This is a genomic window from Sinobaca sp. SA16-1, from assembly GCF_059510515.1.
Map to the genome: position 1 here is coordinate 685,231 of NZ_JCAKFL010000002.1, position 57,671 is coordinate 742,901.

The 57,671-nt window shown below is 41.5% G+C and carries 52 protein-coding genes (2 of these 52 only partly in view); 19 read left to right on the forward strand and 33 right to left on the reverse strand.

Annotated elements, in window-relative coordinates; genetic code table 11:
• Window positions 1–253 carry the 5' portion of a hypothetical protein gene (locus tag AC5W2J_RS07575; RefSeq protein WP_496058865.1) on the reverse strand. Its footprint begins 20 nt before the window's first position, so only the first 253 of its 273 coding nucleotides appear in the window; its start codon is at window positions 251–253; its stop codon lies beyond the left edge, outside the window.
• A gap of 26 nt (window positions 254–279) precedes the next feature.
• Window positions 280–933 (reverse strand): lytic transglycosylase domain-containing protein, encoded by a 654-nt coding sequence (locus AC5W2J_RS07580; protein WP_496058866.1) that lies wholly within the window; start codon window positions 931–933, stop codon window positions 280–282.
• Window positions 934–1,098: 165 nt separating this feature from the next.
• Between AC5W2J_RS07580 and AC5W2J_RS07585 the strand changes: the two genes are divergently transcribed.
• The gene (locus AC5W2J_RS07585) at window positions 1,099–1,278 is read left to right on the forward strand and encodes a YhzD family protein (protein WP_496058867.1); all 180 of its coding nucleotides are present in this window, start codon (window positions 1,099–1,101) and stop codon (window positions 1,276–1,278) included.
• Window positions 1,279–1,283: 5 nt separating this feature from the next.
• Entirely contained in the window at window positions 1,284–1,406 is a 123-nt protein-coding gene (locus tag AC5W2J_RS07590; protein ID WP_496058868.1) for a hypothetical protein, read from the forward strand.
• A 16-nt stretch (window positions 1,407–1,422) separates the two neighbouring features.
• Here AC5W2J_RS07590 and AC5W2J_RS07595 read toward each other — a convergent pair whose 3' ends face one another.
• Both AC5W2J_RS07595 and AC5W2J_RS07600 read right to left on the reverse strand, forming a co-directional pair.
• Complete coding sequence (locus AC5W2J_RS07595) at window positions 1,423–1,899, reverse strand: hypothetical protein (protein ID WP_496058869.1); 477 nt, start codon at window positions 1,897–1,899, stop codon at window positions 1,423–1,425.
• A 290-nt stretch (window positions 1,900–2,189) separates the two neighbouring features.
• Window positions 2,190–2,948: an SDR family NAD(P)-dependent oxidoreductase gene (locus AC5W2J_RS07600; protein ID WP_496058870.1), complete on the reverse strand. Its 759-nt coding sequence runs from the start codon at window positions 2,946–2,948 to the stop codon at window positions 2,190–2,192.
• Between the two features lie 160 nt (window positions 2,949–3,108).
• Here AC5W2J_RS07600 and AC5W2J_RS07605 point away from each other — a divergent pair, with 160 nt between their 5' ends.
• Window positions 3,109–3,927, forward strand: a complete 819-nt coding sequence (locus tag AC5W2J_RS07605) for an STAS domain-containing protein (protein WP_496058871.1) — start codon at window positions 3,109–3,111, stop codon at window positions 3,925–3,927.
• A 727-nt stretch (window positions 3,928–4,654) separates the two neighbouring features.
• On the opposite strand, the gene AC5W2J_RS07610 is transcribed toward AC5W2J_RS07605, so the two are convergent.
• The 13 genes from AC5W2J_RS07610 to AC5W2J_RS07670 all read right to left on the reverse strand — a co-directional run bounded on the left by AC5W2J_RS07610 (window position 4,655) and on the right by AC5W2J_RS07670 (window position 19,532).
• A complete protein-coding gene (locus AC5W2J_RS07610; RefSeq protein ID WP_496058872.1) occupies window positions 4,655–6,091 on the reverse strand; it encodes a glycoside hydrolase family 1 protein in 1,437 nt (478 codons plus the stop codon).
• A gap of 238 nt (window positions 6,092–6,329) precedes the next feature.
• On the reverse strand, window positions 6,330–7,688 hold the full coding sequence (celB, locus tag AC5W2J_RS07615; protein WP_496058873.1) for a PTS cellobiose transporter subunit IIC: 1,359 nt from the start codon (window positions 7,686–7,688) through the stop codon (window positions 6,330–6,332).
• A gap of 18 nt (window positions 7,689–7,706) precedes the next feature.
• On the reverse strand, window positions 7,707–8,210 hold the full coding sequence (locus tag AC5W2J_RS07620) for a hypothetical protein (protein WP_496058874.1): 504 nt from the start codon (window positions 8,208–8,210) through the stop codon (window positions 7,707–7,709).
• A 15-nt stretch (window positions 8,211–8,225) separates the two neighbouring features.
• On the reverse strand, window positions 8,226–8,546 hold the full coding sequence (locus AC5W2J_RS07625; protein WP_496058875.1) for a PTS cellobiose transporter subunit IIA: 321 nt from the start codon (window positions 8,544–8,546) through the stop codon (window positions 8,226–8,228).
• 138 nt (window positions 8,547–8,684) lie between these two features.
• Window positions 8,685–9,005: a PTS cellobiose transporter subunit IIB gene (locus AC5W2J_RS07630; protein ID WP_496058876.1), complete on the reverse strand. Its 321-nt coding sequence runs from the start codon at window positions 9,003–9,005 to the stop codon at window positions 8,685–8,687.
• A gap of 249 nt (window positions 9,006–9,254) precedes the next feature.
• Complete coding sequence (locus AC5W2J_RS07635) at window positions 9,255–11,183, reverse strand: BglG family transcription antiterminator (RefSeq protein ID WP_496058877.1); 1,929 nt, start codon at window positions 11,181–11,183, stop codon at window positions 9,255–9,257.
• 741 nt (window positions 11,184–11,924) lie between these two features.
• Entirely contained in the window at window positions 11,925–12,923 is a 999-nt protein-coding gene (locus AC5W2J_RS07640; protein WP_496058878.1) for a zinc-dependent alcohol dehydrogenase, read from the reverse strand.
• Between the two features lie 18 nt (window positions 12,924–12,941).
• Complete coding sequence (locus tag AC5W2J_RS07645; protein ID WP_496058879.1) at window positions 12,942–13,685, reverse strand: SDR family NAD(P)-dependent oxidoreductase; 744 nt, start codon at window positions 13,683–13,685, stop codon at window positions 12,942–12,944.
• 63 nt (window positions 13,686–13,748) lie between these two features.
• Entirely contained in the window at window positions 13,749–14,267 is a 519-nt protein-coding gene (locus AC5W2J_RS07650) for a TRAP transporter small permease (protein WP_496058880.1), read from the reverse strand.
• Window positions 14,268–14,298: 31 nt separating this feature from the next.
• A complete protein-coding gene (locus AC5W2J_RS07655) occupies window positions 14,299–15,633 on the reverse strand; it encodes a TRAP transporter large permease (protein ID WP_496058881.1) in 1,335 nt (444 codons plus the stop codon).
• A 49-nt stretch (window positions 15,634–15,682) separates the two neighbouring features.
• On the reverse strand, window positions 15,683–16,822 hold the full coding sequence (locus AC5W2J_RS07660) for a type 2 periplasmic-binding domain-containing protein (protein WP_496058882.1): 1,140 nt from the start codon (window positions 16,820–16,822) through the stop codon (window positions 15,683–15,685).
• A gap of 123 nt (window positions 16,823–16,945) precedes the next feature.
• Complete coding sequence (locus AC5W2J_RS07665) at window positions 16,946–17,428, reverse strand: 2,4'-dihydroxyacetophenone dioxygenase family protein (protein ID WP_496058883.1); 483 nt, start codon at window positions 17,426–17,428, stop codon at window positions 16,946–16,948.
• 406 nt (window positions 17,429–17,834) lie between these two features.
• Window positions 17,835–19,532: a sigma-54 interaction domain-containing protein gene (locus AC5W2J_RS07670; protein ID WP_496058884.1), complete on the reverse strand. Its 1,698-nt coding sequence runs from the start codon at window positions 19,530–19,532 to the stop codon at window positions 17,835–17,837.
• A 699-nt stretch (window positions 19,533–20,231) separates the two neighbouring features.
• Here AC5W2J_RS07670 and AC5W2J_RS07675 point away from each other — a divergent pair.
• Together AC5W2J_RS07675 and AC5W2J_RS07680 are read left to right on the forward strand one after the other, a co-directional pair.
• On the forward strand, window positions 20,232–20,657 hold the full coding sequence (locus AC5W2J_RS07675) for an Ohr family peroxiredoxin (RefSeq protein WP_496058885.1): 426 nt from the start codon (window positions 20,232–20,234) through the stop codon (window positions 20,655–20,657).
• Window positions 20,658–21,168: 511 nt separating this feature from the next.
• The gene (locus AC5W2J_RS07680) at window positions 21,169–21,420 is read left to right on the forward strand and encodes a hypothetical protein (protein ID WP_496058886.1); all 252 of its coding nucleotides are present in this window, start codon (window positions 21,169–21,171) and stop codon (window positions 21,418–21,420) included.
• 28 nt (window positions 21,421–21,448) lie between these two features.
• Here the strand turns inward: AC5W2J_RS07680 and AC5W2J_RS07685 are convergent, their stop codons facing one another.
• Window positions 21,449–22,543, reverse strand: coding sequence for a citrate synthase/methylcitrate synthase (locus AC5W2J_RS07685; protein ID WP_496058887.1), 1,095 nt, complete (start codon window positions 22,541–22,543; stop codon window positions 21,449–21,451).
• Window positions 22,544–22,663: 120 nt separating this feature from the next.
• Between AC5W2J_RS07685 and AC5W2J_RS07690 the strand changes: the two genes are divergently transcribed.
• Window positions 22,664–23,539, forward strand: coding sequence for a LysR family transcriptional regulator (locus AC5W2J_RS07690; RefSeq protein ID WP_496058888.1), 876 nt, complete (start codon window positions 22,664–22,666; stop codon window positions 23,537–23,539).
• 106 nt (window positions 23,540–23,645) lie between these two features.
• Here the strand turns inward: AC5W2J_RS07690 and AC5W2J_RS07695 are convergent, their stop codons facing one another.
• The 3 genes from AC5W2J_RS07695 to AC5W2J_RS07705 all read right to left on the reverse strand — a co-directional run bounded on the left by AC5W2J_RS07695 (window position 23,646) and on the right by AC5W2J_RS07705 (window position 26,821).
• Window positions 23,646–25,136 carry a coproporphyrinogen III oxidase gene (locus tag AC5W2J_RS07695; RefSeq protein WP_496058954.1) on the reverse strand — a complete coding sequence of 497 codons (1,491 nt, stop codon included), beginning with the start codon at window positions 25,134–25,136 and terminating at the stop codon, window positions 23,646–23,648.
• A 102-nt stretch (window positions 25,137–25,238) separates the two neighbouring features.
• Window positions 25,239–25,604: a YlbF/YmcA family competence regulator gene (locus AC5W2J_RS07700; RefSeq protein ID WP_496058889.1), complete on the reverse strand. Its 366-nt coding sequence runs from the start codon at window positions 25,602–25,604 to the stop codon at window positions 25,239–25,241.
• A 77-nt stretch (window positions 25,605–25,681) separates the two neighbouring features.
• Entirely contained in the window at window positions 25,682–26,821 is a 1,140-nt protein-coding gene (locus tag AC5W2J_RS07705) for a DUF445 domain-containing protein (RefSeq protein ID WP_496058890.1), read from the reverse strand.
• 147 nt (window positions 26,822–26,968) lie between these two features.
• On the opposite strand from AC5W2J_RS07705, the gene AC5W2J_RS07710 reads away from it, so the two are divergent.
• Window positions 26,969–27,196, forward strand: a complete 228-nt coding sequence (locus AC5W2J_RS07710) for a DUF5342 family protein (RefSeq protein WP_496058891.1) — start codon at window positions 26,969–26,971, stop codon at window positions 27,194–27,196.
• Between the two features lie 47 nt (window positions 27,197–27,243).
• Here the strand turns inward: AC5W2J_RS07710 and AC5W2J_RS07715 are convergent, their stop codons facing one another.
• Window positions 27,244–28,407, reverse strand: coding sequence for an iron-containing alcohol dehydrogenase (locus tag AC5W2J_RS07715; protein ID WP_496058892.1), 1,164 nt, complete (start codon window positions 28,405–28,407; stop codon window positions 27,244–27,246).
• A 110-nt stretch (window positions 28,408–28,517) separates the two neighbouring features.
• Window positions 28,518–28,964 carry a DUF948 domain-containing protein gene (locus AC5W2J_RS07720; protein ID WP_496058893.1) on the reverse strand — a complete coding sequence of 149 codons (447 nt, stop codon included), beginning with the start codon at window positions 28,962–28,964 and terminating at the stop codon, window positions 28,518–28,520.
• A gap of 898 nt (window positions 28,965–29,862) precedes the next feature.
• On the opposite strand from AC5W2J_RS07720, the gene AC5W2J_RS07725 reads away from it, so the two are divergent.
• The gene (locus tag AC5W2J_RS07725) at window positions 29,863–30,663 is read left to right on the forward strand and encodes a 3D domain-containing protein (RefSeq protein WP_496058894.1); all 801 of its coding nucleotides are present in this window, start codon (window positions 29,863–29,865) and stop codon (window positions 30,661–30,663) included.
• Between the two features lie 198 nt (window positions 30,664–30,861).
• On the opposite strand, the gene AC5W2J_RS07730 is transcribed toward AC5W2J_RS07725, so the two are convergent.
• The 4 genes from AC5W2J_RS07730 to AC5W2J_RS07745 form a co-directional block, all read right to left on the reverse strand.
• The gene (locus AC5W2J_RS07730; RefSeq protein WP_496058895.1) at window positions 30,862–31,785 is read right to left on the reverse strand and encodes an aldo/keto reductase; all 924 of its coding nucleotides are present in this window, start codon (window positions 31,783–31,785) and stop codon (window positions 30,862–30,864) included.
• A 154-nt stretch (window positions 31,786–31,939) separates the two neighbouring features.
• On the reverse strand, window positions 31,940–33,658 hold the full coding sequence (gene cysI / locus AC5W2J_RS07735; RefSeq protein ID WP_496058896.1) for an assimilatory sulfite reductase (NADPH) hemoprotein subunit: 1,719 nt from the start codon (window positions 33,656–33,658) through the stop codon (window positions 31,940–31,942).
• Between the two features lie 25 nt (window positions 33,659–33,683).
• Window positions 33,684–35,519, reverse strand: coding sequence for an assimilatory sulfite reductase (NADPH) flavoprotein subunit (locus AC5W2J_RS07740; RefSeq protein WP_496058897.1), 1,836 nt, complete (start codon window positions 35,517–35,519; stop codon window positions 33,684–33,686).
• 390 nt (window positions 35,520–35,909) lie between these two features.
• On the reverse strand, window positions 35,910–37,853 hold the full coding sequence (locus AC5W2J_RS07745; RefSeq protein ID WP_496058898.1) for an AMP-binding protein: 1,944 nt from the start codon (window positions 37,851–37,853) through the stop codon (window positions 35,910–35,912).
• 214 nt (window positions 37,854–38,067) lie between these two features.
• On the opposite strand from AC5W2J_RS07745, the gene AC5W2J_RS07750 reads away from it, so the two are divergent.
• The 6 genes from AC5W2J_RS07750 to AC5W2J_RS07775 all read left to right on the forward strand — a co-directional run bounded on the left by AC5W2J_RS07750 (window position 38,068) and on the right by AC5W2J_RS07775 (window position 42,420).
• A complete protein-coding gene (locus AC5W2J_RS07750) occupies window positions 38,068–38,688 on the forward strand; it encodes an NAD(P)-dependent oxidoreductase (RefSeq protein ID WP_496058899.1) in 621 nt (206 codons plus the stop codon).
• Window positions 38,689–38,808: 120 nt separating this feature from the next.
• A complete protein-coding gene (locus AC5W2J_RS07755; RefSeq protein WP_496058900.1) occupies window positions 38,809–39,333 on the forward strand; it encodes a LemA family protein in 525 nt (174 codons plus the stop codon).
• A gap of 348 nt (window positions 39,334–39,681) precedes the next feature.
• Complete coding sequence (locus AC5W2J_RS07760; protein WP_496058901.1) at window positions 39,682–40,914, forward strand: aminopeptidase; 1,233 nt, start codon at window positions 39,682–39,684, stop codon at window positions 40,912–40,914.
• A 15-nt stretch (window positions 40,915–40,929) separates the two neighbouring features.
• Entirely contained in the window at window positions 40,930–41,748 is an 819-nt protein-coding gene (gene pdxK / locus AC5W2J_RS07765) for a pyridoxine/pyridoxal/pyridoxamine kinase (protein WP_496058902.1), read from the forward strand.
• 149 nt (window positions 41,749–41,897) lie between these two features.
• On the forward strand, window positions 41,898–42,128 hold the full coding sequence (locus AC5W2J_RS07770) for a hypothetical protein (RefSeq protein ID WP_496058903.1): 231 nt from the start codon (window positions 41,898–41,900) through the stop codon (window positions 42,126–42,128).
• A 25-nt stretch (window positions 42,129–42,153) separates the two neighbouring features.
• Complete coding sequence (locus AC5W2J_RS07775; RefSeq protein ID WP_496058904.1) at window positions 42,154–42,420, forward strand: acylphosphatase; 267 nt, start codon at window positions 42,154–42,156, stop codon at window positions 42,418–42,420.
• A gap of 41 nt (window positions 42,421–42,461) precedes the next feature.
• On the opposite strand, the gene AC5W2J_RS07780 is transcribed toward AC5W2J_RS07775, so the two are convergent.
• The 3 genes from AC5W2J_RS07780 to AC5W2J_RS07790 form a co-directional block, all read right to left on the reverse strand.
• A complete protein-coding gene (locus tag AC5W2J_RS07780) occupies window positions 42,462–44,201 on the reverse strand; it encodes a phospho-sugar mutase (protein ID WP_496058905.1) in 1,740 nt (579 codons plus the stop codon).
• A 180-nt stretch (window positions 44,202–44,381) separates the two neighbouring features.
• Window positions 44,382–46,010 carry a glycerol-3-phosphate dehydrogenase/oxidase gene (locus tag AC5W2J_RS07785; RefSeq protein WP_496058955.1) on the reverse strand — a complete coding sequence of 543 codons (1,629 nt, stop codon included), beginning with the start codon at window positions 46,008–46,010 and terminating at the stop codon, window positions 44,382–44,384.
• A gap of 229 nt (window positions 46,011–46,239) precedes the next feature.
• Window positions 46,240–46,794 (reverse strand): glycerol-3-phosphate responsive antiterminator, encoded by a 555-nt coding sequence (locus tag AC5W2J_RS07790; protein WP_496058906.1) that lies wholly within the window; start codon window positions 46,792–46,794, stop codon window positions 46,240–46,242.
• A 172-nt stretch (window positions 46,795–46,966) separates the two neighbouring features.
• Between AC5W2J_RS07790 and glgB the strand changes: the two genes are divergently transcribed.
• From glgB to AC5W2J_RS07815, 5 genes are read left to right on the forward strand one after another with little or no spacing between them, the layout of a single operon-like run.
• Window positions 46,967–48,883, forward strand: a complete 1,917-nt coding sequence (gene glgB, locus AC5W2J_RS07795; protein WP_496058907.1) for a 1,4-alpha-glucan branching protein GlgB — start codon at window positions 46,967–46,969, stop codon at window positions 48,881–48,883.
• A complete protein-coding gene (locus tag AC5W2J_RS07800) occupies window positions 48,876–50,030 on the forward strand; it encodes a glucose-1-phosphate adenylyltransferase (RefSeq protein WP_496058908.1) in 1,155 nt (384 codons plus the stop codon). The genes glgB and AC5W2J_RS07800 overlap by 8 nt, the downstream gene beginning before the upstream one ends.
• Before the next feature lie 17 nt (window positions 50,031–50,047).
• Window positions 50,048–51,154: a glucose-1-phosphate adenylyltransferase subunit GlgD gene (gene glgD / locus AC5W2J_RS07805; RefSeq protein WP_496058909.1), complete on the forward strand. Its 1,107-nt coding sequence runs from the start codon at window positions 50,048–50,050 to the stop codon at window positions 51,152–51,154.
• A gap of 13 nt (window positions 51,155–51,167) precedes the next feature.
• Window positions 51,168–52,577, forward strand: coding sequence for a glycogen synthase (locus AC5W2J_RS07810; protein ID WP_496058910.1), 1,410 nt, complete (start codon window positions 51,168–51,170; stop codon window positions 52,575–52,577).
• A 21-nt stretch (window positions 52,578–52,598) separates the two neighbouring features.
• On the forward strand, window positions 52,599–55,037 hold the full coding sequence (locus AC5W2J_RS07815; RefSeq protein WP_496058911.1) for a glycogen/starch/alpha-glucan phosphorylase: 2,439 nt from the start codon (window positions 52,599–52,601) through the stop codon (window positions 55,035–55,037).
• Window positions 55,038–55,097: 60 nt separating this feature from the next.
• On the opposite strand, the gene AC5W2J_RS07820 is transcribed toward AC5W2J_RS07815, so the two are convergent.
• The 3 genes in view from AC5W2J_RS07820 to AC5W2J_RS07830 are tightly spaced (at most 33 nt apart) and all read right to left on the reverse strand, a layout consistent with a single transcriptional unit that may run on beyond the window.
• Window positions 55,098–56,066: a Gfo/Idh/MocA family protein gene (locus AC5W2J_RS07820; RefSeq protein WP_496058912.1), complete on the reverse strand. Its 969-nt coding sequence runs from the start codon at window positions 56,064–56,066 to the stop codon at window positions 55,098–55,100.
• Window positions 56,063–56,719 carry a hypothetical protein gene (locus AC5W2J_RS07825; RefSeq protein WP_496058913.1) on the reverse strand — a complete coding sequence of 219 codons (657 nt, stop codon included), beginning with the start codon at window positions 56,717–56,719 and terminating at the stop codon, window positions 56,063–56,065. Before AC5W2J_RS07825 ends, AC5W2J_RS07820 begins: the two co-directional genes overlap by 4 nt.
• A gap of 33 nt (window positions 56,720–56,752) precedes the next feature.
• Window positions 56,753–57,671, reverse strand: the 3' portion of a protein-coding gene (locus tag AC5W2J_RS07830) for a bile acid:sodium symporter family protein (protein WP_496058914.1). 11 nt of this gene lie beyond the right edge of the window; the window shows 919 of its 930 coding nt (coding positions 12–930); its start codon lies off the right edge, out of view — the gene reads right to left on this strand; its stop codon occupies window positions 56,753–56,755.

The window sequence follows — 57,671 nt, forward strand, 5'->3', positions numbered from 1 at the left end:
ACACGGGTGGTTCTTCATCTTTGGACTGGTCCTTTGAAACAGGCACTTTTCTTTTAATAAACGTGAACATTCTTCTTACAGCCGGCCTGATACCGGTCTGGATCAGAGAGGGCTGCTGCTGTTTTTTATCAAACCATCCCGGCTGAAAAAAGGAGCCGCCTTGATAAGATACAGAAAAGAAACCTGCATAGAACAGGGTCGTCATAAAAAACAGGACTTCAATCCACGTGATATCCATCAACAGCTCTGCCATACAACCCCCTCTTTCCCTTCTATATTTTAGTTAATGTGTTTCTTTTCTTCTTCCGACAGTTCGACCACTACGTATTCCTCGGCATAGGCTTCTCTGTATTCGAGTACTTCATCCACGTACCAGTCCGCCTGATTATAATTAAAAATAGCTGCTTCTTCGCGGCCATTTCCCGCCCCATTGGACGAGAGATAGTTAGCTGTGGAATATACGGCATCTTCCAGGTCATATGGATCGGCCCGGCCGTTTCCATTACCATCCGTTCCGTAACCGCCGTATCGATCAATGACCTCCGTGCTTGTCAGTTCCTCTTCCGGAATGTCGAGACTGCCGTTGCCTTCACATCCCGGGTAGTTCCACCCTACAAAGGTGCAGGGCATAAACTGCATGTGGCCCAAAGCCCCTACCGGGCTCTCCAGTTCATTCATTGTGGAAAAAACGGTTTCCACCCGGTGAATCGCGGCCAGCAGCTCCCAGGACATATTATACTCCTCTGCAGCGTCTTGATAAACAGGAATAAAGTCTTCCGGAATTTCGTTTACCGCAAAGCTGCTGCCATGCTGGTTCAACTGCGGCTCCTGCTGCTCATTTCCGAGCGAAATAAAAAAGATAATAACAATAGCTGAAAGTACAACACTAATGGTAATAAATAAAGAGTATATAGTACGCTTTTTCTTTTTCACTGGTGGTCAAACACCTCCTCTACTATCATATACAAGAACACGGCTTTATAGCTATAGTAATTATGATTATTTCATGTCTATACGGCTTGCGCATCGTAATGTTTCAGCGTAATATAAAAGTATAATGTGAATGACTATTCATTCAATTACCACAGGAGGGATACAATGACTTACTACTTAACCGTCTACGACAAAGACAGCACTGTACTTTTAAATGAATCATTTGATTATGAAGAGGATACAGAAGCCATTTCCCATGGGCGAAAACGTCTCGAGGAGGAAAATTATTTTCAAACGACCCACCGCTTAACCCGGAAAGGAAAGCTGCTTCTGTTTTATCGGTGAGCCTTATGAAAGGACTGCAGGAAAAGTTTGTCACTACAACAAAAGCTAAACAAAAACCTCGTATTCCTTTTAAAAAGGGCTGCGAGGTTTTTTCAGGAAAAAGAAGAATAGTAAAGTATTTTGATTAAACTTTCTTCCCTGTCTTTATTTTTTATATTCGTAGCTGGAATAGTGGTCTTTAACGGATGGAAGAAGCGTAACAAATTGGATTAAGAGCCCAAGCAGGATATAAATAATATGCAGCAGTACCACTTCTTTTATTAAATGCATTTGGACTGTAATCCATATAATTAAGATAAAACCTATATACAATGAACTGTTCCATGCCCAAAAAGATTCTTTATAAAGTCTTAGTTTTCCGGAGATGTTTAATGGCTTTTCAAAGGTGAGAAAAATTGCCGTAAATAGTGGAAGCACGCCTAAGCCTAAAAATAAAATTACGCCCGGTATCAGGAAATTATTAAAAGGAGTATCTCTTAATAAGTCTAACGGCATTGACGATAGAGAACCGTCAGGAGAAATAATTAGAAAACCGCCGCCAACGAGAGCACCAATTCCAAGAAGAATGTGAAAGAAAATTAACACGTAGCAGCCAAATGACTTACGATGCTTTTCAACCATTCAACTCACCTCCTGATTAGTATGTAAAATCAGGGCAGCATCAATACGATGGTGTAAGGTAATTCGGAATCACTTCGTATTAGGAACCCCACTTCACTAAAGAAATTTTTAGTTCCCTTGCTATAGGAATTGTTTTATATATGTATTTTAAAGCATGCAAATAAATAAAACCAATTTATCCATTAACACTTCTTTAAAAATAAATGTAAACGTCAAAAATCCCCACCTGCCATGATCGGTGCGGATTTTCAACGGATAATTTTATGATTTGTTGAAAGATGATTGAAAAATTACAGGACCGATCCGCCATCAATAACCGTTTCATCTCCGGTAACAAAGCGGGATTCTTCGGAAGCGTAATAGAGAGCAGCATAGGCAATGTCACTTGCTTCTCCATAGTGCGGCGGAAGTGGAACGACATCTTTGTTATCTTCCTCAATCGTTGCCTGCCTCTTTCCCATAATTGGTGTTTTAATAGGACCGGGGAAAATGCTGTTGGCACGAATATGTTCTTCTGCAAAATGAGCAGCTACGTGTTTGGTTAAAGAACGCACGGCGCCCTTTGAGGCACTGTATGCTGTTCCATTTCCCCCGGCTGCTCCGGCCGCTGTTAATGCGGAAATCGATGCTATATTAATAATAGATCCCCGGCCGCCTTTTTGCATTTCCGGAATCACCTCGCGCATCCCCAGGAAATAGCCTGTCCCATTTATATTCATGACCTGGTGCCACTCATCCAATGATGTTTCCAATATCTTATTTGGCAGATGAATGCCTGCGTTGTTTACGAGGATATCAATACGACCGTAAATCGTTATCGTTTTCTCCACGACTTCTTTCCAGCTGTCTTCCGAAGCAGTATCTAAATAAAGAGACGTAATGTCGCCTCCCTGCTTCTGAATCTTTGCTGCTTCTTCTGTTAACAGATCGAATTGAACATCTGCTGCGATAACTTTTGCTCCTTGTTCGGCAAAAAGTTTAGCCGTTCCTAAACCAATACCTCCGGCTGCTCCGGTTACAATCGCTACTTTATCTTGTAAACGTGTCATTGTATGACTCCTCCTTCAGCTATATAGGCTTTTCCAGCCTGCAGCACTTATTGTATCAATAGAATGCGGTATCCGTCCCACAGGCAGGCCTGAGGAGATTCTTTATCGAGGTTTAAAAATACTTAATACCGTGAAAAAGTAGAAGAAAGAGGGGGATTCCATGGCCTACATCGGTACAGAACTATATGACCATTTTTTTCACAACATCGACCAAGCGATTGGCCGTATTGTCACCACTACATCTCAGAACCTTCAGCACGAGCTCTCACAACGAGAATATGACCTGCACCACGATTTACTCCATAACTTGTTTCTAAAGATCAAAGAGGAACTTGATGAACAGCATTCAACGACCGCTGCCAACCTGGATTACGACCCCGCGGACGTATTGAGTGAGCAGGGATATAACTTGACCTATATTGTCATGCTCCTTTCTCAATTCCGCTTAAACGTAGTAAAAGAAATTGAAGAAGAATTTCAAAAGCATGGCGTAGGAATTTTAGGGGATGCCTTTTATTTCATGCGCCGGATGAGTGATATTTTCGATCAATCTATAAAAAATTCTACAGAATATTTCAATAACCAATACCAATTAAACCTGCAAAAGCTGGAGGAAGAACTGCTGTTGCTTTCGGCACCCGTTGTACCAGTGAAAAAAGACGTATCTATACTGCCGGTTGTGGGCTCCTTAAATGAAGAGCGCGCTGATCATATTATCCAAAGTGTGATACCGGAAATCGTAGAAAGCAATATCACTATCCTGATTATTGATTTTTCAGGCATCCATCAGTTTGATTCGTATGTCGCTTCCCGCTTGTTAGCGATTACGAACACATTGCATCTGCTTGGTATTCGCACTGTTATCACAGGAGTTCGTCCAGACATGGCACGTACGATAATAAACCTTGGCAGTGCTGTAGATGATATCGAGACCTATCGAGACGTCAAAGAAGCGTTAGAGCAAATTGTGCCCTCTTAGAAGAGGATTTGGAATCAAGTGCGGCTTCGCTTTACGGCGGCCGCTCTTGTTAATAAGTATATTTAGTTCAGTCTACATATTTTCCATAAATAGTTAAAAACAAAGCATAGACATTTTAGTCTAATGCTTTGTTTGTCTTTACATAACAGTAATACGCTTAACGTTATAAACAGTCGGGTTGTAGTATTTTTTCTTTTATTAAACCAATCTTCAGCAGGATCCCCGCAAGCATCAGCGTTACTATGCCTTTACATGTTTTTTCAGTTTCTTTACTGGAAACTACACTAGCCGTACTTTATTTTTTAATGACGTTTCCTTTTCTGATGTAAAACAAAACCGATGGCGGTTATGATAGTTCCTACTGGTATGATAATAACTGCACTTATAAAAGACATTATAAATATTTACTCCAACCTGTATGATCCATCCGCTTTTGTTTTAATTGTAGAGGAAAATTTTATTGAAGTAATGTTACAACCTGCGAATTTATAATGATGGACCCCATTTCTGAACCTTACTCTAGATAAACAGTCTATAGTAGAATTTTTTTAATAAACACATTTTAAAAGTACGAATCAACAATACATGACAAAAACTAATGCTATCTTTTTGGTCTTTTACAACTTGAAATGATCCCAGTACAATACTGGGATCATCATGTAGCGTTTTGAGATTTTTTTACATTGTATATACTATGGTTCAAAATTCAATTAGAACAAGTTTTTTATTAAAGAGACTGGCCGTTATTAGCAATTACATCTTTATACCAGAAAAAACTATCTTTTTTATATCTTTTTAACTCTTTTTCGCTCTCTTCGTCCCGATCTACATATACAAAGCCGTAGCGCTTTTGATAACCGTTCAGCCAGCTTAGAAGATCTGTAAAAGACCAAACACAATAACCAATAACATCAACACCATCTGTGATGGCCTGTTGGATTTCTTCAATATGACTTTTAATATAATCAATGCGGTACTGATCGTGAATCCTACCATCTTCTTCGAGCTTATCAAATTCACCAAGTCCATTTTCACTGATCAAGATTGGAAGATTATAGCGGTCTCTAATCCGCCTCATGCCAATACGAAGCCCCACAGGATCAATTTCCCAGTCCCAGTTAGTAGCTTCCAGGTTTTCATTACGAACCGTTTTATACAAACCAGGCCAACCGGTTTCCGGAGTAGTACCTTTCTTGCCAGTCGTATTAAAACCTCCGGACCCTACGCCGTTTAAAGGATTACTTTCATAGGTCTGGGTTTTATAGTAATTAACACCCATAAAATCAGGAGAGCCTGCTTTAAGAATAGCTTCATCTCCTGGCTCTATATCCGGTGCCAGTCCTTTAGACTGTAAATATTCAAAAGCCATCTTCGGATACGTGCCAAATACATATACATCCATCCACCAATGATTTACGAATTCTTCTGCATTATCGGCAGCGATAATGTCTTCTGGTTTTGATGTCGCTGGATACGCAGGAACTAAGGCAAAACTAGGTCCTATCTTTCCATTTGGAACAATCTTACGAAATGCAGCGATTGCCTTTGCGTTGGCAAGGCTTGCTATGTGATTCGCCTGGTACATCACTTTAGTATCTTTTTCTCCCGGAGGATGAAGAGCAAGCTGGTATCCTAAATTAATAAAGATATTCTGTTCATTCAGCGTGACCCAGTGTTTGACTCGGTCCCCATACTGCTTAAAAAGCGTCTCGCTATAATGAAGAAAATCTTCTATAATTTCTCTGGACGCCCAGCCACCATACTTATCCTGCAAAGCCTTAGGCAGATCCCAATGATAAACCGTAACAATTGGCTCTATTTCATATTTCAGTAATTCATCAATTAATTGATCATAAAAAGCCAGACCTTTTTCATTTGGTTTTCCAGAGCCTTCCGGAAAAATACGAGCCCAAGCTATTGAAAAACGATACGTTTTCATCCCCATTTCAGCCATTAACGCAACATCTTCTTTCCAGTGATGGTAATGACCGACAGCGACGTCACCGTTTGTACCTTTGTATGTTTTTCCTGGAATCCGAACAAATTCATCCCATATAGAGAGTCCTTTTCCATCTTCTTTCCAGGCTCCTTCTATTTGATATGAAGCCGAAGCGGCTCCCCATAAAAAATCTTCGGGAAAAGGACGTGCTGTTTCGTGTATCATAGATAGCCTCCTAAATAGATTAATTAAACAATCTCAGCCGTAAAAGAAAAAAAGGAGAACTTCCTTAAATCTCAAAATAATAGCATGTAAAAGCCATCCCAGAAATTTGCGAAAGCCCTGATACTTTTCTGTAACTCTACTTTATTCTTTTTGAGATCTGTTTATTGGTAACAATAAACAGATCTTGGATTGATTAGAACAGCCATATTCTTTATGGCAAACTGCTTATAGATTTGGATTACATTATTGACTCTTCACCATTTTCCTGTTTCACCAGCTTTTGATCGTACAATTTAATAAATGGCAGCCAAATTAAAAATGCTACAAGAGCACAAACCACTGCGAGAATTACTGCCGTAAACGCTCCACCTGTACTAATAAAAGCACCTGCACCAAGCGGAGTAGGCCAAGGCATCTGTGCAATGATTGGCGCAACCATTCCGAGATTAATCGCCCAATAAGCGATGGATGCTGAAACCATCGGTGCTATAAAGAACGGGATAGCTAAAAATGGATTATAAACAATCGGTAATCCAAATATTAATGGCTCATTAATATTAAATATACCAGGAGCAAGAGATGCTTTTCCTAACACACTTAATTGTTTTGATTTAGCTAAAAACGCAAGGAATATAACCAAACCCAATGTTGCCCCAGAACCGCCTACTATTGCGAAAGCGTTATTAAATTCTCCTGCCAAAGGCATTGTTGCTCCACCTATATTAGATTCTAAATTCGCAAGAATGATTGGCGTTAAAAAGCCTAAATAAATAATATTTGATCCATGGATACCAACAATCCATAGAGCATGAATAAGGAAGTAAATAACCAGAATACCTAACCAGCTATCTGTTAAATACACAACAAAACTAAAAGGGATAGATACTATTTGAAATATATCCGTGCCCAGCGCCACTAAAGTACCGTTAATTAATAAAACAGCAAACGCAACAATAAATGTTGGAACTAATGCGGTAAATGCTCTAGCTACACCTTCCGGTACTGCTTCCGGCATTCGTATAATCCAATTTCGTTTTACACACAATCTATACAATTGTACAGATACTACTGCCATAATGATTGCTGTGAATATGCCCGAAGACCCTAAACGGCTCACACCACCTTCGACCATTCCCCATCCATAAACAATGGTATTTTCATCATTAATTTGATTTACTAAAGACATTTCTCCATCAGATAGAACCAATTGAGGAATAGTCATAAAAAAAGCAAACATGGATAATAAAGCACCATTTAAAGGATTTAGATTTAATTCTTCTTCTTCGGCATATATTTTTGTATATTCATAGCCAAGAACAAGGCCAAAATATAAAGCTAGTATGCCCATTGTTGCTTGGTTTGCCAGCATATATAAGTCACTGACTCTAAAGAATGTACTATTAAAAACTCCTTCTAAGAATGGAAATGTCTGAGGAAGCACATTAAATACCAAAAACATTGAACCGACAATGACAAATGGAATAGTAGCCATCCCTGCAGCCATTATTGCACGAACAAAACGTAAGGAAGCGACTTTGTTCATCGGGCCCAATAAATATTTTTCCATAAAAGCGAATAATTTGCTTTCTGATCCCACGGGTAATCTTCCCTTCTCCTATAAATTAATAGCCTTTTCATATTTTTTAATCCGTTTATAATGCTTATCTTCATTATTTCTAATTTGGGATAAACGATTGAGAATAAATAAACTTAATAATATCCCGATAACCAAAATGCTTAAAATCAGTATCCTGGAATTTATTTCATCTGTAAGAAATGGATATAATTGAGTGAAAGACGATGAAAAAAAAGTCGGTAATAATAAGAGGATATTTGTCCAAAATAATATTAAAAAGAAATATCTTGTTTTTTTAGCATTATTTATATGTTCACTGTATGCCTTTACTAGTTCAGCAATATGAAACAACGAAGCTATAAGTATGAACAATGGGATAAAATATAGTGATGAACTGCTCATTAATAATAAAATCAGCCAGTATAAATTTGTAAAAAAGAATAATGCAGTAACATATCTAATTAATAAGTACCGATTAAAGTACATAGCTTTCATGCTGAACTCTTTTCGATTTCTTTCTATTGCCCTTTCGTTATTTTTCATATTCAGATCCCTCATTTATTTCTCTTCGAGTTTTTTATATAGATGTAACATTTCCAGCGCAACTTCTCTTAATGTCATCGTTGTCATTAAATGATCCTGTGCATGAACCATTATTATATCTATATTGATGTGTTCTCCAGACGAATATTGTGTCATCAAATCTGTTTGAGATTGATGCCCTAATAATATTTTTTCATTGGCCTCGTCTAACGTATTTACAGCATCTTTGAATTTATTATTTCTCATCATTTCGAATGCTTCGTGTATAAGTGTTCTTGAAGATCCACTATGCAGGATTATTTCAAAAGCCACGCCTTGAATTTGTTCTTGTTCCATCTCTTTTCATTCTTCCTTTCTTAACATCTAAAATGGAGCTGCTAAAAATACATTAAATGATTAAAAATTCACAAGGCAGCATTTTTATTTTCCCAATTAATGCCATTGGAAACGCTGCCTTATTTTTATAAACAATTATTATTTTTGAAGCTCTTCTAGGATTAAATTCCCTAATTTTTCAATACCCATAGGAATAGGGACATACATTTGTGGTGGAATATTTACTACGGGTTTACCAGCACGGTCTCCTGTTTCTTTAAGGCTTTTGTAGTACATTTTTGTTTGAGGACTTATTAGAAATAACGCAAAATCACTTGATTTAACCATTTTGCTGCCTTCATTAGCCGAAGTAGCATCTACTTCAATATCATGGCCTTTTTCTTTTAGAAAGTTTGTCGTTTTCTTGGCCATTAAAGAAGATGACATCCCACCTGCACAAATAATTAAGACTTTTTCCATTTTGCATTCCTCCATTATATTTACTTATTAAGACTCCATACTTCTGTTGCAAATTGTCTCTATTAAAACAACAGTTTCTTAATACCAGTAGAAAGAATCTTTATGGTGATGTTCTAAATCACCATTATCTTTGCTGCAATTTCATTCTATTATGAAAGCGCCATCAACTGTAGAGGACGTTTTTCCATTGCCAAAGGAAATTAAATACTAGACATAAAAAAACAGATACAGGATGAACCTGCATCTGTTTTAAGCCTTGTTTAACGATCGTGTAAATTCAGCAAAGGTTTTACTCTGTAACAATTTTTGCAGTAAGAAACGATTATCCAGCAATTTCATTAATACATCATACATTGGTTTTAAATCATCCATCATTTGTTTTTGTTTATTAATATTGAGTAAGCAGACAATTTGCACAGGTTTATTCCCCCATTGAATTGGCTTTTTCAATGTGACAATGGACCAAAATGTATCATTTGTTTGTGGTTCCATTGGATGTGGAATAGCAACCAAATTACCAAAACTAGTAGATGAATAACTTTCACGCTCTAAAACAGAACTGACAAAGTCAGTATTCACCTTCCCCGCTTCTATCAATTGATCACCTAAAAATTGAATAACTTCTTCCTTTGTGGAAAAATCCATTTGTAAGTATGTGAATTGTTCCCACATATATTTCATCACAATATCGATATCGTTATGAATCAATTTTTTAATTTTATCTACATCCTGATCACCAAGCAATGTGCTTACTTGAATAACTGGAATAGGTAATGTTTCAGGAATCGGGATCGTGCTGATAACAAAGTCTAAATCATGAATTGGTTGGCTGTCTAAATTATAATACTCTGTTGTTCCTAAAATATCTAACTCATCATAAAATCGATCTTTTAACTTAATTAAAAGTAATTGTGATGTTCCTAATCCAGAAGCACAAACAATTATACAGCGTTTTTTGTCTTTACTACTCTGCTTTTGCCTTTCCAATGCAGCCTCTAAATGAAGGGCCATATAACCAATTTCACTCTCATCAATAGACATCCCTAATTCCTCTCTAATAACTTCAGCTCCAGTGAGTGCGGCTTCAAAAGAAAAGGGATATTTATTTTTAATTTCCTCTAACATTGGATTTCTATGGTTCATTTGGTAAGTATGTCTGCTAATTGCCGGTTTTAAGTGTAAGCTCAAATTTAATATTAATTCTTTATCATTATAAAGATTTAATGAGTAAGCCTTATCTATTCGATCAAGAATATTTCTAGTTAATTGTTGGATATCATCATCCAGAATAGAGTTGACTTCTTCTATTTCTAATTCAGAGTATACTTTTTTGGAGCCTTGTAAATGAATAGATAAGTAAGCGGTCTCATTTATAGAAAAAGATACTTTTAGTTTTTGTTCTATTTCTTCTACTATTTCTTTTGCTATCGCATATTCTTTCGTATCAGTGATCTTATTGAGCTCTTCTTGATAGATTTCGATCACTTTCTCCTCCCGAATACGCCTGCAGGCAATCGCGAGATGCGTGATTAAGTTATGTAGACTAATATCATTGATAACCGTTTTATATTTCCTTAATTTAGAAATAATACTATTTCGAATCCATTCTATTTCTTTCTTTGGCAATATTTCTAAACACTCCGCTGATGGCTCCACCATTTTCGGCTTCTGATTAAATATATGTTCGGAGATAAAAAAACGCATTTTCATTTCTTCTCCGTAGACTTTAATTCCATGATTTGGTTTCTGATCAAGAAATAAGTCATAAATTTCCAGAGTTTTTCGAATACTTTTCAAATCACCTTGCAAGGTTGATCGACTAATAAACAGTTCTTCCGCCAGGATATCCATCTTGATGTATGAAGACTGCAGTAAAAGCTTTTCCAGCAAAAATTGTATGCGATCTTCTGGTTCCGTTGGTACAACGTGATTATTTTCCTGGATAACATCTCGCAAAAAATGTTTGAACTTATCATCACTTATGATATTAATTCGGTATCCTTTTCCACGATAGGATTCAATATAGGCAATATCATCATTTAACAGCAGATTCAATTCTTTTATATGATTTTGAATCGTTTTTGAACTAACTTGCAAATTAGTCGCAATCTCAGTGCTTGTTTGTAGATCATCGGATGTTAATAACTGTTGAATAATTTGCTTTAGACGCGTTTTCATCTCATTAGTGCCCCTTATATGTAGTAGTTCTTATTTGCTACTATAGAATATATAGTTTGAAAAAACAACTTTAGGCAGCTTAAGGAGAAGTTAAACATCATCAATAATTATTTGTAAATAGAGTAATCTTCTAACAATAAAAACGTTATTATTTATTTCTATATAACTCTTCAACCTTTAACCAAACTAAATAAAATCTAATATAATAGCACTTAGGAATTTCTAGTTATATTCATCAAATTGATCGGGAAAAATGGACTGCTTTTCATTACAGTCCATTTTTAATTCAAGTATTTATATTCATCTACATGTATGAGCCCATCTACTTATATCTATCTTACTCTGAAGGTGTCATTTAATTCATTCTTATTTTACTCTACGAAATTAAGATGAAAGTGAACTGTGTCCACACATTTAATATCTTTCATCCCAATGATCAGCTGATTCAGACAATTGTCGATTTAGTATATCTCTTAGTTTTCTTTGTTACTTCACTACAGCTGCCTTAGTATCTCATAGAGTTCAAGCTGCACACTGTATCCGAATAACATTTTCTTCTCAAGATGATCGATTAACAACGTGTAAAACAAAGATTCTACAAATCAGCCAGTACGTTCGAAATATCTACAGTTGCTGGATGATGCGAGGTAATTAAACATTTTGTGATTTTCATCTCTTTATTATTCTTTGTTTATGCAAATATTGTATTCCCTCAATTGCAGATCGATATAACAGCTTTATTCAATTACATAAAACGGCTTTTAATACTTTTTGAGTCATGCTTTTTTCAAAGGCTTCTTCCGCTTCGCCCAGCGGAAAAAAAGAAACCATATTCCGTAAAACATCTTTATAGTGAATCAATATTTTACCAGCATCATTATAGTCTTCTGGATCACAACCATAACTTGCAATCAAAGGCCATTCATTACGGACCAGGTCTGTTAAAAATAAAGTGGTTTCTTGTTCATAGAGCGCAACCACTACCACACTTCCACCTTTTTTTAGATGTTGATAGCCACTTTTTAAAGCAGCAGATGAACCAGAACACTCAAAAATATAATCAACTTTTATATCCAGCTCTTCTTTATCTGCAATATGAGGTTTTATACCAAAACCTGACGCTTTAGCTAAACGATGCGTATAATCACTTTCCAAACCTGATAAAATAACATCTGCTTTCTTATGAGCACATACAATGCTTGTAAAAAAACCTATTATACCCGGCCCTTGAACAAGAACTTTTTTCCCTTTTTCTAAACCATGTAATTTTTTCACTGCATGAACCGCGATAGCCATCGGTTCAATGAGAGAAGCAATATCCATTGGTAACTCTTCTTCTATTTCCTGCACATACAATGCCTTTACTTTTGCATACTGAGCCATGCCGCCATTCAAATGCAGACCCATAACCTTAATTTTAGAACAAATAGAATGTCGATTTAATTTACAATTTTCACACTCTCCGCAATAATGCATAGATTCTACAATCACTTTTTTATTAAGCAGTTTCTGATTGTATTCACCATGGATTTTTACTACTTTCCCTGAAATTTCATGTCCTAATATTGTACTCTGTTTGACATGTTCGTATCCTTTGGATTGTTTAACAGCATGGATATCACTTCCGCAAACTCCACAATAAGCTACCTCTATTAACACTTCGTCTTCTGACAAAATCGGCATTTCTTTTTCTGTCAGTTGAATTTGACCAGGCACTTGTGATCTTAAAATTGCTTTCATTTAGTAGTCTCCTTTACTTTATGAAGCTGTCCATCCACCATCCACATAAATCGTCTGACCTGTGATATAGTCTGAAGCTCCTGACGATAAGAAAACGGCAAGACCATCTAAATCTTCCGGATAACCAGTTCTTCCAGCAGGTATACGTGAAAGAGTTTTATTTTTCCACTCCTCATCTTTAAATAAGACTTCTGTTAGTTCTGTATTAAAATAGCCTGGAGCGATCGTATTCACCTGGATATATGGAGCCCATTCGAGAGCCATGGCTTTTGTAAGTTGATTGATTCCACCTTTAGAGGCACAATAAGGGCCCATATCGGGAAGCGCAATTCCACTGGTTAAAGAACCCATATTAATAATTTTCCCTTTTTTTCTTTTCAGCATTTGAATGGCGACAAACTTAGAAGTGAAGAAACTTCCTTTTAAATTAATGTCGATAACTTTATTCCAATCCTGTTCATTAATATCTACCATTGGTTTACGAACGTTAATACCTGCACAGTTGATCAAAATTCCAATATCCTCATATTTATTTACGACTGTTTCAATTTGTTGAATATCAGAAACATCAAGGTATTCAAACGTCATAGAAAGATTTTCTTTCTTAAATTCCTCATGTAACATTGTTATTTTTTCTTCACTTTCAATTCCACATATTACAACGTTAGCCCCTGATCTTGCGAGAGCAAGAGCCATACTTTTACCAAGATTTCCCGCTCCCCCTGTAATAAAAGCTGTTTCATTTTTTAAGTCCAGTAACATTTAAGCATCACCTCTCCGTTTAAATGCAGGTTAATTCTTTTCCTTTTTATTAGTATTTCTTTTTCACTCTTCATATTCTGCAAAAAATGTATACTCCCCATTTGTTTGAATCATTTGTTTTACCATTCTAATCAAGTAAAACGACAATAAACCAAATGCTATAGTTACTAGAAAAAACATGGGATAAAGCGGATAACTGTTCACTCCTGCCAAAAAAGTTATATTGGTCGTCCATCCTCGGATGCCGTATAAAAAGCTGTAAATTGTTATTGCAATATAGGCTGCTATTTCAACAATCAAGATAATAACAATTATTTTCAGGCGATTCGTTATTTTCCATTTACTTACAAACATATCAAGTCGCGGGAAAATACCAGAGAAGAATGCGTAGGGCATGCCGCAAAAAAAGGCGAGCGGCATTAAATAATTTTGAACATATAAATAACTTCCCGAAATAGACACTTCAAATATATTTTTCAGTATAATATCTACGACTGTCAAAAGCATCATAAATAGAATACTCGCTCCACTTATATACATGCCGATTGTTAATATCTTAGGCTGCTTGTATTTTGTTTCCAATCACTTCACCCCTTTTACTCTTAAAAATAATTTACATCCTATTCGGTAACCAGGTAACAAGTTCAGGAAACCATAGCAAGATTGGAATGACGAATACAGTAATGATCAATGCATAAATAGTTCCGTAATAAAATACTTTTTGTACAGGAAGTTTCGCTACCCCCGCCACGCTGTAAACGCTTAACCCTACAGGTGGTGTCAGTAATCCAGCAGCACAAACAATTGTCAGTAATACACCAAATATAATGGGATCAAATCCTGCTTCTGTCACAATAGGAAGAGAGATACTGACCGTAATTAAAATAACTGCTGTGCCTTCTATGATCATAAACAAAAAGAAGTAAATAGTAAGCAAAACTAACATCAATAAAATAGGAGTATCAAGCAAAGGATCAATCCAATTAATAATATGTGTTGGTACAAGAGTTAAAGTAACAAATTTTCCAAATATACTTGCACCGAGGATAATGAATAGCACCATTGCGGTAATGTTAATAGTTCCTTCGATAGCTTCTTTAAAGAAACTAAGACTAATACGCTTTAAAAGAGCTACCATGATTAAGCTTAAAAATGCTCCAACCGCGCCTGCTTCTGTCGGTGTGAAGATTCCAAAAAAGATACCTAGAAAAATAGCTGCGATGATGATCACTAAACTTCCCACTGAAATTACATAATTCTTTACATTGGCTTCTACTTCAGGCTCTATACTTTCGCCTAGTTGGGCATATTCTTCTTTAACCTCTTCTGCATCATCATTGGATGTGAAATGGAAAAGCACGAAGATGGAAATAAATAAAAGTATCACAACTATAAAAACGGGGACAGTCATCGCGATAAATAGTTCGCCAATAGAAGTTTGTGTAGCTGCACCATATACAATCAAAATAATAGATGGTGGAATAATCGTGGATAAAGAACCTGCCATCGCTACAGTCGCTGCCCCAAAATATTTATTAAATCCATGTTTTCTGAGTTCTGGAAGAGAAATTTGAGCCAAAGCAGCACTAATGGCTGTAGGAGATCCGGATAAAGCTCCAAGAAATCCACCTAAAAGCATAGTGAAAGCTCCCAATACACTCCCTCTTTCTTTTGATAACCGAAACACAAGTTGATATAAAAGCCCAATTATCTTCGCTCGAACAATAAACTGAGCCATTAAGATAAATAAAGGGATTGTCGTTAATGAATAAGTTGCGATGCTATAAAAACTAGAATCTTGTATAACTGCTGGAAAAGAGGCAAAGCCGTCTAATAATATAATACCTGCTATCCCGGAAATAATTAACACCGTTCCTATGTGCATTCCGAGTACTAGTAATATAATAAACAGTGCGAGTATAACAAAAAAAGTCAAAGTACCGTCCATAGTTCCACCCCATTTATAGTGCGATTCAACTACTCTTTTAAATACCTACTCATTCCATTTCTTCAATTTCATCAGGAACACTGCCGCCGTGTTTTATGATCAAATCTCTCCATAATAAAGCTGTTTCTCTACCTGGAAAACCTTTTTCTTCATTTATTTCTATCCAATCTTCCCAGGTTTTTACGATAGCATCATCAACAGCTTCCTGTATTTCTTCCGGTTGTTCTTCCATTGCTTCTACCATTCCACCGTTTTCTTTCATACTACTTAACGCGTCCTCTCTTCGAACATCGTAAATATCATATGTTTCTTCTGCAGCCAGAAGCTTACTTGCTTGTTCATCCATAACATTTTGTACATCTTCAGGCAGTTCCTGCCATGTTTGTTGAGTCATCCCGAACGTATGGCTGTAATGGCCCAAGTTCACTCCTTCAGTCACCGTATAATTAAATAAGCCTCCAATTCCGTAACTTGGCCAATCTGGAATAGAAAAATATAAGCCATCAATTGATCCACGCGATAACGCATCATAAATTTCAGTGGCAGGAATTGAAACACTATTAATGCCTAAATTTTCAGAGAATATTTCTGATACACGACCCGAACTTCTAAATGTTACATTGGTAAATTCCCCTACTGTTTCGGGTTGACTAATGTCTGCATAACTGAACTTATAGCCTTCCGTAGTAGGACTTGTCCATTGTTTTAGATCTTTGCTTCCATGTTCCATTTCGTAGAAACTTTTTCCATTTTCAAAGGTATAATCCCCTAATACCAATTCTTCATATGCTTTTGTTGCGATGTTGACATCCGATTCTAGTAAAGGGAGCATGCTTACTTCTGATAGGGGAAATCGAATAGGGTCATAAAGTTGGAACATAGGAAGCGCAATATCGACTAAACCAGAGTCTAATGCTTCATACTCACGTCCTGCACTAACAAGACTACCTCCATAATGAGTTTCAAATTCTACCTGTCCATTCGTTTCTTCTTCTACTGCTTCCATCCAAGGTTTAAAATAAGCTTCATTAATTATGTGTGTACTTCCCACCCCGGAACCTACACGAAGCGTAATCGGTTCTTCTTCGGCCGGATTTTCAGAGGACGCTGGATTTGCTGAACTACAACCTGCCACAAATATCATTGCACCTGGTATAGCTATTAGGCATTTCCATGTAGAAAATTTCATGGGATCACCTTCCTTCAATATATAGTAACCGCTTACATGTAATAAAAATGCAGGAGATAGGCAGAACCTAAGCTCCTGCTGATTAAATAACTAATAAAATATTCTAATCCTATGCTAAATCTTTTAGAATGTTAAATCTTTAACTGGTATATTATGCTCTTCACAGTATTCATAATACTTTTTCATCCGGTGAAACATGTCATCTTGAAGAGTAATGTTTCCCTCTTCATCGTAGTATTCAATGACTCCACTTAGGTGAAAAAGGGTAATCATATCTTCATCCTCACCAACTGTTAATGTGTGAATATCACCTGGAGGTTCATAAATGAGGGATCCTTTCTCAGCCACCCAATCTCGTTCAAGGTACCACCATTTCCCCTGCAGGGTATAGGCCAGTACAGTCCCTCCGGTATGCTTATGACGAGCATTACCTTTACCTGCAGCAAATTTAGAAATGTGAATCCAATGTCCGGTTGTTAAGTCAAAGCGAAGAGGTTTGAACCATACTCCATCTTCTTCTTTGAAAGTTGGGACCCAAGGAATATCATTCGTATCGATAGCTTGATCCTCTAAATTATACTTCTCTGTAAACGTATTCAAATCCATGTTTATCCCTCCAAATTAATTTAGAAAAATTTGATAATGCGCTTTTATGAACGCATTACTTATATACATTTGCAACTTCCGTGCCAAAATGAAATCATCTATTAAATTATTAATTATAGAGTTCTTCTATACATTGATACATCAGGGTTTTTTTAATTATTTCATTATGATTTATTCTAAAACGAGAACCTAATTCTTTTTTTATTATAATAATCGGGTAATTAAAAACAAAAAAAGTAGTGCAAAAATGCACTACTGGTGCATTTTTGCACTTATCGAAATGCAATATTAAAATGAACAAAACACGCTTCTTTTGGATATTTATACTATGATATAAACACATTATTTAAATTTTAAGCAAAAATTAAAAATTCAGTTCGTAAATAAATGTGCGTTTTTGCACTTTTTAATCAGAAGGTATATTTAGTTTTTTCATCTTCCTCATAAGTGTGGTTCGATGAATATTTAAGCTTTCAGCCACTAGATTTTTATTACCGAGTTCGTCCCATTTTCTTTGAATAACTTCTTTTTCAAGCCTATCCACAAGCCCTTGAAGACCTTGGTCTTTTGGAATGACTTGCATAGTATGTTGTTTGATACTTTCAGGTAAAAAATCGCTTGTAATCCATTGATTTTCAGATAGTATAACCATTTGTTCGATTAAATGCTGCAGCTCTCTAACATTTCCCGGCCAATGATAGCTTTCTAAATAATAGTAAGCGTCGTTAGAAAAAACAATAGTGCGGTTATACTGCCTGTTATACTTCAATAAGTAATGTTCAATAAGAGGCTTAATATCTTCTTTTGATTCGCGAAGAGGCGGAATAGTAATCGGTACAACTGACAAACGATAATACAGGTCTTCTCTGAATAAATTTTGTTCTACTAATTGTTCTATTTTTTTATTCGATGCTGCGATCACGCGAACATCGACATGTTTATAGTCTACATCCCCCACACGCCTCACTTTTTTGTCTTGTAAAAAAGTGAGAATTTTAACCTGAAGCTGCAAAGGTAATTCACTAATTTCATCCAAAAAAATCATACCTTTATCCGCAGACTCAATTAACCCTGCTTTTCCACCTTTTGAGGCCCCAGTAAAAGATCCATGAGCATAACCAAAGAGTTCCGATTCAATAAGGCTTTCAGGTATCGCTCCACAGTTCACTTCAACATAGGGGCCGCTACGCTCAGTGTTTAGTTCATAAATTGCTTTAGCTACTAAGTTTTTTCCACTTCCAGTTTCTCCTGTAATCAGCACCGTTGAATTAATATTAGCCACGCGGACTATTCTTTTTTTAGTATCTTGCATAAGTGGACTATTACCAATCAAGTAAGGAACGTCAAGTATTCTGGATCGGAGTCGATTTAACTCCTTTTTTTGATCATCATTAATTTTTTCTTGTTCTTTCAAGGAAGTTTTTAATTGGTTCAAATCAGTCATATCATACACAGAATTAATTACCATCGTAATATTTCCTACGTTATTATAAAAAGGATTACCGGTTACCAACCATGTACTTTTTTGTTCTTTCGTTTTTTGTAATACCGATTGTTTTGTTCGATTAATCAACACTTCTAATGTGACGGAACTATCAAAGTAACCCTCAAAAACTAATTCTGAAATGTGTCTCCCTTCTACTTCTTCTTTTTGAATTCCTGTCATTTCAGAGTATTTATCGTTCACAAATAAAGTAAATCCTTTCCCATCTGAAATATAAATACCATCATTAATAGTACTGACAATAGCTGCAAATTCTTTAGAATAAATGGGCTCAAATATGTTACCATTTTCTGTTTTTGATTCAATTGTTTCGAATATGTAATACGAACTGCCAAATTGAAGTTTTTTTATTTTTCTATTGAATGATTGACCTTCTTTTAGCAGGTTACATTGTTTAAAATTTACACCCTCTTGCAATATTTCATTTACAAAAGAAAAAACTTCAGGTGAATTGGACCCTTTACTTATATTAAAAAGCCGGTCGGCTTCTTGGTTATACGAAACTAATTGACCGTCTATATTAAAAAGCATAACAGCATCTTCGATATGATCGATAAATACATTTAACTTTGTAACTTCAAAAACCTTTTTTAATTTCAATATTTATCCCCCTCCTTCATTTGTTTCACAAGTTTATAATATGGATCTATAGTAATAATGTTCCATACGTATTCCCTCTCATTTTCTATTCCTTTTAAAAAGTATACCGTCTCTGTTCGTAAAAATGTAGGCAAAACAAAAAACGCCTGTAAAGTTATTTATAACCTTTATGAACGTTCATAACAATTCATCTCAATCCTATTTTAACGTTCCTAAAAGTGTCTTTTAAGAATAGTTTTATGTATTTGATTTATCTTAGTTTTAACTCGGCCAGTTTAACAAGAAGTTTCTTTTATCGAATAACCTACCGTCGCAAGCTTTCTATTCATTAATGCTTGCGACTCTCAGCGAGACCTATGTCTTCTCGAATGTTTAAGACGAGCTGTCTACAAAAGAATGTGTGGCACCGGACTGGACAGAAAGATAAATTATCATTTTCTTTTGTTACTTTGATTTACAACACATCCTGATTGGCGAGCAATCGATTGACAGCACCTAAACCCGGTATTCCCGCATCCGCCAAAATTGTAAAAGTGATATTTTGAATTCGATTCAAATAATTTAGAGCTTATTTTCATTTCACCACATAATTAAAATGCGGAATATTCAGATAATATTATAGAAATCAGCTGACAAAAGGAGTATAATAAATGCGAATTAAAAAATTATAAGGAGATGTAGAAAATGGCTAGTTCTGGTTTGCTATTTGACGCAGCGGCAACCAATGTCGGCGGTCCGGAGGGAATTAGTTATTTAGCAGATGGTTCATTTTCAACTAAAGTATCCCCTCCATCAAAACTAGGCGGAACAGGGGAAGGATATACTCCTGCTCACTTTTTGGCGCTTGGTTACAGTACTAGTTTCAATTTTACCTTAGTCAGAATAATGGGGATGGAGGAAGTCACTGGAGAGCCAATGACCACTACGACTGTTGAACTTCATCCGGATCCAACAGACAATGGCTACAAAGTGGCATTTCGATTGGATGTAGCGATTAAAGGAATGGAAAAGGCGGAAGTGCAAGCCCTGGCAGACAAAACGTATGCAGTGTGTCCTTTTTCAAAAGCGATGAAAAACAATGTTGAAGTAACTGTAAACGCGGTTGTCTACGAATCCCTTACGTAAACAAATAGCACCTCATGAAAATTGCTCAGAAAGATTGTGAGGGTGTTCAGTAATTCCTATTCGATACTTGCAAAACATGAATTAGGATGGCCAAATTATTTGATTTAATTAATTGGCAGGCAAGAAAGAAGACCAGTAACTGAATAATGCTTTTGCGTAAATATAGTCTTGAAGGGCTGCTGGAATAATTGAAGGTGTTCAGTAAACCCTTTTACTTTATGGGTGAAGTGTTTTATATATTACACCTCGAAAGTTAGAATTAAAAATCTAACTTTTGGGGTGTTTTTTATGGATAAATATAGCGAAGAATTTAAATGGGACATTGTTAACGAGTATTTGGCTGGCTGCTATCCCACGACCAGCTAAAAATGCGGAATTCCCGGTCATTCGCAAATTGAACGCTTAGTCCCTCCTTTAAAGTTAAGAAAGCTCTCTAGCTGCGGTCTTTTTTTAAAAGGAAGATCAATACACACTGGACGACGAAAAGGTACATTTAAAAGGATTAAAATCAATGACTGCGGCAATAAAAGAACAACATTTAAAATTATCTATGTTGGATTCTGTCCATGTGTATAAAGGAAGTAATCCTGGAGAAAGTCTACAAAACTCAACAGAGATTAAAACTACTTATTTTTTAGTTCCCCTTCACTTAAACAATTTAGGATACGTAATCTCGGTTATCCGAACCTCTTCCTATACAAAGGGAAAGAAGATGTGCTTTCATCAGCCTCTTCTCTCCCTTTTTAATTTTTTAAAAAAATGAGCGAAATACCGCTTCACTTTCTTCCAACTTATTCGGGCACATGACCCGTATAGTGCGTCTGGGGCCGGTAAATGCGATTGTTCTCAGCCTGCTCCAGAACATTAGCACTCCAACCAACTATTCTGCTGGCAGTAAAAGTTGCAGTAAATAGTTCATCCGGCAGCTGCACAGCCCGGAGTACAGCTGCTGCGTAAAATTCTACATTTGTATAGAGCTTTCTTCCTGGTTTGTATTCTTCCAGCAAACGGATCGCTTTTTCTTCCACTTCGTGTGCAAGCTCCAGCCATGCATCCTCTTGGACGAGAGAAGAGGTTACTTCTTTCAAAGCTTCTGCACGTGGATCCTGCGTTTTATAAACACGGTGCCCAAATCCCATTAATTTATTTCCCTGCTCCAACTGTGCCCGCAGCCAGGATTCTACATTACTTTTCCCCCCTATTTTACTGAGCATTTCTGTGACTTCGCTCGGGGCTCCACCATGCAGAGGACCTTTCATCGCTCCCACTGCCCCGGTAATCGCAGACACCATATCCGATTCTGTGGAGGTGATCACCCGGGAAGTAAAGGTGGAAGCATTCATGCCGTGCTCCATCGTTAAAATTAAATAGGCATTCATGGCTTGAATATGGGTTTCCTCCGGGATCCTGCCATGCAGCATGTATAGATAATTTGCAGTATGCCCCAGCGTTTCTTTCGGTTCAATAATTTGACCGTCTTTCAGCCAGCGATAGCGTGTTGCGATAATTACAGGCACTGCCGCCGTTAACTTTACTGCCTGTGCAGCTGTTGGGGGCCATGTAAAAGAGGCGTCTCCCAAAAAAGAAATACATGTACGAATGACGCTCATCATCGGCATATTTGCAGGAAGCAGCTGAATTAATTCGATCAAACTGTGGGATAGCTTTCGCTGCTGTTGAAACTCTGCTTTTAAAGCTTCTGTTTCTTCTTTCTTTGGCAGTATGCCCTGCCACAAAAGATAAGCGATATCTTCAAACTCGTAATGCAGGCAAAGTTCCCGAATATCATAGCCTCTGTAAATAAGCCGCCCGCTCTCTCCATCAACAAGACTAATGGCCGTATCTGCCGTTACTACTCCTTCTAATCCTTGATTTTTGACATCCATTTTATTACACTCCTTTTCCTGCTTCTATCTTTAGTGTAAAGAGTATTTATGATTAATAAAAATAAGTATTTTTGTGATTATTGATAACATATTATAATTAATAAAAGGAGTGATAGTCTGGTGAATATACAATGGCTGCGTACCTTTTTAACTGCTGCAAAAGAAGAAAATTACCATCAAACCGCAGAATTGCTGTTTATGTCCCAACCAGCCGTGTCCATACAAATGAAACAACTGGAGAAAGAACTCGGTGTTTTCTTATTTGAAAGAACGGGCAGAAATATCCGCCTCACTTCGTATGGCAGGTATTTTTATCCGAAAGCCGTACAGATTATTAAAGAACTGGACGAGGGATTTTTGCAAATGCAGCGAATCAAGCAGGGTTATCATCAAACGCTTACAGTTGCTGTATCTCCGCTTGTCGCAACAACTTATCTTCCTTATTGGCTGAAGGTTTATGTTAAAAAGGAAAAGCAGGTAGAAGTGGTGATTCGCGTTATGGAGTCGGAATTTATTGCAGAAGAAATAAATAAAGGACTGTCAGATATCGGTTTATCCAGAATGGACAGTCACTTTAAAGAGGTAACCGCATCGCGGATTTCTGAGGAGCCACTAAAAATCGTAGCGCCGCATGACGGCGGTGAAGAAGAAAGCAGTCCGCCAATTGAATTTGGATCGCTGATCGAAGAAAAGGTGCTGCTTACAGATAATCATCCAGAATACTGGGAACCAATTCTCAGGCAGCTCCATTTTGCGTATCCTGCCTTAAGAACGATGCAGGTTTCTCAGGTCCATGTGGCAAAGCGATTTATCGAAGAAGACATTGGATTTTCTATTTTACCTCGGTCAGCAGTGAGGCGGGAGCTGGCAGAAGGAAGGATGCTTGAAATCGATGCACCGGAATTAGTGCTGCCAAAGGTCTTCACCTATATTCTTACCAAATACCCGCAGGAACAGGCAATTACGTTCCACGAAACAATTAAAAGGCTGGTGTAGTGTAATCTTTCTTCGACGATAAAGCTTAAGAAATAATTGTCCTATGTCTACTGAATTTTATAATAAAAATATAAAGACTGTCCCTTTTGAAAAGGAACAGTCTTTTTTATGCTTTCTGGGAAGTAGGAAACAGCCCGGAAAGGGTATCTAATTTCTTCGACGTGTATTCTCCGTAGGACTGAATATAGGAAATCGGGTCTTTCGGGTTGGCAAATCGCGTGATGCGTCCGGTTTCCGGATCCACCCATTTGCTTGCCGCGCCGCAGCCGAGTCCGATGATGGTCTGCAGCTCTTCCATAATAATAATATTGTACAGGCTCTCTTTTCCTTTAAAGGAATACCCGACGTTTTCCAGGTTGCCCAGGATATTCTTCTGCCGGTACAAGTAGTACGGCTCGTAGCTGTGCTCAGCCATCCACTGCGAAGACAGATTCATCATCTGCTCCACTTCCGCCGGCTCCGCTACTTTGTATTTGTTTTTCTGGCGCGTCATTTCCGATGCTTTTTTAAAGGAAAGCGTATGAACGGTCACAGATTCCGGCAGCAGCTTTTCTGTCTCTGCGAGGCTGTGGGCCATCTCTTCCATGCCTTCATTCGGAAGGCCGATAATTAAGTCCATATTAATATTATTCATGCCGTGGACTTTAGCCAGTTTATATTTATCAATCGTCTCTTCCACCGAATGATGGCGGCCGATCGCTTTAAGCGTTTCATTAGTAAAAGACTGCGGATTAATGCTGATCCGGTCAATGTTCCATTTTTTTAATACGTCCAGTTTTTCCGGAGTGATCGTGTCCGGCCGGCCCGCTTCTACCGTAATTTCCCTAATGTTCTCAATATCCGGGATTACTTCATACATATGGCCATACAATGCATCCATCTCTTCGGCAGAAATGCTTGTTGGCGTACCGCCGCCAAAATAAATCGTGTCGACCGGTACATTATTCTCCTTAAGCCATCTGCCCGTTTCCTCCATTTCATAATGAAGTCCTTCCAGAAAGGTAACAACCGATCCGTTTCGGCCATTCATCGCATAGGCGGGAAAGGTACAGTACGCACATTTTGTCGGACAAAACGGAATGCCTATATAAATACTGACGCCTTTGGAAAGCTCATAAATATCCGGGAGCACTTCCTGCTGCTTGAGCGCAATATTGGTTAAAAGCTCCGCCTTCTCCAGCGTAACGATATAGTCTTTTAACAGCCAGTGCTTAATATCTTCCGGTCCCGCTCCCCCCTGATGCCACTGATGCCAGAGTTTGGTAGGCCGCATTCCGGTTAACAGTCCCCACGGCTGTTCGGTGCAGTACCAATTATTTAAAAGCTGAACCGTCACATGAAGCTTTCTTCGTTTCATTTCTTTACTGTCGGGAGCCTCCTGCGTGAAAGCAGACGATGGATAATAAGTATAGGAGGCCTCTGTGCCTTCCCCGCTGAGGGTTCCTCTCATCTGATTCCGTCCCGAAGAAAAAGACAGCGTCATCGCCGTATCTTCATTCTGCTCTTCAGTCACCTTGAGCTGTTTGCCGTAAAGATCTACGGTGTGTTGGAAATTCTGTTTTTCTTTTTCTTCCACACCTTTAATATATAGTAGCACCATACTGTTCTGCTCCTTTGTTAACCAATTTGCCCGGCATGGTTGTAATGTCTGATTTTTTATTTGAAAAAAACCCCTCCGAAAAGGGGTTTTTCTTTCATACTATTGAACGTTTTCTGGATCGTCCGGGTTTCCGTAAAGCTCTTCCAACGGCTCTGTAATAATTTTGTTTACATCTCCGATGACTGTGCTTACTTTCTGCTCCTGCTCCATCAACAATGAGATAACCTCATGCTGCTGAACCATTTCAAACTGCTTTTGAGCCTGCGTGATCTCTTCTTCAGTTGGCTGCTGGCCCTGCATCTGCTTTTGCTGCAGTTCAAGCTGAACGTTTCTGAAGTTATCAAGCATACGCTTGGCTACTTCATCTTCTTCTACCTGAACATGAAGATTTTTAAGCTGTTGAAATTCGTCACTATCACGCAAAGAACGGGATAGTTCGTGTGCTTTATCATAAACATTTGACATAACTAATGACCTCCTTTAAAACAATCTTGTACGAGCATAACAGAATCACCTGGGAAATTCACGCATTTCGCCTACATTTATGAAAAAAATAACACGAATAATCCCTGAAATGCACCTATAAACCCGCCAAGCAGGGCTCCCAGATACGTAATCATTTTAAATTCTTTTCCCGATATAGACAGCACCATTGCTTCGAGGCGGCCGACCGAGAAGGTATCAACCCGCTCCCGGATCACATCTTCAAGCTCCAGGTAATCAAATACGCTCAGCAGTTTGTTGGATAATACCGGCTGAATCTGATTCCACAGATCTGGAATCCATTGGTTAATGATCTGCTCTTCATAGGAAGGCCCCCATTCTGCTATCGGCACCTCGAGTCGATCCAGCACGGTCAGCTCACGATTTAACGCTTTGACTGTATAGCGCGCCACCGATTTCGTATTCATCTGGGCTCCTGCCTTCCAAACAGGCTGGTCGAGCAGCTTTTCCCATTCTTTAATAATAAACCCTTTGAAAAACACGGCCGAAGAAGGATCCCGGAAAAACCGGACCAGTTCCGGCTGAAGTTTATCGAGGATTTTATCATTGCCAAACATGGAACTGAGGAAGTTAAATACCGATCCTTTTCCCTGCAGAAATTTCTCAAGCAGCGTTTCCAGCTGCACTCTTCCCGCATCGCTTTCAAAATAACGGGCGCCTTTATCTGCAATTCTGGCGGCAAACGAATCAAAGTAGGACTCCGCTGAAATCTTCCACTCCGGCGGCAGCATCTCATCAATTGACTTCTCCTGGTTGTCATAAATAAACATCTGCAGCTTTTTATCTATCCATTCTTCCGAATAAACAGCCATTTTCCCGCGGGGATCGGTGACTCCGGCGTATTGTTCTAATACGTCCGCGACCGAACGTTCCGAATGCAGCCACCCTTTCGCTTCACGCTGGACAATGCTGATAACCTGCTTTTGAAATCCACTCTCATTGAATTTATCCTGCATGCCTTCCGGGGTCAGAAGATGATCAACCACCATCCGTCCCATCTGCTCGGCCATGTCTTTTCTTCGTTTTGGAATCAATCCCGGTGTAAATGGCACCCGCCAGCTTTTTATATATACAGCCTGATACGGCCGAAACAACATCTTTATTGCCAGGGAGTTGGTAAATCCACCGATGACCGCTCCCATGATAATCATAATAATTAGTAATAGTACTGCATTCATATTTTGTATCTCCTTTGTTTCACTCGCATTACGGGTCAATCATACTTTACCAATCCGCTGCTTTCCAGGCAAGCAATTGCTGTGTATTATGGCGCTGAAAAAGAATATGCTACCATACTAGTATAACGCAGCAAAGGAGAGATACGAATGATCAGCCACTTTCAATGGAAAGAAATAAAAAACAACTGGATTAACCGTGAATGGGCCGTCTCCTTCTATTATAAGGGAGAACACATTAACGGAGCGTATTTTAAAGACGGCAGTATCGATCTTCCCCTCGATTCTTTTCCCCTGGAAGAACAGGATCGAATAAAATCGCAGATTCATGACCTGATGCTGTACCACGTATATGAGGATCACCATCCCGAAATGTAAAAAAGCCCTCCGTACGGCTCTGCCGTTTGGAGGGCTTTTCTGCTGTATTATAAGGAAGCCTGCAGAATAGCTTTTACATCATCCTGCTGAAGGGATTTAAAATTACCAAATTCACCGTTAATCATTGCTTTACCGGTGATAACATCCAGCTTGGAGTCATCAATATCATAGTAGGATAACCGCTCCGGTGCTCCGATACTGCTCCAGAATTCACGAAGCTTTTGAATACCTTCCATAGCAGTCTCTTCATCCGTTTTACCGGATGGGTCTACATCGAATACCCTGACGGCAAGCTGGCTGAACCTGGCGGGATTAACCTGTACATTATGCTTCATCCAGTTGGGGAACAAAATAGCCAGTCCTCCCGCATGTGGAATGTCGTACACGGCAGAAACGGCATGCTCTATATTGTGCGACGCCCAGTCTCCGTTGTAGCCCATCTGCAGCATACCGTTCAGCGCTATCGTACCGGAATAAAGAATGGTTTCGCGGTGCTCATAGCTCTGCAGATCTTTCATTAACTGCGGTGCTGCCTCTTTCACTGTTATGAGGACAGATTCACACATTCTGTCCTGAAGCGGCGTATGCGACGCATTATTGAAATACTGCTCCATAACATGCGTCATCATATCTACAATGCCGTATACGGTCTGATCTTCCGGTACGCTCTTTGTGTAAGTCGGATCGAGTATCGAGAAATCAGGGAACACAGCCGGGCTGCCCCATCCATACTTTTCCTGGGTTTCCCAGTTGGTAATAACGGAGCCTGCATTCATTTCTGAGCCTGTCGCAGCAAGCGTCAGAACAGTACCGAATGGAAGAGCTTCTTTAGCGTAGGCTTTCTTTGTTACAAGATCCCAGGCCGGGCCATCATATTTTGTACCGGCTGCAATCAGCTTCGTACAGTCAATAACACTTCCTCCGCCGGCGGCAAGAAGGACATCTATGCCTTCCCGTTTGCAGATCTCAATCCCTTTTTCAGCTGTTGTGAGCTTCGGATTTGGCTCTACTCCGGATAATTCGAAAATTTCAGCGCTCATTTGATGCAGCTCTTGAACAATTTCATCGTACAAACCGCTTTTCTTTATACTTCCTCCGCCATATACAAGCAGCACCTTTTTTCCATGCTTAGGCAGCTCGGTCTGCAGCTTCTCCAGCTGGTTCTTGCCAAAAATTAATTTAGTTGGGTTGTAAAAAGAAAAATTATTCATAAAATCCTCCTCTAAGTTAGTAAGACTTACTTATTATAACCAGCATTACCTGAAAAAAGACAGGAAGCAGACTTCCTGTCTTTACTAAACCGGCAAAAGAAGCAGGGTAATTATTCTGCTGATGTGGAAAGACCGGCTTTTAATGCATCTCTTTTTTGGAACAAATAGTAGCCTGCCAATGCAGATTCATAAACCGCGCCTAGATTGTTTCTTGATTCTACATCTGTTCCCTGAGCACTTCCGCCTTTTAAAGACATGGTCATATCTACTAAAGAGGAAGATTCATTTCTGGCTCTTTCACCAGCGTTTGCCACAATATAAACGATCGGGGCATACGAGGCAATCTGCTTGTTTACTTCTGTTAATGCATCATTAGCCTGGTTGAAAATGTCATTAACCTGCGCCCCGCCCTGTTCAACCTGTTCAGGCAGCTTATTCACACTTTCGTTAATGCCTTTCAAAGTCGATGCCACATTCAGCAGTACTTTCATAAGTACTAAAACTAAAATAGCAAAGACAATACCAACTATTAATACGATAATTCCTGCTATATTCATTGCTCATTCCTCCTTTATGTATTTTTATATACTCTATTATATGTACCACCAAACAGGGGCGGATAAAACACTAATCTGCTCCGGTACATTTATATAGAAGAAAAACGACCCTGTTCCAGCGATTGAGCGCTGAGACAGAGCCGTTTTTATTTTGCTTTCCCTGTAAAAGGAAAAGCTTCCGTTCACTAAAGTAACCTCTCCGTGTGCAGAAGTCCCCCGACTGCTCAACACGGACATAAAGAGTGGTCATTTCACCTTTTCAGGTCCCGCAACCTGTAAAAGATGATTTCATTTTCACAGATATAATAATGTAGTACGCTGCGGATAATGAAATTTGCGCATGGTCCCGCAACCTTGCAGCAAATTACAAATATGATCCGGCTGAAAGTATACCGATATACTTCATCAGGCCCGAAAAATATTCACTGCAGCGTGTTCTCTCTTATTGTACCCCGTTTCTAATGCTTTTACATCCCTCTTTTTCATTATTTCTCATATTATTTTTATATTATGTCTCTCGAGATGAAGTCCTAGCGGCAAGAGTCGTTATGCCTGCAAAACAATAGCGGAATTATTACCCTTTTATGAGTCAATACTAACAAAAAAACTCGTTTTTTTTGTAACATCAACCAATTTTTCGTCTCAAAACATGTTATTTATTGATTTTTCTAAATATATCATTACGATTACAAGATTTTTTTATTTTTTGTAAACTATCTTTGAAAAACCCTATTCTTGAGCATATAGGGAGAATAGTATGAGTCATTTATAATGATGACAGGAATTTAACATTTATTTCAGTTGTATTTCATTATCGAAAAACGTATTGTAACCTGTGCTTTTTTTAGATATATTCGAACTCGGCAAGTAACCCAAACAAAACATAAGGAGTGTTTCGATGAAATTTTCAAGTCCCCGTTTAAAAACAGGTATAGTAACAGCAGCAGTAGGTACTCTATTATTTATTTCTTCTCCCGCAGACAGTGAGGCCGCTTCAACAAATTCTTACATTCAGCAAGGGCAGTCCAATGAAGCCGTTGTAGAACTTCAGGAAGACCTTCAGAGCCTTGGATTGTATGACTACAAAGTAGATGGCATTTTTGGCTCTATTACTGCTAACGGCGTAAAAGAACTTCAGTCAAGCGCTGACATCAACGTTGATGGAGTAGTTGGACCTGACACACGCTCTGCTTTAGAAAGCTCTCTTGGATCTGGATCTGACGTTGTCGCTCCCGCAAGCACAACTAAGTCCAGCGAAGCAGAAGCTCCTAAAGAAGAAGCTCCTAAAGAAGAAGCTCCTAAAAAAGAAGAAGCACCTTCCGAGTCCACTTCAAGTGAATCCGCTCCTAAAGAAAAAGAAGCTGTAGCATCAGCTAATACTTCTTCTGAGCAGACTTCTTCTCCTGAAGGCCAGTCTATGACTATGGAAGCTACTGCTTACACTGCAGGCTGCGCAGGATGCTCCGGTATTACTGCTAACGGCACAGACCTTCGTAACAGCCCTAACAAAAAAGTTATCGCTGTAGATCCTAGCGTTATCCCACTTGGTTCTAAAGTACACGTTGAAGGCTACGGAACAGCTATCGCAGCTGACACCGGCGGCGCTATCAAAGGCAACCGCATTGACCTTCACGTACCAACTAAGTCTGATGCATTTTCATTCGGCCGTCAGAGCGTTAAGGTAACAGTATTGAACTAATAAAGATTTAGATAAAAAGCACCAGCCTCCCGGGAGGCTGGTGCTTTTTTTAGATTGTTTTGCAAAGTCGGTTCACCTATGGCTGGTCTGTCGAACACATCTACCGATATCACTTTTTTGAATAGCATACGTATTTATTGTCTTCTTCAATAGCTTGAAAAAAGCACCAGCCTCCTGAGAGACTGATGCTTTTTCTCATTATGGCAGTTCATTTCCTGCAGCCAGATAGATATCGTACCATTCCTGTCTCGTAAGCATGACCTCTGAGGCCTCCGCTATGCCGGTGAGACGTTCTGTATTCATCGTGCCCGCAATCGTCTGTATTTGCGCCGGATGTCTTAAAATCCAAGCTACAGCCGCAGCTGACGGAGTAATGCTGTAACGCTCTCCTATTTTCTGAAGAGTTTTGTTCAGTTCAGGAAATTTATCATTATCTACAAAGACGCCTTCCATCATCCCATATTGAAATGGAGACCATGCCTGGATGGTCATATCATGTAATCTGCTGTAATCAAGAACACTATTATCATGGGAAATAGATGCCGGATTAGTCATATTTACATTCAGTCCCGCATCGATGATGCCCGAATGCATAATACTAAACTGAAGCTGATTTGCAATTAAATCCTGTTTTACATATTTTTTTAATAGTTCAATCTGCATCGGATTTTGATTACTCACGCCGAAATAGTTTACTTTTCCGCTTTGCTCCAATTCATCAAACGCCTCTGCCACTTCCTCCGGCTCCACTAAAGCGTCCGGCCGGTGCAGCATCAGAACGTCTATATAATCGGTTTTTAACCGGGTTAAACTTTGTTCTACTGACTCAATAATATGTTCTTTGGAAAAATCAAAGGAACGTCCGCGGATGCCGCATTTTGTCTGAATAATCATCTTTTCACGCAGGTCGTCCTTCATTCCTGCTGCTTCTGCAAAAACGGCGTCCGACTTCCTATCTTCATCTCCGTATATATCTGCATGATCAAAAAAATTAATCCCCGCTTCCATTGCGTTCTTGATCACTTTTTCTGCATCATGTATGGACAATTCTTTCATGCGCATACATCCTAAACCGATGTTAGGTACTTCCAGGCTGCTCGTTCCAAGATTAAATCGTTTCATTCATAAAAACCCCTTTGTCATTTACCTGCCGTTTGTCTTATTCCCTTTAACCGAAAAATCAACCCTCTCTTAAAAAGGGCTGCCGTTATGCAGAACGCCCTCACCAGTTAGCGGTAAGGGCGTTCCTGTTTAATAAATATTCCGCTGTTGCATGTTACCGGTGAAAATCCGTACCGGAAGTTACTTCTTCCACATATCCGGCGCGAATAACAAAATCGCCGAAATGTTCGTTGTCTTCACGCTCTTTGGCATACTGTTCAAACAGTGGACGAAGACTATCCAGAATTTCTTCTTCGCCGATATTTTCTTTATACATTTTGCTCAGACGTTCTCCGGAAAAGCCCGCGCCGAGATACATATTATATTTTCCCGGTGCTTTTCCGATAAAGCCGATTTCTCCAAGGGCTGCCCGTGAACAGCCGTTAGGACAGCCGGCCATACGGATAATGATTTCTTTTTCACTGAGGCCGGACTGATCAAGCAGTTCTTCGAGCTTATCCACCAATGAAGGCAGGTAGCGCTCTGATTCAGCCATTGCCAGTCCACACGTAGGAAACGCTACACACGCCATCGAGTTTCTGCGCAGGGCGGACTGATTCTCCCCGTCTGTCAAACCGTATTTTTCTACGATTTCCAGCACTTTCTTTTTCTTTTGGGTGGTAATGTTGCTGATAATTAAATTTTGGTTGGCACTCAGCCTGAATTCTCCTGCCCGAAGCTCGGCAATTTCCCGGAGTCCTGTCATTAACTTATAGTCTTCGGTATCTTTAATACGGCCATTTTGAATAAATAAATTCAAATGCCATCTGCCATTATGGCCTTTGCTCCAGCCATAACGATCTCCGCTGCTTTCAAATTCGTAAGAACGGGCTTCTTCGAGTTCCCAGCCGAGACGGTGGTGAAGCTCTTCTACGATGTTTTCCAGCCCGAGGCGGTCAATTGTATATTTAAACCGTGCATATTTTCTTACGCTTCTGTCGCCGTAATCCCTTTGAATCGTGATTACTTTCTCGGCGAGATCAACAACCTTTTCCGGCGTACAGAAACCAACGACTCTTCCAAGCTGCGGATACGTTGCTGTATCGCCGTGTGTCATTCCCATGCCGCCGCCTAAAGCAACATTAAAGCCGGCAAGCGCGCCGTTTTCAATGACGGCAATCAGGCCGATATCCTGCGAAAAGACGTCTACATCGTTTGATGGTGGAACTGCAATTCCGATTTTAAACTTACGGGGAAGATATGTTTCGCCATACATAGGCTCTGCATTTTCTTCTGAATCACTGTCCATAATTTTTTCTTCATCCAGCCACATTTCATAATACGCCCTGGTTTTTGGAAGCAGATCATCACTCAGGCGTTTGGACCATTCATACACTTCCTCGTGAACCTGGGACTGAAATGGATTCGGGGTGCACATTACATTTCTGTTCACGTCTCCACAGGCTGCCACCGTATCCATTAATGATTCATTAATCGACTGGATCGTTTTTTTCATGTTCCACTTTAAAATGCCATGAATCTGAAACGTCTGACGTGTTGTCAGCTTAAGAGTCTCATTTCCATATTGATAGGCAAGCTTATCCATCATCAGCCACTGCTCAGGTGTCGCTACTCCACCAGGCAGGCGGACCCGGAGCATAAATTGATATGCCGCTTCCAGTTTTGAACGCTGGCGCTCTTTTCGAAGATCACGGTCATCCTGAAGATAACTGCCGTGAAATTTCATCAGGCGGTTGTCATCGTCTGGAATCCCTGCACTGATTCTGTCCTCCAGCGTTTCTACGAGCGTTCCGCGCAGGTAATTACTTTCGGTCTTTATTCGTTCTACATCACTCGGCGGACCATCAACCGGAGCTAATTTATTGTTAGCCATGAATTATAACTCTCCTTTATATGCCTTAATACACGTCACGCTGGTATCTTTTTTGCTGCTGCATTTCTGCAACATATTCATCGGCCTGCATTTCACTCATGCCGCCTTCCTGCTTAAGAATCTGCAGAAGGGTCTGATGAACGTCGTGAGCCATGTTTTTTTCGTCTCCACAAATATATAACACTGCACCCTGGTCTATCCACTCATAGAACTCTTTACTTTTTTCAAGCATACGGTGCTGCACATAGATTTTCTCCTCTGTATCGCGGGAAAAAGCTACATCCATTTTGGCAAGCGTGCCGTTTTTCAGCCATTTCTGCCAGTCGGTCTGGTAGAGGAAATCACTGACAAAATACTGTTCGCCAAAAAACATCCAGCTGTTTCCTTCGATGCCCAGCTCTTCCCGCTCTTCCATAAAGGAACGAAACGGAGCAGCTCCTGTACCGGGTCCTACCATTATGATAGGTGTATCGGTGCTTTCCGGAAGCTTGAAATTCGGATTGCGCTGAACATACACAGAAAATTCATCGCCCAGGTCGGAGCGCTCGGCCGTCTGGCCGGAGCAGACCCCGGTGCGGTCTCTGCCGTGAGAATCGTAGCAGACTTTACCAATCGTTAAATGCACTTCCTCCGGATTTGCAGAAGGACCGCTTGCGATCGAATACAGACGCGGCGGAATTTTACGCAGAATAGCTGCAAATTCCGAAGCTGACGCCTCCCATGGTGCAAAATCACGAAGCAGGTCAAGAAGATCCCTGCCGTAAATATACTCTTTCAGCTTGCTTTCGTTCCCTTCCTGCGTAAGTTTCTGCAGTTCAGGATTGCTGGAAAGGCCGGCAATTTTTTCTACCATCGGCTTTGTAAGCACTGTAATTTCGTAATAAGTAATAAGCGCATCCCGGAGCGAACTGACTTTTCCCTGCTTGTTCAGCTGAATGGTTTCATCCGGATTCCATCCCATTTCCTGTATAACCTGATCGGCAAGCACCGGATCATTTTCAGGGAAAATACCGAGGCTGTCGCCGGGTTCATATTCAAGATTGGACCCCTCAAGCGACAGCTCAAGATGGCGGGTTTCTTTATTGGACCCGCGGCCGTTTAAATTCAGGCTTTCAAGAAGCTCTGCTTTAAATGGATTTGTGCGGGAATAGGCTGTCTGCTCCGTTCCAGCAGGACTTTCCTGAGTTTGTACAGCTGTCGGCTCAGATGCTGCCGCCTGGTTTTCATTCAAAGCGGTGATGACACCTTCCATCCACTCGGCGGCCTGTTCATCAAAATCAACATCACAGTCTACACGCTCAATAAGCTGCTTGCCCCCAAGCTCGGCCAGTTTCGTATCAAACTCTTTTCCGGTCTGGCAGAAAAATTCATATGAGCTGTCTCCAAGAGACAGGACTGAATACTGCAGATCCTGAAGCTGAGGCGCCTTCCGTCCATTTAGAAATTCATAGAAGGAAACGGCGTTATCAGGCGGATCGCCTTCTCCATGCGTACTTACAATCACAAGAAGATTTTTCACTTTTTTCAACGTGTTGGCTTTAAAGTCATTCATTGAAGAAAGTGTAACTTCATATTGCTGGTTTTCTAATTTTTTAGACATTTCTTCTGCTAAAGATTGTCCATTTCCTGTCTGGGAACCAAATAAGATGGTTACTTCTTTGGAGACCGGCTCTGCTGCAGGCGCAGGGGCCTGGGATGTCTGCGGCGCTTCCGCTGCTGCCGTTCCCGCTGATGCTGATTGGGAAGCGGCCAGATATCCGCTCAGCCACGTTTTCTGTTCTTCCGTAAGTGATGGAAGAACTTTGTTTAAAAGCTCTGTTTGTTCTTGGTTAAAAGGACTATTTATTACCTGAAGCTGCAAAGAGATCCACCTCACAAAGATATTTTTATATGTTAACTGCTTTTCTATAATAAACAGCAGCGACACTCATTATAACAATTTTCAATAAACAACGGACAAAGTATCTGATTTTTCTGCAGGATGTTTTCCTTTTGACAAACGGCTTCCAGAAAAAATAAAGACTCTTTACATAGAAAGAGCCTTCTTGCACAGGCATCTATTCTCTTTATTTATCAGCAAACTGTTTTTCTAATAAAACACATTGGTTATATCGGAATTAAGATAATTATACTAAATAGTACGGAAAATTCAAGGTCTAGGAAGAAAGTTTATCGGAGGGAAATACGAAATCATCATAATTGTCACGAGAAAACCGGCAGCTTCTAAAAAAGAAACTGCCGGCCCCAATGTTTACATTTCTGCTGCTTTTTCTTTAATGTCTTCAAGGGACTGCGGATTTTCAAGAGCGGATAAATCACCTGTTTCTTCATTTAAGAAGGCGGACCGAACCGCTCTTCTCATTACTTTGCCGTTTCTCGTTTTCGGAAGGTCCTCCACGATGAAAATGGCTGAAGGCACAAGTGACCTTCCCATGCTGCTCTCGCAGCGCTTTCCCGCCTCTTCAGTAATTCTTTTATCCGGGAGGTTGCCTTTATTTAATACGATAAAACAAACGAGCGCTTCGCCTTTCTGCTCATCAGGGACACCGATAGCAGCCGCTTCTTTGACCGCATAATGTTCCACGAGAATAGATTCTACTTCACCCGGCCCTACTCTTTTACCGGCAATTGTCATCACATCGTCCGATCTTCCTGTGATAGTCCAGTAGCCCTCTTCCGTTTTCACAGCCCAATCTCCATGTACCCAAATATCTTTCCACCTTTTCCAGTAAGCTTCTTCATATCTTTTTGGTTCTTTCCAAAATCCGGCGGTCATGCCAACCCATGGCTTTTTGACGACAAGCTCTCCTACCTCATCTACCACAGATTGTCCATCGTCATTAAATACATCCGCTGCCATCCCGGGAATGGCACTGTTAAATGTGGCCGGACCAATCGGCTTTACTAACAAATTACCTAATATACCGCCTGATGTTTCTGTGCCCCCGGAGTAATTAATAATAGGAACTCTGCTTCTGCCGGCAGTCCGGAACAGCCATTTCCATGGTTCCGGGTTCCATGGCTCTCCGGTGGATCCTATCACTCTAAGAGAGGACAGGTCTTTTCTTTCTGTCCATTCTTTTCCATGCTGCATTAAAGAACGAATGAGCGTTGGTGAGACTCCTAAATGGCTAATACCCGCTGACTCTGTCAATTTCCACAATCGATCCGGTTCCGGATAATCAGGAGCTCCTTCATACATCATTACACAGGCGCCATTTAGTAAAGCACCGTACACAAGAAACGGCCCCATCATCCACCCCATATCTGTGTACCAGCAGAAGGTATCTCCTTTTTTCACATCCATGCAGATTCCTGCATCAAAAGCCGCTTTTATAGGAAAACCTCCATGGGTGTGCACGGTACCTTTAGGCTTTCCGGTAGTGCCCGACGTATACAGGAGCATAAATGGCTCGTCGCTTTTCGCTTTGTGAACTTTCTCAAGCGGGGGATGATTCATTATTTCTTTCCAGGTTATATCTATCGTATCCCTGGTTTCTATTTCGCCTTCCCGTTCTACGATGATCAATGTTTTCCCGAATTCGGATAAATCAATGGCCCGGTCCGCCTCTTTTTTCATCAAAACCGGACGGCCTTTTCTCGTATAGCCGGAGGCGGCGATCAATACCGTGGAACCGGCAGCATCCATTCTTGCCGCTACAGCGTCTGCCCCGTATCCGGAAAAAACAGGGGAAAAAACAGCACCTATCTGCGACAGTGCCATCATGGAAATGACGGTTTCGGGAATCATCGGCATATACAGAGTAACGACATCGCCTTTGTTTATTCCCGTTTGTTTAAATCCATTTGCTGCGCGCTTAATATCGGTCGTCAGCTCCTCAAATGTATACTGTTCCTGTTCTCCGCCTTCCCCTTCCCATTTCAGGGCCGTTTCTTGTTTTACATCTTCCTTTTCAGCCCATTTGAACACAGCATTGTGGGAAGCGTTCAGCTTTCCTTTTACGTACCAGTGCGGCCATTTCCATCCGTCAGAAAGGTCCAGTGCATACCTGTAATGCTGGAACCATTCAATATCCAGCTCCTTTTCAGCCTGGCTCCAAAACCAGCTTATATCCAGAATAGACGCTTTATAAAAAGCATCGTAGTCTGTATAACCGAGTTTTCTCATCCATTTGTGCAGCCTTGTCGCTTTTATTTGAATATCTGTCGGAAACCACCAGTCTTGATTATTCACACTGCATCACCCTTTTGATAGATTGGAATAGAAAAAGACTTCATTGTATAATTTTAGTTTACCATTGTTTCCTTTCTGATTTGGTACCGTTCTCATTTATAAAAGAAGAAATATAGAATGTATATGCCTCCTATATTTTCGAGGCTTTTATGTTTCTTCTGCTCTCATCAAGGGAAAATAGAATAGTACTAAGCTGTTAGAAAGTAGGTATAGTATGAAAATCGCACTTCTTGGAGGAACCGGCAGAGTCGGCCGTTATATTCTGGATATGCTGCTAAAGGAAAATATTGAGGTCGTTATGCTCGCACGTTCACCGGAAAAAATAACCTTATCTTCTCCACTTTTAAAGATAATCAAAGGAGATGTGCTTCATAAAGAAGATGTCGAACAAACGATTCAAGGCACCGAGGCTGTCATCAGCGCTCTTGGAACAGACAAGCAGGACACGCTGCAGCGGAGCATGCCTCATATTATTCAGGCTATGGAAAAAAATAATATAAACAGGCTTCTTACGATAGGCACAGCAGGTATTCTCGATGCACGTTCAGAGCCGGGCACTTACCGCTTCGCTTCCTCTGAATCCAAACGACGGAGTACAACGGCCGCGGAGGATCATGCCAAAGTTTATGAGATGCTTGAAGCCTCAGGCCTCAATTGGACTATTATCTGCCCCACTTACCTGCCGGACGGAGAGGAACATGGCAAAATCCGTGCAGAAGAAGACTTTCTTCCCAAAGATGGCTATAAGATCACAACAGCTGATACAGCAGCTTTTACCGTTCATCTTCTTCTCCACCCTTCTTATGAGAGAAAACGGGTGGGTATTACGTATTAACGGGGAAACCACCTCCCAATATATGGCAAGTGTGTTTTTTCCCCCTTTATTCATGGTATAATAGATTAGTGCTTTTGCAGGCAGAATACTGCCGCAGGCTATAAAGGAGGTTGATGGAATGTGACCTTTTTTGGGACCGTTCTCGGAATATTTATCGTTATCGCTTTAGCAAGCTGGATAATCGGATATAATGCATTAATCAAATACTTAAACTGGGTGGAAGAATCCTGGGAGCAGGTGGAAGTGCAGATTAAACGTCAGTTCGACCTTATTCCTGAACTGGTGGATACCGCCCAGCCCTATATGCGCAATGAGCAGGCTCTTCTGGAAAAGCTGTTGGAACTTCGCAGCGGGCTTGACTCCAGGAAACAGTCCAGAACAGAGATTGTCGATGCTGACGAAGCATTATCTGCCTCCCTGCGCAGTGTATTTGATAAAAAAAAGGATAATGAAGGATTACAGGAAAATGAAGATTTTAAAAGGCTGGAAGCTCTTTTTATGGAATCCGAAGCAAAGCTTGATAAAGCAAAGCGGGTATACAACAATACCGTTACAAAATACAATATTAAAATCCAGTCCATCCCTACCCGGTTCGTAGCGGATGCTCATAATTTCCATTCCAGAGAAACTGTTCATATCCCTTAAAAGCGCTGCCGGGCAGCGCTTTTTTATTATCAATTCTGTAAAAAGAACAACATATTCCTAGTGTTATACTATTTCATAAAAACGACTGTGAGACCCTCTATAACGATATAGATTAGTACAGACAGCCTGAGACTCTGTTTCAGCTGTGATATATTTTCTGATACGATAGGGATGGATTAAAAACGCGGCCGTTGTATTTTTACAGCAGTCCTATTTTTCTATTTTTGAATACGTACAATACCTTTTGGCGATTGGAGCTGTTCCAATCGTTCTTTTTTTTGTTCATCTTATGATACAATTTTGACAGACTTTCAATATAATAATTCCAGCCGCAAAGGAGACAGCAGCATGACTGACTTTAATACGAAACTACAGAACTATGCATCTTTATCTATCAAAAAAGGAGTAAATCTTCAAAAAGGGCAGATTCTTGTTATTGCCGCTCCTATTCATGCCTATGAGTTTGTCAGGCTTTTGGCTGAAAAAGCCTATGAAGCAGGCGCTCACAACGTTCACGTGGAGTGGTCTGATGAAGAGCTTGCCAAGCTCAAGCTCGATCACGCCCCATTGGAAGCAATCAAAGAATTTCCGTGGTGGCAGTCCAAATCACGGGAGGAGCTGGCAGAGCGCGGTGCCGCATTTATTACTGTCAAGTCTTCTGATCCAGACTTATTAAAAGACGCAGATGCAGAAAAAGTAGCCGCTGCCAATAAAGCTGCCGGCGAAGCAATGAAGCAGTTTCGTAATTACATCCAGTCTGATAAAGTAAGCTGGCTTGTAACTGCTGCTCCTTCTCCGGGATGGGCCGGAAAAGTGTTCCCTGATTCCACTAAAGCAGATGCCGTACAGCAGCTGTGGGAAGCCATTTTCAAAGCCGTCCGTGCCGATCTTGATAATCCGGTTCTTGCCTGGGAAGAACACGATAAAAAACTGCAGGCTAAATCAGCTATTCTGAACAGCAAAAAATACAAGCAGCTGCATTATACAGCTCCCGGTACAGACTTAACGATTGATCTGCCGGACCATCATATCTGGGCCGGCGGCGGCGGACCGAACACAGAAGGCGTTCATTTCATCGCCAACATGCCAACCGAAGAAGTATTTACCGTGCCGCATAAAGATGGCGTAAACGGGTATGTGAAGAATACCAAGCCTTTAAATTACAGCGGTAATGTCATTGATGACTTTACAATCCATTTCAAAGATGGAAAAGTAGTTGATTTCACCGCTGGTCAAGGGGAGGCGACGCTCCGCAACCTTATTGAAACAGATGAAGGGTCCAGCCGCTTAGGAGAAGTTGCTCTTGTGCCCCACAGCTCCCCTATTTCGCAAAGCGGTATTCTTTTTTACAATACTCTTTTTGATGAAAATGCTTCAAACCATTTAGCATTGGGCAGCGCCTACGCTTTTTGTGTAGAAGGCGGAACAGAAATGAACGAGGAAGAAAAGCAGCAGGCCGGCTTAAACAGCAGCCTGACCCACGTTGACTTCATGATAGGCAGCAACAACATGAATATCGAAGGCATTCTGCCGGACGGCACAAAAGAATCTGTATTTCAACAAGGTGAATGGGCTATTTAAGAAAGGATGATAACAATGAGTTTAAATAAAGTACTCAGCATTGCAGGCTCTGATACGAGCGGCGGCGCCGGAATCCAGGCAGACCTGAAAACATTTCAGGAACTTGAGGTATACGGAATGACCGCATTAACTACAATTGTCGCACAGGACCCTGACAGGGATTGGTTTCATGCCATTTATCCTCAGGACCTCACAGCCCTGGAGGCACAGCTGCAGACTACGCTTAAAGGAATCGGCGTGGATGCGGCGAAAACAGGTATGCTTGGTTCAAAAGAAGTCATTGAGCTGGTTGCAGAAAAAGTAGAAGAGTTTAAAGTAGAAAAGCTAGTAGTCGATCCGGTTATGGTCTGTAAAGGCTCCGACGAAGCGCTCAATCCGGAGCTGGATCAATACCTGCGCGACACGCTTGTGCCTAAAGCACTCGTCGTTACACCCAACTTGTTTGAAGCCTCGTCCATTGCCGGCACAGAGCCGCTGAAAACCATTGAAGATATGAAGCAGGCGGCAGCCATTATTTACGAACAAGGACCGGCTTTTGTTATCATAAAAGGCGGCGGCGAAATCGGCGGCACCAGCTCTACAGATGTTTTTTATGATGGGAAAACATTCGAACTGCTGGAATCACCCAAAATAGATACTACGTATACCCACGGAGCCGGCTGCACTTTTTCCGCGGCCATTACAGCGGAAATTGCAAAAGGCGTTCCGGTAAGAGAAGCCATAGCGTTGGCCAAACAGTTCATTCATGCGGCTATTACAGATTCATTTCCTCTTAACAGCTATGTTGGACCCGTGAACCATACAGCATACCGACACCATTCTGCCAGAAAATAAAAAGCAGAAAAACTTTCTTTCCCCCGTCGAAACCGTCCGGTTTCAACGGGGGATTTTTCGTTAAGGCAAACAAAGCTGCCTGAATGTTTTCTTCCTGGCTGTCTCTCATGCTATAATGCTAAAGATATAAAGATACAAAGGAGAAAAAAATGGAATTAGTAAAATGCAGACGAACCGTATGGAAAGCATTACACCATGACTATATAGAACCGCAGGATGGAACCATTTTATTCCAGGAAGGATACGTGTATCCCGTGTTTCAGGACAGCTCCGGCACCTGGCTGTCTACCGATGAAGAAGGCGTACCTCACGTCATCTCAGAAACGGAAGAGGCCTTAGAGTCAGACCCGTGGTTTGAAGTTCATTTCATTAAGGTATAACAGTGGATAAAGGAGGAATGCGGCAGTGAAACAGCATGTTATCGTACACGGTCTTGTACAAGGCGTCGGTTTCCGCCAGCACACAAAAATGGAAGCAGATAAACTTTCTATTTATGGGTGGGTTCGCAACAAAACTGATAATACCGTTGAAATTGCGGCGGAAGGCGACGAAAAAGCGATGAGGTCTTTTTTGACTTCCGTTGAAAAAGGGCCGCGTTTTTCGAAAGTGGACAAAATCGAAGTTCATTCGATCGACAAAGTCGATCATAAACAAAATTTCAAAGTAAAATAAAAAGACTGTCCCAAACGCTTTTGGGACAGTCTTTTTTGCTATTATTGAATCATCTGGTGAACGATGGACATAACATCCATTTTACGCTGAAGCAGTGACTCCTCTGCTTCCTTTACATCTTCTTTTACAACGCCGAAATAAAATTTAACTTTTGGCTCGGTGCCTGACGGTCTTGCACAAAACCAGGAATCATCTTCAAATTTAAATTTAAGCACATTGGAGACCGGCAGTTCAATTTTTTCTTTTCTGCCGTCCGTTAGAAATGTTCTCTCCCCCGTATGGTAGTCTTCCATGGAAGTGACTTTCTGTCCGCTGATGGTTTCCGGAGGATTGGAGCGGAAATGATGCATAATTTCCTCGATTTTTTCTACTCCCGCTTTTCCCTTCAGCGTCAAAGAATCCAGATCTTCCAAATAACAGCCGTATTTCTGATACAGCTCCTGAAGGGCCTGGTAAATCGTTCTGCCATTCTTTTTATGCCAGAGCGCCATTTCCGCAATGATTAAAGCGGATTGTACCGCGTCTTTATCCCTGACAAAGTCAGCAATTAAATAGCCGAAAGATTCTTCATAGCCAAACTGGAAAACATACTCGCCGCTTTCTTCAAACTGTTTGATTTTTTCTCCGATGAATTTAAACCCGGTGAGCGTATCCATTGTCTCCACACCGTAATGAGAAGCGATAACACGCCCGAGCTCTGAAGTCACGATCGTTTTCATGACGATTCCATTTTCAGGAAGAATCCCTTTTTCTTTCCGCTGGGAAAGCAGGAAATCCAAAATAAGCGCTCCTGTCTGGTTTCCGGAAAGAACCTGATAATGATTGTCTTTCGCTTTAACAGCAATGCCAATCCGGTCGGCATCCGGGTCTGTTGCTACGAGCAGATCCGCTCCTAATTTATCTCCCTGCTCCACAGCCAGTTCAAAGGCCGCTTTTTCTTCCGGGTTGGGGCTTTTCACTGTAGAAAATTCAGGATCCGGCTCTGCCTGTTCAGCCACGACATGAACATTGGAGAAGCCGCTGGATTTAAAGATACGCGTTACAGGTATATGTGCGGTGCCATGAAGAGGAGAGAAAACGATGGACAGCTCTCCCCCGTCTTTTTTTACGGTTTCGGGATCCAGCAGGATCGTCTCCAAATGCTGATTGTAAGGAAGATCTATTTCTTCGCCAATCACTTTCAGCAGACCGTTTTGTTCGAGTGTGCTCTGTTCTGCTGTTGCAATTTCCAGTTCATTTTCAACACTGTTCACAAAATCCACCAGCTCTTCTGCCGGCTCCGGTGGAAACTGGCCGCCGTCTTTTCCATAAACTTTAAACCCGTTATATATAGGAGGGTTGTGACTTGCCGTAACGACGACTCCTGCGAAAGCATGCAGGTACCTTACCGCAAAGGAAAGTTCCGGGGTCGGCCTCAGGTCTTCAAATATGTATGCCTGAATGCCATGTGCACCAAGCGTGCGCGCCGTTTCCATTGCGAATAAACCGGACCGGTGCCTGGAATCATACGCTATCGCGACTCCTCTTGCTTTGGCTTCTTCTCCCCGGCTTTCAATAAAACGGGCCAGGCCTTCCGCGGCGCGGCGGATCGTATATACATTCATTCTATTTGTGCCCGGACCCATTTCTCCGCGCATGCCGCCTGTACCAAATTCAAGGTATTTGTAAAAACTGTCTTCCAGCTGCGTTTCTTCTCCGGAAAGCTCTTTCAACTCATCATCCAGTTCTTTTTCCAATGATGGAAAAGACGACCATCTATCCCAATTCTTTTTCCAGTCCATTACGCATGACCTCTTTTCTGTTTGTATGTTCTTATTATAGTAAATATAGGCACGTTCTACCATGATTATTAAAAAATGACTGTTCTGACAAAGGGTTTGTTACCTGTATACCCTTATTTCCCTTCCTTTATCCTATAAAAAAACAGCAGAAGCCTGATTGCTTCTGCTGTTCGTAAACGATTAAGAAAGAACGGCGCTTTCTGTTTCTACTTCTTCTTCTGTATGCTTGGCATAACGGATTTCCCTTTCCAATTCTTCCACAAATGAGGATGCCTGAGACTCGCTCCAGCCTGCTTTTTTCTTCATAAAAGCAAGAACCGGCTCTTTCCATTTGTCTACTTCATTCATTCCGAAGAACAATAAAGCTGCTCGTCTGTTAAAGAAGTCAAGCGGAGTTACCGCCATCTCTTCTTCAAGAGCGTAAAGAACCTGGCCGCCTAGTTTTAATGGAAGGCCTGCCTGTTCAATTTCCTTTTTATGCTTTTGAATATAGGAAAATACGTTAGCCGCATTAGATCCGTAAAATTCAATAACCTGTTCTGCTTCTTCTTTGGATAAACCAACTTTTTCGCCAAGGTACGCCTGCGTTTTTACATACGTGCCAAAACCGGATGATCCATCTACTGCACCACCGGACAAATGAATATGCTCTGTCGGGCATGGCGCATGGATATTCATTCGTTCAGCCACAATATTCACGGCTTTTTCCGCCATTTTCCGGTACCCTGTCAGCTTGCCTCCAGCAATTGAGATAAGACCGGTTTCGGAAAGAAACACTTCATCTTTTCTCGAAATTTCAGAAGCTGATTTTCCTTCTTCGTAGATAAGCGGGCGCAGTCCGGCCCAGCTTGACTCTACGTCCTCTTTCGTAAGCTTTAACTCTGGAAACATGTAGTTGGAGATATCCAGCACATAGCTCCTGTCTTCTTCCGTCATGCGCGGAGAAGCGATGTCTGCTTCATAGACGGTGTCTGTCGTTCCCACATATGTTTTGTTATCCCTTGGGATAGCAAATGCCATGCGTCCGTCCGGCGTATCGAAATAAGTTGCCTGACGGAGTGGAAAACGGGTTCTGTCGAACACAAGATGAATACCCTTTGTCAGGCGGAGATGCTTGCCAAAATTGGAACCGTCTTTTTTACGAAGCGTATCGACCCACGGTCCTGCTGCATTAATAATATGTTTCGCATAAATAGTGTATTCTTTATTGTTTACAGTATCTGTCACTTTTACTGCAACAGCTTTTCCATTTTCGTACACAAAGTCTTCCACCCTTGCATAGTTCACCGGATTGGCTCCGAAATCGACGGAACGTTTAATGGCTTCCAGCGTCAGCCTGGCATCGTCTGTGCGGTATTCCACGTATACGCCGCCGCCTTTTAACCCTTCTTTTCTAAGCAGCGGTTCTTTTCCCAGCGTTTTGTCCCGGTTCAGCATATAGCGCTGCTCTTCTTTTTTTACTTTAGCCAGCGTGTCATACACTTTCAGTCCAAATGCCATCGATGTTTTGCCAAAAGAACCATTTTCCACTAACGGCAGCAGCATCCACTGCGGTTCGGTTACATGCGGCGCATTCTCGTATACAATTGCCCGCTCTGTGCCAACCTCTGCGACCAGCCCTACCTCGTACTGCTTGAGGTATCTCAATCCTCCATGCACAAGCTTTGTGGAGCGGCTGGAAGTTCCTGCTGCAAAATCCTGCATTTCCACTAATCCCGTTTTCATGCCTCTTGCTGCTGCGTCCAGGGAAATCCCTGCTCCTGTAATACCTCCGCCTATCACTAAAACGTCCAGCGTTTCGCGGCTCATCTGCTCTAACCTGTTCTCTCTCGATACAGTTGAAAATGCCTGGTTATTCAAGGTTATGCCCTCCTGTAGTGCCGTGCCGCGCTTTTATTGGGTATAAAAAAACCGCAATATGTCCATACAGTTGTCCTGTATAGAAATATTGCGGTCTCTCCTGCGGCTCCGACCTGATTTTAACTTAAGCCTATTGTACACCCCGACTGGAATTATTGTAAAGAGAAAAGCTTCCTTTTTATACAGAATGACCCCAAAGTTCTTTTCGGTTCGTCGTTACGGCTGTTGCCCCCGCGTCCAGAGCATTGGTTACTTCTTGTTCCGTACGGATAAGTCCGCCGGCTACTACAGGAATACCGGAACGCTCGCGTACTTCTTTAACCATGCCCGGAATGACGCCCGGCAGGACTTCTATGACATCCGGCTTGACGTCTTCTATTAAACGAAAGCTTGTATCAAGAGCCAGTGAATCCAGCAGAAACAAACGCTGCATTGCCAACACCTTATGTTTTTTTGCTGTAATAAGCATTTGTTTTCTTGTTGAAATTAAACCATAGGGCTTAATATGCTGACAGAGAAACTGTGCTGCATATTCATCATGCGCCAGCCCCTGCACCAGATCGGCGTGCAGAATCACCTTTTTATTCTCGGATTTAGCCAGCTGCACCATGCTTTTCAGCTGTGCGATATGGGTGTTGAGCAGCACAATATGGATACCTTCTTTTTTTAAAAGACCATCAAACTCTTTAGCTGTCCGTGCTGCAGGAAGAACTTTTTCTGTTCCAAAAAACATATACACCGCTCCTTTCTCTTTTAACATTTCATTATTCTTATATAAAGTTGAAAAAAAATAATTAATTTCCTTTAATAAAGGGAATACCACTGTAACAGCGAATAAGTATTATATATGCATCTGCTGTTAAAACGAAACTTTTACGTCAAACGAATTTAGGTGAGCTATGCAAATGGATATGTACGGCATTACAGAAGAACAACTTTATCTTTTTCATGAAGGAACACTTTACCACAGCCATCATGTGTTTGGCTGCCAGCATATCACCTTTAAGGGAGAAAAAGGCTGGCGCTTCACCGTCTGGGCTCCGCATGCTAAAGAAATGCATATAGCATGCGAAGAAAATTTCTGGACAGGAGAAGGCTTTGAACTGCATCGTATTGATAGTCTTGGAGTATGGTCCGGGTTTTTTCCGGAATGGAAAGCACAAGCTACATATAAATACTCCATTACTACAGAAGACGGCAGGATCCTTTTAAAGGCTGATCCTTATGCCGCGTTTTCCGAAATAAGGCCCAATACGGCTTCTGTTTCCATACCAGAGTCAACATACCGCTGGAATGACGAAGCTTATCTGCAAAAACGGGCAGACACGAATTTTTTTGAGTCGCAGCTATCCGTTTATGAAATGCACGCGGGTACCTGGAAACAGCATCCGGACGGAACATTCTATTCTTACCGGGAGCTTGCCAACCATATTATACCCTACCTTCTAAAAATGGAATACACTCATGTGGAGCTTCTCCCCATATCCGAGCACCCTTTTGACCAGTCCTGGGGCTATCAGGTTACGGGGTATTTCTCCATTACAAGCCGTTATGGAACACCCGATGACTTTAAGTATTTCGTTGATTCCTGCCATGCTTCCGGCATTGGCGTTATCATGGACTGGGTACCGGGCCATTTTTGCAAAGATTCCCACGGCCTTCGGCAGTTCGATGGTCAACCGCTGTATGAATACAATGACCAGGCAATAGCTGAAAAAACGAACTGGGGAACACTGGTATTTGATTATACGAAGCCGGAAGTCCGTTCTTTTTTAATCTCTAATGCCATATTTTGGCTGGAAGACCTGCATCTGGATGGCATCCGGGTTGATGCTGTGGCAAGCATGATTTATTACAACCTCGAAAAAACAGAAATGGATGCAAAGGTTTATAATATACATGGAGAAGGTATAAATTTAGAAGCGGTGGATTTTTTGAAACAGCTCAATACCGGCGTTTCTGATATACTGCCGGACACATTAATGATAGCTGAAGAAAGTACGGCCTGGCCGATGATAACTCATCCTGTTCAGGAAGGCGGCCTCGGTTTTGATTTCAAATGGAACATGGGATGGATGAATGATACGTTAACATATATGAAATTACACTGGACTGAAAGAAAGCACTATCATCATCTGCTGACTTTTTCGGGAGTTTATGCGTTTTCCGAACGCTTTATCCTTCCGCTCTCCCATGACGAAGTCGTCCATGAAAAGAAATCGCTCCTCGGCAAGATGCCGGGAAACCAGGAGGAACAATTTTCGCAGCTTCGCCTTCTCTATGGATACATGGCATCCCATCCTGGGAAAACGCTTCTTTTTATGGGAGGTGAGATGGGTGCTTACGATGAGTGGCGTGACAAAGAAGAGCTTGCATGGAATCTTTTAACGTATCCGATGCACGACGCTCTTCGATTTTATGTCGCCTCGCTGCAGGCCTTTGTCGGCAGTCATCCGGCCCTGTATAAATGGGATCATCAACCGGAAGGGTTTACCTGGGTTGACGCCGATAACAACGATCATAGCATTCTTCTTTTTACCCGGCAGTGCGAGGAAGAGGAACTGCTGGTATTATGTAATTTCTCTGGAATAAAATTCCCTCACTTCCGGATCGGTGTTTCCGAATCCGGCCTGTATCAGGAAGTATTCAACAGCGATGAAGAGAAGTTCGGAGGAAGCGGGTATACAAACAGACTCTATCTCCCCTCTTCCCCCAAACCTCTTCACGGGAGGCCTCATTCCATTGACACAGTAGTACCACCATTTTCTACACTGTATTTTAAGAAAAGAAAGGCAATTAAAAGGAGGAAACATAATGGGTAAAGAAATTATTGGAATGCTGCTTGCGGGCGGCGAAGGAAAGCGTCTCGGCCAGTTAACAAAGGATACAGCAAAGCCCGCTGTCCCATTTGGAGGAAAATATAGAATTATTGATTTTACCTTAAGCAACTGCACACACTCCAACATAGATACGGTCGGGGTGTTGACCCAATATCAGCCGATGGACTTAAACCGCCATCTCGGCTCCGGAAGTCCGTGGGAACTTGATAGAAAGTATGGAGGCATCTCCATCCTTCCTCCCTTTACCGTGCAGGCAGGCGGCGGCTGGTATTCCGGTACTGCAGACGCTATTTACCAGAATATGCAGTTTATCGATCAGTACGATCCTGAATATATACTCGTTATCTCGGGAGACCACATTTATAAAATGAATTATGATGCTATGCTGACCGCCCATAAAAAAGAAAATGCCGATGCTACTATATCGGTTATTGAAGTTCCGTGGGATGAAGCTTCACGATTTGGAATTATGAATACAAATGAACAAATGGAAGTAATTGAATTCCAGGAAAAGCCAAGTGAACCAAAAAATAACCTGGCTTCCATGGGTATTTATATATTCACCTGGGCTTCCCTGCGTGACTACTTGATTAAAGACGCAGAAAATTCTGAATCAAGTCATGATTTCGGCAAAGATATTATTCCGAGAATGCTTGAGGATGAGCGGAAATTAAAAGCGTTCTCCTTCCATGGCTACTGGAAAGATGTTGGAACGATCAAAAGCTACTGGGAAGCGAACATGGACCTGCTTGATCAAAACTCAGGCCTCCGCCTTCATGACAGGAGCTGGAGAATCTACACCGTAAACCCTAACCAGCCTCCCCACTACATGGGAAAGGAATCGACCGTTTCCAATTCTCTTATTAATGAAGGCTGCCATGTACTTGGCCACATTCAACGCTCCGTGCTTTTCCAGGGAGTCCGTGTGGAGGCAGGCTCCACGGTAAAAGACTCAGTCATTATGCCGGAAGTGAAAATCGGCAGAAATGTCACACTAGAAAAAGTTATCGTCCGGCCCGGGACCGTTATTCCCGACAACTGTGTTATTACATTCGACAAGGCAGAAGATAGTATGGTCGTTGACAGCGATACTTCATTTAAACAATACCTGCCAAGCAATCAACGATAATAATAGGAGGCTAGACTATGGCTAAAATGATGGGTGTTATAAATTTAGATTCAGAATACAGTAACCTTAATGAGTTAACATATTTTAGAAGCGGGGCTGCTGTTCCCTTTGCCGGAAGATACCGGCTGATTGACTTTACTCTTTCCAATATGAGTAATGCAAACATTCATGATATTGCTATTTTTGCACGTGAAAAGTACAGGTCTCTTATGGATCACCTGGGCACGGGTTCTGACTGGGACCTTGACAGAAAGCGCGGCGGGCTTTTCATCCTGCCTCCGGACTGGAACGACCCATCTGATATTTCCCGCGGCGATCTACAGCATTTTCATAATAACCGTGACTTTTTTGAAAGAAGTTCAGCCGAATATGTTTTCTTAAGCGGCAGCCAATGCATTATGAACCTTCCTATTTCGGAAGCACTTGATCTGCATATTTCTTCAGGAGCAGATGTTACGTTAATTTCGGCCAGCTTGTCTGATGAAGACAGAGAAGATAACAGCTATCTTAAACTACAGACAGATGAAAATGGAGCCGTGACTGCTTTTTCGCATGATAGAAGCCTGCCTTCCATTTTTACCGGCATGTACATCATCAAGAAAAGCCTTCTTATGAAACTTGTGGATGAATGCATTAACAACGAAAAAGAAAATTTCTTCCTAAACGGCATTAAAGACAACTTAAATAAATTATCTGTTCAAACGTACCATCATGAAGGCTATACGGCGTTTATCCAGTCGCTGAAAAGCTACTATAAACAAAATATGCGCCTTTTGAATACCGACCATTACGAGACGCTGTTCTTTGAAAACCAGCGGATCTATACGAAAGTAAAAGATGAGCCGCCAACCAAATACGGCGAAGATGCTGAAGTAAATCACTCTCTCGTAGCCAATGGGTGTACAATAGAAGGAGAAGTCTCAAACAGCATTCTCTTTCGCGGAGTAACGGTAGAAAAAGGGGCCGTTGTGAAGGACTCTATTATTCTCCAACGCTGCCATATTAAAGCCGATTCCACGATAGATTATTCTATTATTGATAAAGACAGCACTATTGCCAGCGGAACGACGCTCAAAGGTATTGAAGACCGTCCGTATGTCATAGCTAAACGTTCAGTTATATAAGGAGAGAAGTCAGATGAACCTTTTATTTGCCGCTTCTGAATCACAACCATTTTTTAAAACAGGGGGCCTCGCCGATGTGGTGGGTGCCCTCCCTCATGCTTTAAAAGAAACAAGCGATGATCACGTTCAAGTGATTCTGCCGTATTACAATCAGTTTATGAAAGACCATTTTGCTGACAGGCTCGAGCTTGTTAAAACCGACATAACGATTCATTTAGGCTGGCGCCAGCAGCGTGCAGATTTACTTAAATTAAACGAAAAAGGAATTACGTATTACTTCCTTAAAAACAATTACTATTTTGATCGTGCTAATATATACAGCTATTATGACGACGGCGAACGATTCGTGTTTTTCTCCAAAGCTGTCATTGCTTCTCTTCCCCACCTGGAAGAAGAACCTGACATTATTCACTGCCATGACTGGCAGACAGGACTGGTTCCCGCTTTTTTGAAAGCATACGGACTACACTACAAAACAGTGTTTACAATCCACAACCTGCAGTACCAGGGCATTCTGCAGAATTCCGCGTTTGACGACCTTATTAATTTAAGCGGAGAGCACTATTTCGGCATGGAATGGAATGGATTGATCAACTGCCTGAAAGCGGCGGTTCATCACAGTGATTTAATTACGACTGTAAGCCCTACCTACGCCGAGGAAATTAAAAGCCCGTTTTTCGGAGAAGGAATGCATTCTCTGCTGATGGATAAATCAGATATTCTGCACGGGGTTCTAAATGGTATTGATACCGCTTCCTATGATCCTGCAAATGATTCTTATATTCCTCACCCCTACCAGCATTCGCCGGAAGGAAAGCGAAAAAACAAAGAAAGTCTTCAGTCTGAGCTCGGACTACCCGTGAATGGCGATATTCCTATTATCGCTATGGTAACCAGACTGGCAGACCAAAAAGGCCTTCCGCTCGTAGCTGACGTTTTTCCGGAATTAATGGAGCGGAATATTCAATTTGTGCTGCTTGGCACTGGAGATCCAGGCCTGGAGCAGTATTTTCGGGATATTTCCACTCATTACCCGGAGCAGGCTTCGATCAGAACCTATTTTGATGAAGGCCTGGCCCGGAGAATATATGCAGGAGCCGACTTTCTGCTTATTCCATCTAGATTTGAACCGTGCGGCTTAAGCCAGCTTATCGCTCTTCGCTACGAGACCGTGTCGATTGTAAGAGAAACCGGCGGCTTGAAAGATACCATTCATCCTTTTAATCCCGAGAGCGGCACCGGGAATGGATTTACCTTCCATCAGTCCGATGCATATGAAATGCTGGGTTGCATCGACCACGCTCTTTCTGTTTATGCAGACAGCAGCCAGTGGTCCAGCCTGCTGGCCAATATTTATAAAGCAGAAGTGGACTGGAAAACGTCTGCCCGTGTTTATCAGAATTTGTACCAGCAGCTTTCATGACAAAAGGAGAAGTGAATCAACATGAATGAACAAAAGCTTCAGGATTCCATCTGTTATACCCTGGAAAAAAAGCTGGGTACAACCAGCAGCGAAGCCACACCAAGAGAAATGTACATCGCGGTAAGTTCTATTGTAAAAGAAAATCTTAACAGCGAATGGCTTCAGACAACAAAGCGCTACAAGGAACAAACTCCCCGCACGGTCTATTATTTTTCAATGGAATTTTTGATGGGACGTTTATTGGAATCCAATCTTTTGAATATGCACTGGCTTGATCCGATGAAAACAGCTATTACCAACCTCGGATTTATTCCGGAAGAAGTATTCGCATGTGAACACGATGCAGGCCTTGGAAACGGCGGACTCGGACGGCTGGCTGCATGCTTTCTCGACTCTATGGCTTCACTGCAGATTCCCGGCCACGGCTATGGTATCCGCTACAAGTACGGCCTGTTTGAACAGAAGATTGTCGACGGCAATCAGGTGGAACTGCCCGACTACTGGCTGCGGGAGCCCTACGTCTGGGAAACAAAACGTCCCGACCTGCGTGCGGTCATCTGTTTTGGCGGCCGCGTAGAAACATATGAGGAAGACGGAAAAATGAAAGTTTCCCTTCTCGATGCTGAAAAAGTGGCTGCTATTCCTTATGATGTGCCGATAAAAGGCTATAATAACGAAACGATCAATACGCTGCGCCTTTGGAGTGCAGAGCCTTTGGAAGACGAAACGGCTTTCTATGCAGGAGATAAACAAAGCTATTATGATCACTTAGAATCCAAGCGCTCTATCGAAAGAATATCTGAATTTCTCTATCCAGACGATTCCAATATGGAGGGAAAGACGCTCCGCCTGAAGCAGCAGTATTTTCTAGTTTCCTCCGGCCTGCAGACGATTTTGAAGATTTTTAAGCAGCGCACCGGTCAATCCTGCGCCAGTCTTCACGAATATATTAGTATACAAATTAACGATACCCACCCCTCTTTAGTTGTTCCAGAACTGATGCGTCTGCTTATGGATGAAGAAGGACTTGGATGGGATGAAGCCTGGCACGTTACTACCAATACGGTTGCCTATACAAACCACACTATTTTAAGCGAAGCATTGGAAACATGGCCCGTGCCTTTATTTTCCGAGCTGCTTCCGCGTGTTTTTATGATTACAGAAGAAATCAATGAACGTTTCTGCCAGATGGTGTATCATGATCATCCGGAGTACCGCCCGGTCATTCATGAACTGGCCATCATCAGCTACGGACAGGTGCGGATGGCCCATCTCGCAGTGGTCGGCAGCTACAGCGTAAATGGTGTTGCCAAAATGCATACAGAAATTCTTAAAAGATCAGAAATGAAACAATTTTACGGGCTGTACCCCGAAAAATTCAACAATAAAACAAACGGGATTACCCACCGGCGCTGGCTGATCCAGGCCAATCCGGAGTTGACTTCATTAATCAACTCTTCTATTGGTGATGAATGGAAAGAACGCCCTAAAGACCTTATCAAGCTGCTCCGGTACAGCAATGATGCTTCATTTCAGCAGAAGCTGTTTGAAGTAAAGCAATTCAACAAACAAAACCTGGCTCGTTATATCAAACATAAAACCGGTCTTATCATTGATGACCGCTCCATATTTGATGTGCAGATTAAGAGGCTTCACGGCTACAAGCGACAGCTTCTAAATATTCTTTATGTCATAAACCGCTATTTGTATTTAAAAGAGCATCCTCAGGCGGATATCCCGGCCCGTACGTTTATATTTGGAGCAAAGGCAGCACCAAGCTATCATTTTGCCAAACAGGTGATCCGGCTGATTGTTTCCGCTGCTGACCAGATCAATAACGACGCCTCGATTAATGATAAGATCAAAATAGTCTTTCTCGAAAATTACAATGTCAGCCTGGCCGAAATGATCATCCCGGCTTCAGAAGTAAGTCAGCAGATTTCTACGGCCGGAAAAGAGGCCTCCGGCACCGGTAACATGAAGCTTATGATGAACGGGGCCCTAACGCTCGGGACGCTCGACGGCGCTAACGTGGAAATAAAAGATATGGTAGGCGCACACAATATGTTCCTGTTCGGCATGGAAGAATCCGAAATTGAAGAACTTCACCGTACAGGCGGCTACAGCGCAAAGTCCCTCTATCAGAGCGACAAGCGGCTACACCATATGATCAATCAGCTGCATGACGGCTTTTTTGGACAGGATGAGCTCGCCTTTAAAGATATTTATTACCACCTGCTCCGCGATAACGATGAGTATTTCGTTTTGAAAGACTTTGAGAGTTATGTAGAAGCACAGGAAATGATTGATCAGACGTACCAGCAGTGGAATAAATGGCAGGAAATGAGCATCACAAACATTGCTCACTCCGGAAAATTTTCCAGCGACCGTACGATCATGCAGTACGCGTCTGAAATTTGGAATATTACCCCTTATATTCCCGCTCCTGCAAAGAAATAAATCCGTACATCCAAGTTAATGAGACAAAAAAAGATGAGCCGCCGGGGCTCATCTTTTTTGTTATTCCTCGGGGAAACGCAGTCCCCACTGTTCCCGGACTTCGTCCATAATCTTCATCACATCGGACGTCAACTCGAGCGTACCGTCATTTCTGCGATTGATCACCATCTGGTTCATCGCCTCCACTTCGTACTGGAGAGCCTTGGCGGTTTCCCCTGCTTCCATTGTCTCCGTCGTTCCGTCATTATAGACAATATCTGCACGTACCGCACGGGGGAAGTTATCCATTTCAATATACCCTTTTGAGCCGGCAATCAGCCCTTTTTTAGGCATGATCCCACGAAGGGCTAACGATACGACCGCTACTTCCTGCTGCCCGTTTTTCAGTACAATACCTGATTGTTCATCCACGCCTGTAGACGCTGTCGTACCAAGCGTGGTAATATCATTCGGAAACTCGGTTAAATAGTACCGGGCAAACGTCAAAGCATAGGTGCCAATATCAAGCAGCGCGCCTCCAGCCAGATCTTTGTTGAAAAAACGATCGGTTTCATCAAAGTCTTTAAACATCCCAAGCGTCACATTAATCATATTGACTTTACCAATTCCGCCTTCTTCGATAAATGCTTTTATTTTCTTATGAAGGGGGTTGTGATAAATCGTCATGGCTTCCGCTAAAATAAGATCTCTTGTTTCCGCTTCTTTTTTTAAAATCTGGAGCTGTTTATCATTTACTGTGATTGCTTTTTCGCAGAAAACGTGATGGTTTTTCTCCAGGCTTTTCATTACCCATTCAAAATGATGAGAATGCGGGGTTGCTATATATACTACATCTATATCGTTGTCTTCCAAAAGCTCTTCGTAACTTCCATACGCCTGATCTATTCCGTAGGTATCCGCAAAGGCCTGCGCCCTCTCCATACTTCTTGATGCTACTGCATGTACATTTCCGTTAACTGCTTTAATCGCTTTGGAAAAATTAATGGATATCGTACCTGGTCCTAAAATGCCCCATTTCAACGTTGTCATCTTTTTCTCCTATCTCTTTTATAAGAATACCTGCTTTTTTTCCAGCTCGGCCGGTACAGCAGATACAGCGCCGTTCCAAGTAGGGGGATACTGAATAGCCCCCATTGTTTAGATGTAAGCTGCACATTTCGTTTTTCTGCATCTTTTTTTATCATGTATACTGCCAGCAGCGCGAATAACACAAAATCAATGACCATTGTGTGTACTAAATGATAAGACCAGAAGGCCTCCCACAGTCCACCCGGCTGAAAGCTGCCGGCGGCATAAATAATCAGCGCTGCTGCGAGAAGCACCAGCAGGCCTGCAAATACTTTCGATCCAGTAACTCTTCCGACCGCACCCGGCTTTAGCAGACGCGGAGCTTCTTTTCGAAGAGCGATATAAGGCATGAGCGCAAAAGCGCCGGCTCCAAAAGAAAGCATGACAAACGGCCACGCTTTGATCCGTCCGCCGCCGGGATCGGTAAACAAAAAAGCAGTGAACAGAAGCGGCCATACTCCCAGTGAATTAAATAACGCAATAACCAGCGGATTCATGCTGGTTTGTTCAAATGTAAAAAGAGCCTGCATCTGCTCCATCGTATACTGCTCTTCTGCCGGTGCGAAAAAAATTAAGTACACCACAGATAAAGCCCATAGTAGGAGTATTCCCAATTTAGCGAGCAAGTATGCTTCTCTCCTCTCTTTTTATGCGCGTTTTTTTCTTCCCCACCACGAGACAAGCAGCGGTCCTGAAATATTATGCCAAACGGAAAATATGGCGGCTGGAAGCGCAGCCAGCGGTGTGAAATGTACCGTTGCCAGCTGGCTGGCCAAAGCGGAGTTCTGCATCCCTACTTCAAGCGATACAGCGCGCCGCTGGGCCTGGTTAAGTCCCATAAACATGGCGGCCGTATAGCCCAGCAGCAGACCGAAGCCATTATGAAGAATGACAGCTGCGATAACGAGCGCTCCTGTCTCTATAACATTTTCTCTATTTGCTGCCAATACTCCTGCTACTATAGCTACAATAGCAGCCATTGACACAATTGGAAGGACACGCGTGCCCTTCTCAACTACAGCCGGCAGCAGTTTTCTTGCTGCAATGCCAAGTGTAATTGGAATTAATATAACCTGGACAATCGAAAGAAGCATAGCGCCCGCATCCACAGGCAGCCATGTGTTTGCAAACAGTAAAAGCAGCAGCGGTGTCATGATAACGGCCAATATAGTGGAGACCGATGTCATGGCAACCGAAAGTGCTACATCCCCTTTTGCTAAGTACACCATGACGTTGGAAGCCGTTCCTCCCGGTGAAGCACCAACGAGCACAAGGCCGGCTGCAATCTCCGGCGGCAGCTGCATGGCCAGAGCAATTAAAAAGGCAATGGTCGGCATGATCACAAATTGAGCGATTACGCCCACAATAACCGGAAACGGCTTTTTAGCAATAATACCGAAATCTGCTCCTTTTAGAGTCATTCCCATTCCAAACATAATAATGCCGAGCAGCAGCGTAATGTACGCTGTAATCCCTACAAACACATCCGGCAGAACAAAAGCTGCTCCTGCAGCTGCCAGCACAAACACAGCAAAATATTTGTTTACAAATAAAGTAACCTTATCC

What these genes read in the sequence shown, in the direction of transcription:
- AC5W2J_RS07585 (WP_496058867.1), top strand. Translation starts at nt 1,099, where the DNA reads ATGACTTACTACTTAACCGTCTACGACAAAGACAGCACTGTACTTTTA.
- AC5W2J_RS07590 (WP_496058868.1), top strand. Translation starts at nt 1,284, where the DNA reads ATGAAAGGACTGCAGGAAAAGTTTGTCACTACAACAAAAGCTAAACAA.
- AC5W2J_RS07595 (WP_496058869.1), bottom strand. Translation starts at nt 1,899, where the DNA reads ATGGTTGAAAAGCATCGTAAGTCATTTGGCTGCTACGTGTTAATTTTC.
- AC5W2J_RS07600 (WP_496058870.1), bottom strand. Translation starts at nt 2,948, where the DNA reads ATGACACGTTTACAAGATAAAGTAGCGATTGTAACCGGAGCAGCCGGA.
- AC5W2J_RS07605 (WP_496058871.1), top strand. Translation starts at nt 3,109, where the DNA reads ATGGCCTACATCGGTACAGAACTATATGACCATTTTTTTCACAACATC.
- AC5W2J_RS07610 (WP_496058872.1), bottom strand. Translation starts at nt 6,091, where the DNA reads ATGATACACGAAACAGCACGTCCTTTTCCCGAAGATTTTTTATGGGGA.
- AC5W2J_RS07620 (WP_496058874.1), bottom strand. Translation starts at nt 8,210, where the DNA reads ATGAAAAATAACGAAAGGGCAATAGAAAGAAATCGAAAAGAGTTCAGC.
- AC5W2J_RS07625 (WP_496058875.1), bottom strand. Translation starts at nt 8,546, where the DNA reads ATGGAACAAGAACAAATTCAAGGCGTGGCTTTTGAAATAATCCTGCAT.
- AC5W2J_RS07630 (WP_496058876.1), bottom strand. Translation starts at nt 9,005, where the DNA reads ATGGAAAAAGTCTTAATTATTTGTGCAGGTGGGATGTCATCTTCTTTA.
- AC5W2J_RS07635 (WP_496058877.1), bottom strand. Translation starts at nt 11,183, where the DNA reads ATGAAAACGCGTCTAAAGCAAATTATTCAACAGTTATTAACATCCGAT.
- AC5W2J_RS07640 (WP_496058878.1), bottom strand. Translation starts at nt 12,923, where the DNA reads ATGAAAGCAATTTTAAGATCACAAGTGCCTGGTCAAATTCAACTGACA.
- AC5W2J_RS07645 (WP_496058879.1), bottom strand. Translation starts at nt 13,685, where the DNA reads ATGTTACTGGACTTAAAAAATGAAACAGCTTTTATTACAGGGGGAGCG.
- AC5W2J_RS07655 (WP_496058881.1), bottom strand. Translation starts at nt 15,633, where the DNA reads ATGGACGGTACTTTGACTTTTTTTGTTATACTCGCACTGTTTATTATA.
- AC5W2J_RS07660 (WP_496058882.1), bottom strand. Translation starts at nt 16,822, where the DNA reads ATGAAATTTTCTACATGGAAATGCCTAATAGCTATACCAGGTGCAATG.
- AC5W2J_RS07665 (WP_496058883.1), bottom strand. Translation starts at nt 17,428, where the DNA reads ATGGATTTGAATACGTTTACAGAGAAGTATAATTTAGAGGATCAAGCT.
- AC5W2J_RS07680 (WP_496058886.1), top strand. Translation starts at nt 21,169, where the DNA reads ATGACTGCGGCAATAAAAGAACAACATTTAAAATTATCTATGTTGGAT.
- AC5W2J_RS07685 (WP_496058887.1), bottom strand. Translation starts at nt 22,543, where the DNA reads ATGGATGTCAAAAATCAAGGATTAGAAGGAGTAGTAACGGCAGATACG.
- AC5W2J_RS07700 (WP_496058889.1), bottom strand. Translation starts at nt 25,604, where the DNA reads ATGTCAAATGTTTATGATAAAGCACACGAACTATCCCGTTCTTTGCGT.
- AC5W2J_RS07705 (WP_496058890.1), bottom strand. Translation starts at nt 26,821, where the DNA reads ATGAATGCAGTACTATTACTAATTATTATGATTATCATGGGAGCGGTC.
- AC5W2J_RS07710 (WP_496058891.1), top strand. Translation starts at nt 26,969, where the DNA reads ATGATCAGCCACTTTCAATGGAAAGAAATAAAAAACAACTGGATTAAC.
- AC5W2J_RS07715 (WP_496058892.1), bottom strand. Translation starts at nt 28,407, where the DNA reads ATGAATAATTTTTCTTTTTACAACCCAACTAAATTAATTTTTGGCAAG.
- AC5W2J_RS07720 (WP_496058893.1), bottom strand. Translation starts at nt 28,964, where the DNA reads ATGAATATAGCAGGAATTATCGTATTAATAGTTGGTATTGTCTTTGCT.
- AC5W2J_RS07725 (WP_496058894.1), top strand. Translation starts at nt 29,863, where the DNA reads ATGAAATTTTCAAGTCCCCGTTTAAAAACAGGTATAGTAACAGCAGCA.
- AC5W2J_RS07730 (WP_496058895.1), bottom strand. Translation starts at nt 31,785, where the DNA reads ATGAAACGATTTAATCTTGGAACGAGCAGCCTGGAAGTACCTAACATC.
- cysI (WP_496058896.1), bottom strand. Translation starts at nt 33,658, where the DNA reads ATGGCTAACAATAAATTAGCTCCGGTTGATGGTCCGCCGAGTGATGTA.
- AC5W2J_RS07750 (WP_496058899.1), top strand. Translation starts at nt 38,068, where the DNA reads ATGAAAATCGCACTTCTTGGAGGAACCGGCAGAGTCGGCCGTTATATT.
- AC5W2J_RS07760 (WP_496058901.1), top strand. Translation starts at nt 39,682, where the DNA reads ATGACTGACTTTAATACGAAACTACAGAACTATGCATCTTTATCTATC.
- pdxK (WP_496058902.1), top strand. Translation starts at nt 40,930, where the DNA reads ATGAGTTTAAATAAAGTACTCAGCATTGCAGGCTCTGATACGAGCGGC.
- AC5W2J_RS07770 (WP_496058903.1), top strand. Translation starts at nt 41,898, where the DNA reads ATGGAATTAGTAAAATGCAGACGAACCGTATGGAAAGCATTACACCAT.
- AC5W2J_RS07780 (WP_496058905.1), bottom strand. Translation starts at nt 44,201, where the DNA reads ATGGACTGGAAAAAGAATTGGGATAGATGGTCGTCTTTTCCATCATTG.
- AC5W2J_RS07785 (WP_496058955.1), bottom strand. Translation starts at nt 46,010, where the DNA reads ATGAGCCGCGAAACGCTGGACGTTTTAGTGATAGGCGGAGGTATTACA.
- AC5W2J_RS07790 (WP_496058906.1), bottom strand. Translation starts at nt 46,794, where the DNA reads ATGTTTTTTGGAACAGAAAAAGTTCTTCCTGCAGCACGGACAGCTAAA.
- glgB (WP_496058907.1), top strand. Translation starts at nt 46,967, where the DNA reads ATGGATATGTACGGCATTACAGAAGAACAACTTTATCTTTTTCATGAA.
- AC5W2J_RS07800 (WP_496058908.1), top strand. Translation starts at nt 48,876, where the DNA reads ATGGGTAAAGAAATTATTGGAATGCTGCTTGCGGGCGGCGAAGGAAAG.
- glgD (WP_496058909.1), top strand. Translation starts at nt 50,048, where the DNA reads ATGGCTAAAATGATGGGTGTTATAAATTTAGATTCAGAATACAGTAAC.
- AC5W2J_RS07810 (WP_496058910.1), top strand. Translation starts at nt 51,168, where the DNA reads ATGAACCTTTTATTTGCCGCTTCTGAATCACAACCATTTTTTAAAACA.
- AC5W2J_RS07815 (WP_496058911.1), top strand. Translation starts at nt 52,599, where the DNA reads ATGAATGAACAAAAGCTTCAGGATTCCATCTGTTATACCCTGGAAAAA.
- AC5W2J_RS07820 (WP_496058912.1), bottom strand. Translation starts at nt 56,066, where the DNA reads ATGACAACGTTGAAATGGGGCATTTTAGGACCAGGTACGATATCCATT.